General features: G+C 71.0%; 41 protein-coding genes and 1 pseudogene. 26 read left to right on the forward strand and 16 right to left on the reverse strand.

The window, feature by feature from the left end:
* From C1J00_RS44430 to C1J00_RS03845, 7 genes are all read right to left on the reverse strand, one after another.
* Positions 1–114, reverse strand: a 114-nt coding sequence (locus C1J00_RS44430; protein ID WP_146046131.1) for a carboxylesterase family protein, incomplete at its 3' end; no start/stop codon positions are given.
* A gap of 102 nt (positions 115–216) precedes the next feature.
* Entirely contained in the window at positions 217–1,467 is a 1,251-nt protein-coding gene (locus tag C1J00_RS03820) for an alginate lyase family protein (protein ID WP_102907604.1), read from the reverse strand.
* Between the two features lie 25 nt (positions 1,468–1,492).
* Positions 1,493–4,834, reverse strand: coding sequence for an alginate lyase family protein (locus C1J00_RS03825; protein ID WP_102907605.1), 3,342 nt, complete (start codon positions 4,832–4,834; stop codon positions 1,493–1,495).
* Positions 4,831–6,360, reverse strand: coding sequence for a glycosyl hydrolase family 28 protein (locus tag C1J00_RS03830; RefSeq protein ID WP_102907606.1), 1,530 nt, complete (start codon positions 6,358–6,360; stop codon positions 4,831–4,833). The genes C1J00_RS03825 and C1J00_RS03830 overlap by 4 nt, the downstream gene beginning before the upstream one ends.
* A gap of 35 nt (positions 6,361–6,395) precedes the next feature.
* Entirely contained in the window at positions 6,396–7,259 is an 864-nt protein-coding gene (locus C1J00_RS03835; RefSeq protein WP_102907607.1) for a carbohydrate ABC transporter permease, read from the reverse strand.
* Positions 7,256–8,254: a carbohydrate ABC transporter permease gene (locus C1J00_RS03840; RefSeq protein WP_102907608.1), complete on the reverse strand. Its 999-nt coding sequence runs from the start codon at positions 8,252–8,254 to the stop codon at positions 7,256–7,258. The genes C1J00_RS03835 and C1J00_RS03840 overlap by 4 nt, the downstream gene beginning before the upstream one ends.
* Positions 8,251–9,600, reverse strand: coding sequence for an extracellular solute-binding protein (locus tag C1J00_RS03845; RefSeq protein ID WP_102907609.1), 1,350 nt, complete (start codon positions 9,598–9,600; stop codon positions 8,251–8,253). The genes C1J00_RS03840 and C1J00_RS03845 overlap by 4 nt, the downstream gene beginning before the upstream one ends.
* Before the next feature lie 451 nt (positions 9,601–10,051).
* Here C1J00_RS03845 and C1J00_RS03850 point away from each other — a divergent pair, with 451 nt between their 5' ends.
* The 8 genes from C1J00_RS03850 to C1J00_RS03885 all read left to right on the forward strand — a co-directional run bounded on the left by C1J00_RS03850 (position 10,052) and on the right by C1J00_RS03885 (position 20,026).
* Positions 10,052–11,065 carry a hydroxyacid dehydrogenase gene (locus C1J00_RS03850; protein ID WP_180989395.1) on the forward strand — a complete coding sequence of 338 codons (1,014 nt, stop codon included), beginning with the start codon at positions 10,052–10,054 and terminating at the stop codon, positions 11,063–11,065.
* 564 nt (positions 11,066–11,629) lie between these two features.
* A complete protein-coding gene (locus C1J00_RS03855) occupies positions 11,630–12,721 on the forward strand; it encodes a LacI family DNA-binding transcriptional regulator (RefSeq protein WP_102907610.1) in 1,092 nt (363 codons plus the stop codon).
* Positions 12,722–13,145: 424 nt separating this feature from the next.
* Positions 13,146–14,483, forward strand: coding sequence for an ABC transporter substrate-binding protein (locus C1J00_RS03860; RefSeq protein ID WP_102907611.1), 1,338 nt, complete (start codon positions 13,146–13,148; stop codon positions 14,481–14,483).
* Between the two features lie 8 nt (positions 14,484–14,491).
* The gene (locus tag C1J00_RS03865; RefSeq protein ID WP_102907612.1) at positions 14,492–15,376 is read left to right on the forward strand and encodes a carbohydrate ABC transporter permease; all 885 of its coding nucleotides are present in this window, start codon (positions 14,492–14,494) and stop codon (positions 15,374–15,376) included.
* Positions 15,376–16,290 (forward strand): carbohydrate ABC transporter permease, encoded by a 915-nt coding sequence (locus tag C1J00_RS03870; protein WP_102907613.1) that lies wholly within the window; start codon positions 15,376–15,378, stop codon positions 16,288–16,290. The genes C1J00_RS03865 and C1J00_RS03870 overlap by 1 nt, the downstream gene beginning before the upstream one ends.
* Before the next feature lie 93 nt (positions 16,291–16,383).
* Positions 16,384–17,976: a glycoside hydrolase family 43 protein gene (locus tag C1J00_RS03875; protein ID WP_102907614.1), complete on the forward strand. Its 1,593-nt coding sequence runs from the start codon at positions 16,384–16,386 to the stop codon at positions 17,974–17,976.
* Positions 17,977–18,162: 186 nt separating this feature from the next.
* Positions 18,163–19,230, forward strand: a complete 1,068-nt coding sequence (locus tag C1J00_RS03880) for a LacI family DNA-binding transcriptional regulator (protein ID WP_102907615.1) — start codon at positions 18,163–18,165, stop codon at positions 19,228–19,230.
* 391 nt (positions 19,231–19,621) lie between these two features.
* Complete coding sequence (locus C1J00_RS03885) at positions 19,622–20,026, forward strand: VOC family protein (protein ID WP_102907616.1); 405 nt, start codon at positions 19,622–19,624, stop codon at positions 20,024–20,026.
* Here the strand turns inward: C1J00_RS03885 and C1J00_RS03890 are convergent.
* Both C1J00_RS03890 and C1J00_RS03895 read right to left on the reverse strand, forming a co-directional pair.
* Complete coding sequence (locus C1J00_RS03890; protein WP_102907617.1) at positions 20,006–20,695, reverse strand: helix-turn-helix domain-containing protein; 690 nt, start codon at positions 20,693–20,695, stop codon at positions 20,006–20,008. The two genes, C1J00_RS03885 and C1J00_RS03890, sit on opposite strands and share 21 nt — an antisense overlap.
* Before the next feature lie 265 nt (positions 20,696–20,960).
* Positions 20,961–21,896 carry an AraC family transcriptional regulator gene (locus C1J00_RS03895; RefSeq protein ID WP_102907618.1) on the reverse strand — a complete coding sequence of 312 codons (936 nt, stop codon included), beginning with the start codon at positions 21,894–21,896 and terminating at the stop codon, positions 20,961–20,963.
* Positions 21,897–21,977: 81 nt separating this feature from the next.
* Between C1J00_RS03895 and C1J00_RS03900 the strand changes: the two genes are divergently transcribed.
* Positions 21,978–22,835 carry an NmrA family NAD(P)-binding protein gene (locus C1J00_RS03900; RefSeq protein ID WP_102907619.1) on the forward strand — a complete coding sequence of 286 codons (858 nt, stop codon included), beginning with the start codon at positions 21,978–21,980 and terminating at the stop codon, positions 22,833–22,835.
* Between the two features lie 34 nt (positions 22,836–22,869).
* On the opposite strand, the gene C1J00_RS03905 is transcribed toward C1J00_RS03900, so the two are convergent.
* Positions 22,870–24,036 (reverse strand): YihY/virulence factor BrkB family protein, encoded by a 1,167-nt coding sequence (locus tag C1J00_RS03905; RefSeq protein WP_102907620.1) that lies wholly within the window; start codon positions 24,034–24,036, stop codon positions 22,870–22,872.
* Between the two features lie 110 nt (positions 24,037–24,146).
* Here C1J00_RS03905 and C1J00_RS03910 point away from each other — a divergent pair, with 110 nt between their 5' ends.
* From C1J00_RS03910 to C1J00_RS03980, 15 genes are all read left to right on the forward strand, one after another.
* Positions 24,147–25,781 (forward strand): acyl-CoA dehydrogenase family protein, encoded by a 1,635-nt coding sequence (locus tag C1J00_RS03910; RefSeq protein ID WP_102907621.1) that lies wholly within the window; start codon positions 24,147–24,149, stop codon positions 25,779–25,781.
* A 263-nt stretch (positions 25,782–26,044) separates the two neighbouring features.
* Positions 26,045–27,322, forward strand: a complete 1,278-nt coding sequence (locus C1J00_RS03915; RefSeq protein WP_180989396.1) for a GAF domain-containing protein — start codon at positions 26,045–26,047, stop codon at positions 27,320–27,322.
* A 175-nt stretch (positions 27,323–27,497) separates the two neighbouring features.
* A complete protein-coding gene (locus C1J00_RS03920) occupies positions 27,498–28,808 on the forward strand; it encodes a hypothetical protein (RefSeq protein WP_102907623.1) in 1,311 nt (436 codons plus the stop codon).
* Between the two features lie 66 nt (positions 28,809–28,874).
* On the forward strand, positions 28,875–29,447 hold the full coding sequence (locus C1J00_RS03925; protein WP_102907624.1) for a GNAT family N-acetyltransferase: 573 nt from the start codon (positions 28,875–28,877) through the stop codon (positions 29,445–29,447).
* A 126-nt stretch (positions 29,448–29,573) separates the two neighbouring features.
* The gene (locus C1J00_RS47830; RefSeq protein WP_311241247.1) at positions 29,574–29,657 is read left to right on the forward strand and encodes a putative leader peptide; all 84 of its coding nucleotides are present in this window, start codon (positions 29,574–29,576) and stop codon (positions 29,655–29,657) included.
* 127 nt (positions 29,658–29,784) lie between these two features.
* Complete coding sequence (locus tag C1J00_RS03930; protein WP_102907625.1) at positions 29,785–31,482, forward strand: nitrite/sulfite reductase; 1,698 nt, start codon at positions 29,785–29,787, stop codon at positions 31,480–31,482.
* Positions 31,479–31,667: a hypothetical protein gene (locus C1J00_RS03935; protein WP_102907626.1), complete on the forward strand. Its 189-nt coding sequence runs from the start codon at positions 31,479–31,481 to the stop codon at positions 31,665–31,667. The genes C1J00_RS03930 and C1J00_RS03935 overlap by 4 nt, the downstream gene beginning before the upstream one ends.
* Complete coding sequence (locus tag C1J00_RS03940) at positions 31,664–32,374, forward strand: phosphoadenylyl-sulfate reductase (RefSeq protein ID WP_102907627.1); 711 nt, start codon at positions 31,664–31,666, stop codon at positions 32,372–32,374. The genes C1J00_RS03935 and C1J00_RS03940 overlap by 4 nt, the downstream gene beginning before the upstream one ends.
* A 23-nt stretch (positions 32,375–32,397) precedes the next feature.
* The gene (cysC, locus tag C1J00_RS03945; protein WP_102907628.1) at positions 32,398–32,934 is read left to right on the forward strand and encodes an adenylyl-sulfate kinase; all 537 of its coding nucleotides are present in this window, start codon (positions 32,398–32,400) and stop codon (positions 32,932–32,934) included.
* Positions 32,931–33,866, forward strand: a complete 936-nt coding sequence (cysD, locus tag C1J00_RS03950; protein WP_102907629.1) for a sulfate adenylyltransferase subunit CysD — start codon at positions 32,931–32,933, stop codon at positions 33,864–33,866. Before cysC ends, cysD begins: the two co-directional genes overlap by 4 nt.
* 2 nt (positions 33,867–33,868) lie before the next feature.
* Positions 33,869–35,203, forward strand: a complete 1,335-nt coding sequence (locus C1J00_RS03955; RefSeq protein WP_102907630.1) for a sulfate adenylyltransferase subunit 1 — start codon at positions 33,869–33,871, stop codon at positions 35,201–35,203.
* Positions 35,204–35,426: 223 nt separating this feature from the next.
* A complete protein-coding gene (locus C1J00_RS03965; RefSeq protein WP_102907631.1) occupies positions 35,427–36,530 on the forward strand; it encodes an aliphatic sulfonate ABC transporter substrate-binding protein in 1,104 nt (367 codons plus the stop codon).
* A gap of 49 nt (positions 36,531–36,579) precedes the next feature.
* Positions 36,580–37,368 carry an ABC transporter ATP-binding protein gene (locus tag C1J00_RS03970; RefSeq protein WP_102907632.1) on the forward strand — a complete coding sequence of 263 codons (789 nt, stop codon included), beginning with the start codon at positions 36,580–36,582 and terminating at the stop codon, positions 37,366–37,368.
* Positions 37,355–38,251, forward strand: coding sequence for an ABC transporter permease (locus tag C1J00_RS03975; protein ID WP_102907633.1), 897 nt, complete (start codon positions 37,355–37,357; stop codon positions 38,249–38,251). Before C1J00_RS03970 ends, C1J00_RS03975 begins: the two co-directional genes overlap by 14 nt.
* A 5-nt stretch (positions 38,252–38,256) precedes the next feature.
* Positions 38,257–39,009 carry a sirohydrochlorin chelatase gene (locus tag C1J00_RS03980; protein ID WP_102907634.1) on the forward strand — a complete coding sequence of 251 codons (753 nt, stop codon included), beginning with the start codon at positions 38,257–38,259 and terminating at the stop codon, positions 39,007–39,009.
* A gap of 405 nt (positions 39,010–39,414) precedes the next feature.
* Here the strand turns inward: C1J00_RS03980 and C1J00_RS03985 are convergent, their stop codons facing one another.
* The 3 genes from C1J00_RS03985 to C1J00_RS03995 all read right to left on the reverse strand — a co-directional run bounded on the left by C1J00_RS03985 (position 39,415) and on the right by C1J00_RS03995 (position 41,524).
* Positions 39,415–40,242, reverse strand: a complete 828-nt coding sequence (locus tag C1J00_RS03985; RefSeq protein ID WP_102907635.1) for a GvpL/GvpF family gas vesicle protein — start codon at positions 40,240–40,242, stop codon at positions 39,415–39,417.
* 366 nt (positions 40,243–40,608) lie between these two features.
* The gene (locus C1J00_RS03990; protein ID WP_102907636.1) at positions 40,609–40,983 is read right to left on the reverse strand and encodes a nuclear transport factor 2 family protein; all 375 of its coding nucleotides are present in this window, start codon (positions 40,981–40,983) and stop codon (positions 40,609–40,611) included.
* Positions 40,976–41,524, reverse strand: a complete 549-nt coding sequence (locus C1J00_RS03995; protein WP_102907637.1) for a DUF1697 domain-containing protein — start codon at positions 41,522–41,524, stop codon at positions 40,976–40,978. The genes C1J00_RS03990 and C1J00_RS03995 overlap by 8 nt, the downstream gene beginning before the upstream one ends.
* A 339-nt stretch (positions 41,525–41,863) precedes the next feature.
* Between C1J00_RS03995 and C1J00_RS04000 the strand changes: the two genes are divergently transcribed.
* A complete protein-coding gene (locus tag C1J00_RS04000; protein ID WP_102907638.1) occupies positions 41,864–44,116 on the forward strand; it encodes an MMPL family transporter in 2,253 nt (750 codons plus the stop codon).
* A 130-nt stretch (positions 44,117–44,246) separates the two neighbouring features.
* Here the strand turns inward: C1J00_RS04000 and C1J00_RS04005 are convergent, their stop codons facing one another.
* Positions 44,247–44,564: a hypothetical protein gene (locus C1J00_RS04005; RefSeq protein WP_102907639.1), complete on the reverse strand. Its 318-nt coding sequence runs from the start codon at positions 44,562–44,564 to the stop codon at positions 44,247–44,249.
* A gap of 201 nt (positions 44,565–44,765) precedes the next feature.
* Here C1J00_RS04005 and C1J00_RS04010 point away from each other — a divergent pair, with 201 nt between their 5' ends.
* Positions 44,766–45,716, forward strand: coding sequence for a zinc metalloprotease (locus C1J00_RS04010; protein WP_102907640.1), 951 nt, complete (start codon positions 44,766–44,768; stop codon positions 45,714–45,716).
* Positions 45,717–45,742: 26 nt separating this feature from the next.
* On the opposite strand, the pseudogene mgt reads toward C1J00_RS04010, so the two are convergent.
* Together mgt and erm are read right to left on the reverse strand one after the other, a co-directional pair.
* Positions 45,743–46,982 (reverse strand): annotated as a pseudogene (mgt, locus tag C1J00_RS04015) (macrolide-inactivating glycosyltransferase).
* 4 nt (positions 46,983–46,986) lie between these two features.
* Positions 46,987–47,772 (reverse strand): ErmE/ErmH/ErmO/ErmR family 23S rRNA (adenine(2058)-N(6))-methyltransferase, encoded by a 786-nt coding sequence (gene erm / locus C1J00_RS04020; protein ID WP_102907642.1) that lies wholly within the window; start codon positions 47,770–47,772, stop codon positions 46,987–46,989.
* Between the last annotated feature and the right edge of the window lie 55 nt (positions 47,773–47,827).

Consider the following 47,827-nt stretch of genomic DNA (forward strand, 5'->3'; position numbering starts at 1 on the left):
GAAGGGAGGGGCGGCGTACGGGATGCCGCGGAAGACCGCGACACCGCGCTCGTACCGGCCCCGCAGGGCACCGAAGGGCGTCCTCACCACGGGGTCCGTCCGGTCAGCCGTCATACGTCCACCAGCCCCCTCACCGCGCTCGTGCACCGTGAAGATCAGAGCAACTCATTGTGGCCCGGTATTCCGGTGCACGAGCGGGTGGGAGGGCTGTTCGGGTTACTTCGCGTACATCAGCGTGCCGAATCCGAGCTGGTCGAAGCCGCCGCTGGTGGTGCCGTAGTCGCCTCCTCCTCCCTCGGCGTCGAGGGAGAAGCACATCTGGGAGATGTACTTGTCGTCGAGGAGCAGGCGCCGCCCGTAGTGGTAGTGGAGCATGGCCCACACCGGGCGGGGCTGGGCGCGGGAGATGGAGCTGATCGCGGTGTGTGACTGCTGGGAGCAGTTCTGGCCGCTGCCCCAGGTGTAGGTGGTGAAGGGCACGTTCATGTTCAGGTTGTACTTGGCGACGTACTGGGCGGCCTTCATGAAGCGGCGGCCGTCGTACGAGTAGAGGTCCTCTCCCTGGTTCCAGGCCATCTCGCAGATCGCGCCCATCTGGCCCATGCCCATCATGGTGTGGCCCTGGTCGCGGCCGGACTCCTGCCACTGGCCGAGGTCGTAGCCCTCGACGCCCGGGTACAGGAACGGCACCGCGCGCCGGATCTGGCCGTTGCCGCCGCCGTTCTTGAAGTAGTTCACGGCCTGGTCGTACTTGGCGCCGTCGTCGCACAGGATCCCGATGGCCATGATCGAGGCCATGTTGCACAGGTCCCAGTTCGCCCAGTAGTTGGTGATGCAGGCGTCGTTGTGGTTGATCAGGAAGCTGTTGTTCAGCGGGTAGAACACGTTCAGCATCATCTGCTTGAACTTGTTCAGGTCGAACCCGGCGTAGCCGCGCATGAGTTCGGCGGCGTTGGCGAGCTGCCAGCCGTAGATCCCCGCGGCCAGGTACCGGTCGGCGTTGCCCTGGACGGACGTGAGCGTGTTCGCCCAGGCGTTGAGGATGCGCACGGCGCAGTCGCCGTTCGCGGCGGTGCCGGCGATCTGCCAGCGCAGCGCGTTCTGGTAGGCGGCGGCGATGTCGTTGTAGAGGAGCGAGTAGTTCTCCGGAGTGCCCGATCCCCGGTAGACGATGGACTGCGGCCTGGCGGTCCAGGTGGACTGCGAGTGGGGGTTCTCCCTCAGCTTGGTCCAGCCCGACAGCCAGGGGTCGTCTCCCGCGGCGACCCTGACCTTGGCCCGGTTGATGTCGCCCCAGTTGTGCAGCATGCCGGGGTGGGTGAAGGTCGCCGGGGCCGCGGTCGCCGTGGTGGCGGTGGCGGTGGCGCCGAGGGCGAGGGCTGCGGTGAGGCCGCCGGCGGTCTTGAGCAGACCGCGGCGGCTCACTGCGCCGCTCTCGTGGTGCGTGTGGGGGGACGTGCGGCTCATGTGGGGTTCTCCGATCCGTGGAGTACTACATGGGGGTAATGCTCACCTCGTCGAACTCGGTGGTGCTGCGGGTCAGGGGGCTGCGGGAGCAGACCACGAGGCCCACGTAGTAGGGGGCGTCACCGAAGCCGGGGATGTCTCCCTCGGCGAGGGGGGTCCAGGTGGCGCCGTCGTCGGTCGATGCGGATGCGGTGAAGTGCGTCCCGGTGCGCTTCAGCCGCAGCAGGCAGGGGGCGGAGACCGCCGCGTTGCCCGTGAAGGTGGACCGGGCGGCAACGGTCGTGCGCAGCATCAGCTGGGCACTCGTGCCGCCGGTGACGATCGTCCCGGCCGCCTGGTCGAACGGCGACAGGGACTTGGCCATGAGCAGGCCGACCCGGTCACCGGTGGCTCCGGCGCGGGAGAGCAGGCGAGCGGTGACCTCGCAGTCGCCGGTGACGGGCCGTCGTACGAACTGGCCGGTCATGCCCTGGTTGTTGACGGTGAGGTCGGTCCCCGCGCCCCGCACCACGAAGGTCCCGTCGTGGTGGGCGGTGCTGCCGGGGGTCGGGACGGCGACCACGCCGAGGGTGCCGTAGGCGCACTCGTCGAGGATGACGTCGCCGAGGTCACCGTAGGTCCAGGGCGCGGGCGGCGGGGTGCCGACCGTGAGGGTGAGGGTGCCGGTGGCGTCCCCGGCGGCGTTGCCCGCGCTGGTGCTGACCTTGAACTCGCCCGTCTGCGTGGGTGTTCCGGAGATCAGGCCGGTGCGCTTGTCGACGCGCAGGCCGTCGGGCAGTCCGTCCGCGGTGAACCGGATCGGTTCGTGCGAGGCGCGCAGGAGGTGCCTGAAGGGCGCGCCCTTGTTGGCGAACGCCGTGGCGCCGGAGATGAGTTGCGGCTTGGCCGGGGTCGGCATCGCCGACGCGGCGGACTCCGACAGGGGACCGCGTCCGGCGCAGTTGGTCTTGGCGACGGCGTAGTGGTACGTCGTACCGGGGGTGCCGGTGGCGTCGGCGTACCGGACGCGGGTGCCGAAGCCGACCGCGCCGATGCCGGTGGCGATCGTCTCGAAGGGGCCGTCGGCCGCTGCGGCGCGCAGCACCTTGTAGCGGGCCGAGAGGTCCGGATCGGTCCAGGCCAGCTCGACCGCGTCGGCGCCCGCGACGGCCCGCAGGTCACCGGCGGCGGTGGCCGGGCGGGGCACGGACCAGACCTCCCCGGCGGTACGGGAGACGACGCTGACGTTGTCGAAGGCTCCGGAGCCGGTCTCGGCGTACTCCTCGTCGACGCCGAGGCAGGACGTGAGGGTGAGACCGACGTAGGCGGTGCGGCCCAACTTGACGTCACTGGAGCCGACTTCGGTCCAGCGGATGCCGTCCGGGGAGATGGCGCCGGTGCAGCGGTCGCCCCGGCGGGTCACGCGGACCCAGTACGGCATGCGCATCCGGTAGCCGTCGCCCGCGCCCTCGACGTACGGGGCCTCGATCGGGGTCGCCGACTCGGGCAGCGTGCCGAGGGAGGAGATCGGGAAGCCGGCGCTCGTGGTGATCGCCTCCTGCTGGGACGGCGGCACGGGTGTGCTGCCGGTGCCCTTGACCCCGGCACCCGCCTTGGCCCGTACGGACCACACGCCGCTCCAGGTGTGCAGCGGCAGGCCCTGGATCAGCATGGCGGCGTGGGCGGCGTCCGCGTCCAGGCCCGCCCGTACGGTGACACCGATCTTTGAGTACTGGGAGCTGAGCGGATACACGATCCGCGCGGTGATCGTGCCGTCGCCGCCCAGCGGCAGATACGCCAGGCGGTGGGTGTCGGCGGTGCCGGACGCCTCCAGCACGAACCGCTCACCGTCGAAGACGGCCGAGCCGGGGATCCTGACGCTCCCGATGTCCCGCGTCTTCCAGGGATCGGGCAGTTTGGCAACCGCCGCCGCCCAGGGGGACCTGGCGCTGGTGCCCCGGGAGTTGGTGGCTGTCACCGTGTAGTAGGAGGGCTTGCCCGGGTGGGCGTCCCGGTCGGTGTACGCCGGCTTGTCGAGACCGGTCGCGATCTTTTCGTACGGTCCGTCGGCGCTGGTCGCCCGCAGGACCGTGTACGACTCGGCCCACGCCGACGGCACCCAGGTCACGGTGACGGCCTTGTCGCCGCCCACCGCCGTGACACCCGCCGGAGCCGTGGGTTTGTCATGAGACGGGGCTTTCGTCCCCGCGAAGGTGAGGGTGCCCCAGCTCGGCAGGTCGTCGTTGCTGCCCTCGACGACCCGGGCACCGCCCGTGCCGCGGAAGACGGCCGCCTTGGTGTAGGGGGTGTCGAGGCCCCGGACTCCGGCGTAGTGCGCGTAGGCCATCTCGTAGATGGGGGGCAGGTTGCCGCGAACCTTGTCGGAGACGGTGGTCTTGACGTACTTGCCGGTGCGGTCCAGGTCGGGGACGAAGGGCACGTCGCCGCCGAGGTTGTAGCGGGCGGCGTACTCGGTGTTCCGCAGCAGCCGGTTGTCGTCGAAGGCGTACAGGTCGACGCCCTGGTTCCAGGCGACCTGCGCGGCGTCCGCTAGCAGGCCGACCGCGAGCTGCTCGTGGCCCTGGTCGCGGCCGGACTCCTGGCCCTGTCCCGCGTCGGTGACGATGCGGTGCGCGACACTGCCGTTGCCCGCGCCGGCGGCGGCGAAGCGCAGCGCGTCCTCGAAGAGGGTGGGCTCCTCGCAGAACACGCCGATGGCCAGGATCGACTGGACGGACGTCAGGTCCCAGTTGCCGTTGGCGTAGAGCATGTAGCCGGAGATCGCCGGATACCAGACGCGCAGGAAGGACTCCTCGCAGCGCGCGATGTCCTCCTTCGCCCAGCCGTCGTAGCCGCTGTGCCGGAGCAGCTCGGCGGCGTTGACGAACTTGAAGACCTGGAGCCCGGCGCCGAGCGGGCCGTCGGCGCCGGTGACGGCCGTCAGGGACGCCGACCAGGCGTTGAGGATGTCGCGGGACTTGTCGGCGTAGGCACGCTCGCCCGTGACGCACCACATCAGCGCGGTCTGGTAGGCGGCTGCCGAGTCGGCCACGGCCTGGTTCTGGAAGTTGGTGGGGCCGCGGCCCCAGGAGGTGATCTGGCCGGTGTTCTGGATGGTGTACGTGGCCTTCGAGCGCGCGTGGGCCGCGAGCGCCAGGTAGCCGTCGTGGATCGGGGATTCCTCGGCGGCGACGGCGGCCTTCATACGGGCCAGGTCGTCGGCGCTGTGCAGCAGCCCCGGGTGCGTGAAGGCGCGGAGCCCGGTGGTGCCGTCCTGGGCGGCGGCCCGGGCGGTGCCGGGCGCGAGCAGTCCGCTCGCGCCCGCCACCAGCAGCAGGGCCGCCGTGCCGCCGAGGAAGTTCCGGCGGCTCGGAGCAGAAGTGATCATGACGCGGCTGCCTCGGCCTCGGCGGTGGTGAGGAACTTCAGGTTCGTCACGTGCTCGTTGACGAACATGGGCACGCCGTCCGAGGCCAGGTACCACGCCGGCTTGCCCCCGCTGTCGGCGATCACCCTGCCGTTGACGCGGAGGTTCTCGAAGGTGACGTCCTTGATCGCGTGCTCCGCGTCGAGGCCGGCGATGATCGAGAGGTCGGCGTTCTTGCCGTTGTAGCTGAGATCCTTGATGTAGACGGACTCGATGGCGCGGCCGGCCGACGTGTTGTACTTCGGGTTGTACTCGACCCGCAGGTGGATGAGCTGGCCCCAGCGGAAGTCCTCCACGCGGATGTCGTCGAACCTGACGTCCCGGACGGTGTTGCTGTCACCGACCATGAAGGCGATGGCGCCCTGGTAGGTCACCTGCGGCTCGCGGTGGTCGAGGATGTCGATGTTCTCGTAGCGCAGGTTTTCCAGCACCTCGGGGTTCTCGGAATTGCCGTGCACGCCGATGTTGATCGGGTGGGCGACGTCGGCCCAGAGGGAGCAGTTCTTGACGGTGATGTTGCGGGTGTCGCCGTAGAAGTCCCAGCGGTGGGTGTAGAGGGCGACGCAGTCGTCGGAGGTGCGCAGGAAGCAGCCGTCGACCGTTATGTTCTCGGAGCAGTAGAGCTGGATGCCGTCGCCCCAGCCCTGGTGGCTGAAGGCGCGCAGGTTCTTGATGGTGATGTTCTGGGACTCGGCGACCCTGACGTTCTCGTACCGGGGGTTGAGGATCGTGATGCCGTCGATCGTGATGTTCTCGCACTTGCGGATGAACATCGCGCCGACGGGGGAGTCGTAGAGCACGCCGCGGCCGATCACCCGGGAGTTCTCCGCCCCCTCGATGTTCACGTGTGCGTTGAGGACCGCACCGGGGGCCAGGTAGACAGTGGTGTTGCTGGGCACCTTCAAAATCTTGTCGGTGGGAGTGTGGAAACCGGGCCCGAAGTACATGACCTTCTTGTCGCCCTCGGCGGGCACGTCCTTCTCGAGCGGGTTCGCGAACAGGTGCAGGCAGTCGAAGATCTTGTCGTCGACCTGGACGACGACGTTGCGGGGCCGGTCCAGGGTGAAGCGCGCGGTGCTGCCGAGTACCTCGGGCTTGATGCCGTACGAGTCCGGGCGGATGCGGACCTTCTCGCCGCCGCCCGGGTTGTACGTGACCTCGACCTCGACGGTGCCGGAGAAGTCGAAGGCGGCCCAGGAGGAGTTCTGGGGTCTGTTGCTGCCGGTGTTCGGGTCGATCTGTGCGAGCTTGGCGAGGTAGACGCCGAGCTTCTGCCAAGTGCCTCCGGCAGGCCGGACCTTGACGGTGAAGGAGTTGTTGACAGGCACCTTCGGAAGGGGCGGGTGGATGACCACGCTGTCGCCGGTGGTGCCGGCGTCATCCGCCGCGGCGGCCTGCGTGGTTCCCACGAGGCTGCCGGCCAAGCCGGCGGCAGCGATGACACCGGCGGCCTGGAGGGTGGTTCGGCGAGACAGGGGGCTGTTCATGCGCAACTCCTTGCGAAGAGGTTCGGTAAGAGGTGTTACTTCAGGCCGGTCGTCGACATCCCGGCGACGAAACCGCGTTGAGCGATCAGGAAGATCAGCAGGATCGGGACGACGTACATCACGGAGGCCGCGGCCTGGAGATTGGCGACGGGTGTTCCGGCCGACGTCACGTAGGTGCTCATGACGGCGACGGCCAGCGTCGACTTGTCGGTGGACAGCAGCAGTTGCGGAGCGATGTAGTCGCCCCAGGACCAGGTGAAGGCGATCACGAAGCTCGCGGACAGCACCGGCCAGGACTGCGGCAGGAAGATCCGCCAGAAGATCGTGCCGTAGCCGCAGCCGTCGACGATCGCGGCCTCCTCCAGCTCACGGGGCAGCCCGGCGAAGAACTGCCGGAAGAGGAAGACCAGATAGGGGGCGGCCGCCAGTCCCCAGAACACCCACGGCCAGTACGTGTCGACCATGCCGAGCTTGGCGAAGATCAGGTAGGTCGGCAGCAGTGTGATCATCTGCGGCAGCATCATCGAGCCGATGAGGATGCCGAACAGCGTCTTCTTGCCGGGGGCTTCCAGGCGGGCGAAGCCGAAACCGACCCAGGCCGAGCTGAGCGTGACGAGCACGGCGTAGATCAGGGCGATGATCAGGGAGTTGCGGGCGTAGCCGAGGAAGTCGATCAGGTTGAAGGCGTCGGCGAAGTTGTGCCACTGGAAGTCGGTGGGCAGCCAGTGCACGGGCGAGGCGGCCAGTTCGGCCGGGGTCTTCAGGCCGGAGAGGATCAGCCAGCCGAAGGGGCCGATGAACAGCCCGGTGAGGGCGACGAGGACCGTGTAGAGGACGAGGCGGTTGACGCGTACCCGCACCGGGGGCGCCGAGTTCGGGGGCAGGCTGGTGGCGGTCACTTCTTCGCCTCCGGGTCGACGTTGTAGAACACCACGCCGGACGTGAACTTGAAGATGAGTCCGGTCACGATCAGGATCAGGACGAAGAGCACCCACAGCAGTGCGGAGGCGTAGCCGTAGCGGCCGAGCGCGAAGTACTGCGAGAAGACGTGCATCATGTAGAGGTAGTTGGACTGCGGCAGGGCGGTGACGCCGGCCGTGGTGCCGTCCGGCGACAGCAGCAGCGGCATGATGGTCTGCACGGAGGCGATCACGCCGGTCACGGTCTGGAAGAGCAGCACCGGCGACAGCAGCGGCACGGTGATGCTGCGGAAGGTCCGCCAGGCACTCGCCCCGTCGATCCGGGCGGCCTCGTGGAGTTCCCGGGGTACGTCCTGGAGCCCCGCCAGCGAGATGATCATGACGTTTCCGGCCGCCCACAGCACGCTCATCAGCAGCACGTAGCGGGCGTAGGGGTCGGCGAGCCAGCCCAGCGCGTCGAGGCCGAACAGGGTGACGACGCCGTTGGCGGCACCTGAGTTCTGGTCGAAGAGCGCCTTGAAGGTGAGGCCGACACCGACCGGGGGCACCACGGCCGGCAGGTAGAGCAGGGTGCGGAACAGCCCGCGCGCCTTGATGGGCCGGTTGACCAGGACGGCCAGCCCGAGCCCCGCGATGATCGAAAGCGGTACCGACGTGAGCGCGAACAGGCCGGTGCGGCCCAGGGAGTTCCACGTCTGCGGATCGGAGAACAGCTCCGTGTAGTTGCCGAGTCCGACGTACCGCCAGTGCGGCGAGATGCCGTCGTACGTGGTGAAGCTCAGCCACAGCGCGTACGCCATCGGCACGATGGTCAGCAGCAGGAAACCGATGATCCAGGGCGCGGTGAACAGGTAGAAAGCGCGGTGCCTGCGGCCGGTCATGGAAATCTTGGGCCGCTCGGCCGGGGCCGGGCGGGCGGTGCTCGCCGCCGGGGGGCCGGACCTTCCGGTGACGGATATCTGCTCGACCGTCATCCCACCTGCTCCTTACCGCGCTTCAGCTGCTCGTTCATGACGGAGTTCAGGCGGCCCGCGAGGGCGTCGACGGACAGGTGACCCTTCATCGCGGCCGGCGCCTCCTGGTTGAAGAGGGCGTAGAGCGAGTCCACCGAGGCGTAGGGCGTGAAGGCGATCACCGAGAAGTGCTTCAGCTCGGCGTTCTGCACCTTCAGCACCCGCTTCTGGTAGTCCTCCTGGGCGGGCATCAGCGGGCGCAGGGACTTCAGCGTGGGGATGCCCCAGCCGCCGGAGGCGCGGGCCCGGGCCGGCCCCTCACCGAAGAACCACTCGAAGACCCGCCAGGCCGCGTCCTTGTTCTTCGCCTTCTTCGGCATCCACAGGCCGGTGCCCGCCTGGCAGGGGCTGACCCGCTGACCGCCCTCGAACACCGGGGCGGGGGCGAGGCGGGAGAGCGGTGCCAGCTTCTTGTCCGAGTTGATCAGGCCGCCGAGCCAGTAGCCGGAATTCGACATGGCCATGCGGTTCGCCTGGAAGGTGGGCCCGTCCCAGGTGTTGGGGTCCGGCTGGACGATGCTGGGGCCGACCTTGGCCCGGCCGTACTCGATGTACCAGTTCAGCGCCTTGCGGGCCTCGGGGGTCGTGAAGTCGACGCGGGAGAAGTCGTCGCTGAACAGGTTCCCGCCCGCCGCCGCCGTCAGGCTCGCGAGGAGGTTGGGTGTCAGCACGCCGTTGTAGCTGCCGCCGAAGACGATCGTCTGGCCGTTGCGGCGCCGGGTGAGCCGCTTGGCGTTCTCCAGCCACTCCTCGTAAGTGACCGGCTCGGTCTCCGGCGGGTGGCCGACGCCCGCCTTGTCGAAGAGGGCGGTGTTGTACCAGAACATGGAGTCCTGGGAGAAGTCCTTCGCCATGCCGTAGCGGGGGCCCCTGCCCTGGGTCCGGCCGTCGTAGCGCCACAGGTCGTTGACCGGGTCGAGGTCGCCGGACTTGAGGACTGTGCTCCGGGCGAAGTACGGGTCCAGGTCCTCCATCACGTCGCGGGCCGCGAAGTAGGGGGCGTCCGTGGCGCCGACGCCGCGCACCAGGTCGGGCGGCGCGCCGTTGGTCATCATGCCGATGAGCTTGGTGATGTCGTACCGCACCGTGACGATCTTGACCCCGATGTCCTTCCGGGCCTGCCGGATCAGCTCCGGGGAGATGTCGTCGGGCTTGGCCATCATCGTTACGGTCTCGCCGCCGCCGCCGACACCGCTGGAAACCTGCATCGCGCAGCCGCTCAGCGACGCCGTGCCGGTCGCGGCGCCGGCGGCCGAGAGGGCGAGGAATCGGCGGCGGCTCAGGGATGCACCGGCACGTGGGTGCATGAACGCACCACCTCCTGCTCTTGCTGTTCGTGATACCGGCCGGATGACGGAACACCGGCCGGAGAAGATTGCTGGGCAACTGCGTGGCAACTGCTCGGCAACCGGTTGTTGTGCGTGGGGCAGAGCTTCTTCCGGCCAGGAGGAGGCGTCAAGTGCCTGGGCCGATTTTCGAAAAGACTTTGGGGCAGGAATGGTCGGGAACCGGTTGCTACAGGCCACCTCAGCGCGGCATCACACCGAAGGCGGGCCTCCCGGGACTGACTGCTCGACACCGAAAACGCAGTAATCGATTTCCGGAAACTGTGACGGTGCAGGGTTTCGGCGCCGGGGTGGACCTGCATCGACTCCCCCAAAGTTCGCCTCAGCCGGGCGATTGACCATCGCTTCCCGACAGACCTACGGTAGAAGACGCTTTCTGAAACTGTTTCTATCCCCCTGCTCCAGGAGAGTCATGCCCAGCCCTCAGCTGCCGCGGGCCGTGTTCGCGATGGACCCGGTACACCTCCCGCTGCTCTTCCCTCCGCCGCTGATGGAGCGGCTGAGGCGCACGGCCGACATCGATCCCGGGTTGGTGGTGCGCGACTTCGCCGATCCGGCCGGTGCCGCCGCCCTGGCCTCCGCCGAGGTGCTGATCACCGGCTGGGGCTGCCCGCGTCTGGACGCCGAGGTCCTCACGGCGGCCCCGGAGCTCGGCGCCGTACTGCACGCGGCGGGCTCCGTCCGTTCCCTGGTCGGCGAGGCCCTGTGGGAGCGCGGGATCAAGGTGTCCAGCGCGGTGACGGGCAACGCCGTGCCGGTCGCGGAGTACACGCTCGCGATGATCCTGCTGCTGGGCAAGGACGCCTTCGACCACCGCGAGCGCTTCCGCCGGAACCATGCCTACCCGGGCCCCGCCGAGACCGCGGCGACCGGCAACCTCGGCCGTCGCGTCGGCGTCATCGGCGCCTCGCGCGTGGGCCGCCGCCTGCTGGAACTGCTGCGGCCCTTCGACCTCACCGTCCTGCTGCACGACCCGTACGTGAGCCCCGCCGAGGCCGCCGCCCTCGGTGCCGAGCCGCTGTCCCTGGAGGACCTGCTCCGGCACAGCGACATCGTGAGCCTGCACGCCCCCGACATCCCCGCGACCCATCACATGCTCGACCGCGACCGGCTCGCCCTGGTGCGGGACGGGGGCGTGCTCATCAACACGGCCCGCGGTGCGCTGGTCGACCACGAGGCGCTCACCGACGAGCTGGTCTCCGGCCGGCTGAACGCGGTGCTGGACGTCACCGACCCGGAGCCGCTGCCCGCGGGATCGCCGCTGTACCACCTGCCCAACGTGTTCCTCACCCCGCACATCGCCGGCTCCCTCGGCAACGAACTGGAGCGGCTCGGCCGCATCGTCGTCGAGGACCTGGAGCGCCTGGCGGCCGGCGTACCGCCGCTCCACGAGGTGCGGCACGCGGATCTGGCGCGGGTGGCGTGACTTCACCGCGGCGGGCCGTGACACCGGTTGTCCACAGCCCCTCCAGCCTGGGGTAACGATGGGATACGGTTTCCGCACCGGTGGCTTCGGCGGCCGGTGCGGTGGGGTCGATCGCTCGATTGGCTCGACCGGCTCGACTGACTCGATCGGCTCGATCGGCTCGATCGGCTCGACTGGCTCGATCAGTCCGACCGGCTCGGTGGGGCGACGGCTCGGTGAGGCGACAAGGCAACGCCTCGGAAGTCGATGGGGCGGCGCGGCGGGGCGGCGGAGCGGGAGTGTCCGGTCGGGCATGGGCGCGCACCGGCGCGTCATGTCCCGGCGTGCCGCATTCCCGGCCGGACCGAGGCACCACGGCCGCGCCGCCGCAGGGGTGGCCGGCGCACCACGGCCGGGCGCCCGGGGACCCGGGGCGCCTGCCCCGGCCACCGGCCACCGGCCACCGGCCACCGGCCACCGGCCACCGGCCACGAGAAGTCTGGCCGACCACAACCGGACCGCAACAACCGCACCGCACAACCGGACCGCAACGGACCGGGTCACTACCGCGAAGGAGCCGCAAGGGTGAGTCAGCGCAAGGCGACGACGAGTGACGCCGGCCGGGCGACCATCCGTGATGTCGCGGAGCGCGCGGGCGTCTCCGTGGCCAGCGTCTCCCGGGTGTTGTCCGGCAACTACCCGGTGTCGGAGGAGCTGCGCCGCCGGGTGATGAAGGTGGTCCGGGACCTGGACTACGTCACCAACGCCCACGCCCGCTCGCTGGCCGGCGGCGGCACACCGACGGTGGCGATCCTCATCAACAACATCACCGGTGCCGCGTTCGCCCACGTGGCGAAGGGCGTCGAGGGCGCCGCCACCCTGCGCGGCTGGCTCTCTCTCGTCGGCACGACCGGCGACGACCCGGAGCGGGAGCTCGCGCTGGTGAACCTCATGCGCCAGCAGGGCGTCGCCGCCGTGATCCTGCTCGGCGGTGCCTACGACTACGACGAGTACCAGCTGCGCATGGCCCGCTTCGCCCGCTCCCTGGACGCGGCAGGCTCGCATCTGGTCCTGGTGGGCCGGCCCCCGCTGGAGGGCGACGTTCCGGCGACGACCGTCGACTACGACAACGAGGGCGGCGCCTACGCGATGGCCAGCCACCTGCTCTCGGCCGGCCACCGCCGCGTCCTCGTCCTGCCCGGGCACGCCGAATTGACGACCGCCCAGGGCCGCTTGCGGGGCGCCCAGCGGGCCTTCGAGGCCTACGGGGTGCCGTTCGACCCGGGGCTGGTGCGGCACGGCCAATACGACTACGAGCACGGGTACGAGGCCGTCGAGACGGCGCTGCACGAGTCGCCGGACTTCACCGCGGTGCTGGCCGGGACGGACGTGGTCGCCGCGGGTGCCATGCAGGCGCTGCGCGCGGCGGGCCTGCGCGTCCCCGAGGACGTCTCGATCGTCGGCTACGACGACATCCCGCTGGCCTCGCAGCTCACGCCCCAACTGACCACTGTGCACGTGCCGTACGAGGAGATGGGCCGGGTCGCGCTGCGGGCGGTGGCCGACCGGCGCGAGGGCGGCGGAGGCCGCCGCAGGAGCGCCGAGGGCGACCATCTGGTGCTGGGCACCCATGTCGTGGTCCGCAACTCGGTCCAGCCGCCCGCCCCTCGCGGATAGCTCGCACTACGGGGGCAGTGGCCCCCAGCCCGAGGACGATCAACCAAGACGCTAGAGAACGTTACGTAACCGGTTTCCTGATCCGCCGCAGTGCGCTCCGAGGCGCGTCGCCACGTCCACCGAATCTGCGCGCGGCGCATCCGAAAACCCTCTGAACTGCCCTTATGCGCCGCAGGACGGAAGCCGCTCCGGCGTGCGCAGCGGCAACCCGCTCGACCATCCGCCGTAACAAATTTCCGCGCACCTCTTGCTATGCGCGGACACATCCGCCTACGGTCCCAGCAACCGCTTACTACAGCTTCCGCTTGGCCGAACCCCCCGCAACCGCGAGCCGACGTTTTCCGGCCGCCGTTCCTGGCCGGCACCCCGAGCCGCCGCCGTCCTCTCGTTCTGAGAACGCCCTATTCCGAAGGATCACGGTCAGATGAACTTCACCAGCCCCCGGAGAAGGTTCGCCTCCGCCGCTGTCGCGGGTATCGCGCTGACAGGCCTGCTCTCCGCCTGCGGCGGATCCGCCTCGGGCGACGACGCCGCATCGAAGTCCGGCCCGGTCACGCTCCCCTTCTGGGGCTGGGCCAACGGCCAGGAGGCGGTCGTCAAGGCCTTCAACGCCTCGCACAAGGACATCCAGCTGAAGTACACGAAGGTCACCGACCAGCTGACCATGCAGAAGCAGCTGACCAACGCGGTCAAGGCCGAGAACGCCCCCTGCCTGGTGCAGAACACCGCCGAGTACGTCACGAGCTGGGTGTCGCAGGGCGCACTCGCCGACATCACGCAGTACGTCGAGGGCGAGGAGGGCCGGTTCAACACAGGCGCCTGGGCGAGCGCACAGGTGCAGGGCAAGCTCTACGGCGTGCCCACCAGCTCGGCGCCCCAGTTCACGATCTACCGCACTGACATCTTCCAGAAGTACGGCCTGAAGCCCCCGGCGACCTGGGACGACTTCATCGCCGCGGGCAAGGTCCTGAAGAAGCACAACATCAAGATCACCAACTACGCCGGTGAGGACCCGAGCACCCTGGAGGTGCTCGCGATGCAGGCCGGGGCCCACTGGTACGCGGTTGACGGCAACGCCTGGAAGGTGAACTTCCAGGACGAGGGCACCCTGAAGGCCGCGAAGGTGATCCAGGAGATCATCGACAACGACCTGAACGCCAAGCTGTCCTTCGCCGACTACGCGGCCGTGCAGCGCAGCTACGACAGCGGTGCCACCGCGACCCGGCAGATCTCCACCTGGCAGATGGCCGGCATGGTGCAGAACTTCACCAAGTCCTTCGGCGACTGGGCGCTCGCGCCCTGGCCGGCATACGAGGGTGAGGCGGCGAAGACGCCGGCCGGTACGAACCTGACCGGCGGCGTGACGCTGGTGACGAAGCAGTGCGCGAACCAGAAGCAGGCCGCTCAGGCGGCCCTGTGGATGTCCACCAACCAGGACGCGGTCAAGACGATGGCGAGCCCGGAGACCGGCAACGGCGTGATGCCGGCGCTGAAGGACAGCGGTTCCTACGTCGGTGAGTCGATCTCGCAGAAGCTGCTCGGCAAGAACTACCAGCCGGCGCAGAAGGTCGTGACGGACAGCCTGGGCACGGTGACCACCGACTGGACCTTCGGACCGAACTGGACCGCGATGTTCACGGAGATGCAGGCGGGCTGGGCCAAGGTCGTCAACAAGCAGGAGAAGGTCACCGACCTGCTCGCGCACATGCAGGAGTGGACGGTCAAGGACCTGAAGTCCCGCGGTATCAGCGTCAAGGGCTGAGGCATTCGATGATTCGCTCCATGCGCTGGAAGGGTGCCGCGTTCACGGTGCCCTTCCAGCTCGGCTTCGTCTTTCTGTACCTGCTCCCGATCGGCTATGCCGTCTACGAGTCGCTGTTCACGGAGAAGCAGTCCGGGCTCGGTCTCGGCGGTGCGACGACGGAGTTCGTCGGGCTCGACAACTACACCCAGGGGCTGTCGGACCCGGCGTTCATGAACTCCATCCTGCGGGTGGTGCTCTTCGCCTGTGTCCAGATCCCGTTCATGCTGGTGATCAGCCTGCTGCTGGCGCTGTTCCTGGACGCGCTCACGTCCAGGGCGGCGAGCAGGTTCCGGATCGTGCTGCTGGTGCCGTACATGATTCCCGGCGTGGTCGCGGCGATCGTGTGGGTCAACCTCTACAGCCCGGACGTCGGCCCGCTCACCGCGATCGGCGCGTCACTCGGCCTCGACTGGAACTTCTTCGCGCCGTCGATGGTGTGGCCGGCCATAGGCAACCTGCTGACCTGGCACGGCATCGGCTACAACATGGTGATCATCTACTCGGCGCTGCAGGGCGTGCCCCGGGAGCTGTTCGAGGCGGCCCGGCTGGACGGCGCCTCGGAGCTGCGGATCGCGCGCAGCATCAAGATCCCGTTCGTGCGCGGGGCGCTGGTCCTGACGGGCCTGTTGTCGATCATCCAGATGCTGCAGATCTTCAACGAGCCGGCGCTGTTCCGGAACATCACCCCGCAGACGGTCAGCGACAGTTTCACCCCGATCATGATCATCTACAACCAGGCGTTCAACGCGGGCAACTACAACTACGCCGCCGCCCTGTCGGTGCTGCTCGCCCTGATCCTGGGCATCGCCTCCTTCCTCTTCTACCGGCTCACCTCGAAGGAGGCCGACTGATGACGCTGACCGAGCAGACGACCGAGCGGCCCGAAGTCCGCAGCGTCCGCAGGCTGACCCGGCCGGACCCGGCCTCCCGCGGGCGGGGTGGTCAGCGCTTCCTGCTCGTGGGGCTGGTGCTGGCCAGTGCCTACAGCCTGTTCCCGGTGTGGTGGCTGATCGTCGCCGCGACCAAGGACCGTACGGCCCTGTACCAGAGCAACGGCCTGTGGTTCTCGGGCTGGCACCTGTGGGACAACCTGCAACAGGTGTTCACGTACCAGGACGGGATCTTCCTGCGGTGGACGGCCAACTCGTTCCTGTACGCGGGCGTGGGTTCGCTCGGGGGCACGCTGATCGCGCTCGCAACCGGCTACGGACTGGCCCGCTTCGACTTCCCCGGGCGCAACGCGATCTTCGCGTGTGTCGTGGGCTCGTTCCTGATCCCGATCGCCCTGCTGACGCTGCCGCTGTATCTGCTGTTCTCCGCGATCGGCATGGTGGACACGCCCTGGGCGATGCTGATCCCCTGTCTGATCAACCCGTTCAGCGTGTACCTGGCCAAGGTGTACACCGAGGCGACGATCCCCTACGAGCTGCTGGAGGCCGCCCGGATCGACGGCGCCGGGGAGTTGCGGATCTTCTTCAGCATCGTGCTGCGGATGATGACGACGGGCGGTGCGACGGTGTTCCTGCTGGCCTTCGTGAACACCTGGAACGCCTTCTTCCTGCCGCTGACCGTGCTGCGCGGCAAGGAGAACTGGACGCTCAACCTCGGACTCTACAACTGGACCGGCACCCGGCTGGAGTCCGGCATCGACCTCACCGGACTGGTGCTGACCGGCGCGCTGCTGTCGATCGTCCCGATGGCGATCATGATGGTCGCGATGCGCCGCTACTGGCGCTCCGGCGTGACGCTCGGCGCCCTCAAGTGATGTTCCTTCCCCGTTTCCCCCGACTCCTGGGGGCCGCAGGTGATCCTGACTCCCTGCGGCCTCCAGGGTGACCGACGCTCCGGGAGCCCTCGCGTGACCGTCCTGCGCAACCCCGTCCTCCGCGGCTTCGCCCCCGACCCGTCACTGGTGCGGGTCGGTGACTGGTACTACGTGGCGACCAGTTCCTTCGAGTGGTTTCCGACCATCCCGATCCACCGCTCCCGGGACCTGGCCCACTGGGAGTACGCGGGACACGTCCAGGGAGCGGTCCCCGGGAACTCGCTGGCCGGTGTGCCCGACTCGGGCGGCGTCTGGGCACCGTCGCTGAGCTGGGACGGGGAACGGTTCTGGGTGACGTACACCGTCGTGCGCTCCGTCGGCACCCCGTACTTCGACCTCGACACGTACGTCTCGACGGCCACCCGCGTCGACGGCGGGTGGAGCGCTCCGCGCCGGGTCGCGAGCCACGGTTTCGACCCGGCCCTGTTCCACGAGGACGGCCGGCTGTGGCTGCTGAATCTGCAGAACGACCACCGGCCGGGGGGTGAGCGGTTCGCGGGGATCGTCGTGACGGAGCTGGACCGGGAGACGCTGGAGCCCGTCGGCGGGACGCGTCTGCTGCTCCGGCACGACCGGTTGATCGAGGGGCCGAAGCTGCTGCGGTGCGACGGCTGGTACTACCTGCTGCTGGCGGAGGGCGGCACGGGCTGGGAGCACGGGGTGCGGGTGGCCCGCGGCAAGGAGCTGACGGGTCCGTACGAACTCGACGCACGGCCGCTGCTGACGACCCGGGACGACCCGGAGGTGCCCTTGCAGAAGGCGGGGCACGGCGAGCTGGTCGAGACGCCGGAGGGGCAGTGGCTCCTGAGCCATCTGACGGCCCGTCCGCTGCACACCCCGCAGGGCCGCCGCTGCACGCTCGGCCGGGAGACCGCGGTCCAGGCGGTGACCTGGGACGCGGAGGGCTGGCCCCGGCTGCGGCAGGGCGGGTGGCACCCCGCGGTCGAGGTCGACGTACCGACGCGGCCGCACCCGCTGCCCCCGGCCGCACCGCCGCGGGATCTGTCCTGGCCGTGGAGCACCCTGCGCGAGCCGCCGGACCCGTCCTGGGCCGACACCACGACCCGGCCGGGCTGGATCCGGCTGCGCGGCCGGCACGGGCCGGAGTCCCGGTGGGCGGCCGGTCTGCTGGCCCAGCGCGTCACCGAGCACCGCGCGGAGGCCGAAGTGACCCTCGAGGCACGGCCGGTCACCTTCACGCAGGCGGCCGGGCTGGTGCTCTGGTACAACCCCGAGGCGTATTTCGCCCTGGACCTGACATGGGCGGAACCGGCGGGCGAGCCGCAGCGCGGCCAGCAGTGGGACGGGACCCCCGGCCGTACGGTACTCAGCCTCGTCGAGCGCGACGAGGACGGCATGCGGCAGGCCGCTGTCGTCGACGTGGCCGTGGACGGGCCGGTGACGCTGGGGGTGACGGTCGAGGGGGCCGACGCGCGCTTCTGGTACGTACGCGACGGGGAGCGCGCACAGGTCGGACCGGTGCTGGATTTCGGCCGGCTGTCCGACGACCACGGCTCCCGGCTGCGGTTCACGGGGGCGATGGCGGGGATCCACGCCCGGGACCTCGTGGACGCGGCGTTCACGGCGGACTTCACCGGGTTTCGGCTGACCTGCACACCCTGCTGAGCGAGGTGTTCGGGGTTTCGAAAGTTTTGACCGAAGCGAAGCGGTGAATTCACTTCTCTTCCACCCGTCCTGCGCCGCACCTACAGTAGGAAGCGCTTTCTGCCCGGCGGTCCGCCATGTCCGCCGTGCGCAGAGCTGGTCGAAACTTTCCACGGCCCTCGGGCGGGCCGGAGAGGTGGGTTCCCGATGGTCCGTACGGCGAGTGCGAGCGTGGCTGCCGGTCCGACACTGGCGGTCGTGGCGCGCGAGGCGGGGGTGTCGGTGCCGACCGCGTCGAAGGTGGTCAACGGCCGCGAGGACGTGGCACCCGAGACCCGCCGCCGCGTCACCGAGGCACTCGACCGGCTCGGGTACGTGCGCAGACCCCGCTTCGACGCGGCGAAGGCCCCCCGGCTGGTCGATCTGGTCGTGCACTCGCTGGAGAGCTCCTGGTCGGGCGCGGTGCTGCACGGGGTGGAGGACGCGGCGCACGACGCGGGCCTGGAGGTCGTGGTGTCGGCGGCCCTGATCCGCTCCCGGGTGGGCCGCCCGGAGCGCGGCTGGCTGGACAAGCTGGTCGCCCGCGGTTCCTCCGGGGTTCTCTTCAACCTGGCCGAGCTCAGCGACTCGCAGTACGCGTGGCTGGAGCAGCACCGCATACCGTTCGTGATGATCGACCCGGTGCAGGAACCGCCGGAGGGCGTGGTCTCGGTGGGTGCCGCGAACTGGCAGGGCGGTCTGACGGCCACGGAGCACCTGCTGTCCTTGGGCCACGAGAGGATCGCGGTCATCGCCGGTCCACGGCGCACGATGTGCAGCAGCGCGCGGGTCGCCGGGTACCGCTCGGCGCTCGCGTCGGCGGGGGTCCGGCACCGCGCCGAGTACGTCCGGCACGCCGGCTTCGACGAGAGCGTGGCCCACCGCCGCATGCTGGAACTCCTCGACCTGCCCGAGCCGCCGACCGCCGTCTTCGTCTGCTCGGACCGGATGGCACTGGGTGTCTACGAGGCCCTGTCCGAAAGGGGGTTGGGGGTCCCGGACGACATGAGTGTGGTCGGCTTCGACGACCTGCCCGAGGCCCGCTGGGCCTCCCCCGCCCTGACCACCGTCCGCCAGCCGCTGTCCGAGATGGCCGCGACGGCCCTGCGGTCGCTGCTGCGCATGATGGACGGGCATCGTCCCGAGAGCACGCGTACCGAGCTGTCGACGCGACTGGTGGAACGGGCGAGTACGGCCGGGCCGCGCGCGCAGGAGGTGCTCCCGGCCGCCCCCTGAGCGGCCGCCGCCGACCGGCGCACCGGGCCCGGCCCGTGGTGGTCCTCGACGACGGCCTTGCCAGGCTGGTGGAGCGGGTGCCGGGCGAACCGCGCGCCCAGCAGTTCGCCGTGTACGGCCGGTCGTACTCCGTGCGGGCCGCCGCGTGCACGCCCACGGAGCCGCCAAGCCGCTGGTGCGGGCGTGGACGAGCAGTCGTGGTGCCATGGCGTCCGAACCCAGGAGATCGGGAGCCGCCGGGGGCCTCGTGGCGACCGAAATTTTCGGGTTCGGCGCAGCGACCGGGGGGCACCACGGCCTCGCGCAGCGACCGGGGGGGCGTCACGGCCGTCCGGCGCGGGGTGTCCGATTCCTTCAAGACCGGGCGGTGCGGGCTGCCTACGGTGGCGACATGACTGCACGATTCGATGCCATCGGCCTGGTCGTCTCCGACATGGCCGCCTCCGTCGCGTTCTACCGCCGGATCGGGTTCGCCTTCCCGGACGGCGCCGAGAACCAGCCGCACGCCGAGGCCGGACTGCCCGGCGGGCTGCGGCTGATGCTCGACACCGAGGAGACGGTCCGCTCCTTCCTGCCCGGTTGGCAGCCGCCCGCCGGCGGCGGCCGGACCTCGCTGGCCCTGCGCTGCGACGGACCGGAGGAGGTGGACGCGCTGTACGACGAGCTGGTCGGCTCGGGGCATGAGGGCGAGCTCAAGCCGTGGGACGCCTTCTGGGGGCAGCGGTACGCCGTCGTGCTCGACCCGGACGGCAACGGGGTGGATCTGTACGCCCCACTAGCCGTCGCGGCCGAGTAGCTCCCCCAGCGGGAGCCCGGCCAACTCCCTTACGTCGCGGGCCAGATGGGCCTGGTCGGCGTAACCGGCCCGGGCGGCCGTCTGCGCGAAGGGCACACCGGCCCGGGCCAGCGCGAGGGCGCGGCGCAGCCGCAGGATGCGGGCCAGGGTCTTGGGGCCGTAGCCGAAGGCGGACAGTGAGCGGCGGTGCAACTGGCGTGCGCCGAGGCCGAGTTCATCGGCGGTAGCGGCGACGGGACGGCCCGCGTCCAGGGCGGTGACGACCTGCCGCAGCAGCGGGTCCGGGGGCTCGGCACCGGCCGCTTTCCGCAGCGCCAGCTCCTCCAGGCCGCTCGCCGGGTCGGGGGCCGCGTTCACCCGGTCGGCCAGGCGCCGCACCTGCGAGGCCGGCCACAGGTCCGCGAGCTCGACGCGCCGGTCGCGCAGCTCGTGCGCCGCCACGCCCAGGAGCGCCGGGGCCGTGCCCGGGTAGAAGCGGACCCCGGCCCAGGGGCCGGTCACACCGTCCGGGAGGTACGCGCGGGTGTCGGGCCCGGCGACCATCAGCCGCCCGTCGTGCCACAGCAGATCCATGCACCCGTCGGGCAGGACCCGCGCCACTCCGGGCCGCGTCGGGGTGTTGGTCCACACGACCGCTCCGGGCAGCCGCGACGCCCGCTCCACGTACACGAGGGCCAGGCTACGCCGGGCACGGCGGCAGGCGCGGGGGGCGGTACCGATTCCGGCGCCAGTTCTGGTGCCGGGTGCCGGTGCCGGTTCCGGTGCCGGATGCCGATGCCGGGTGCCGATGCCGGATGCCGATGCCGGGTACCGATGCCGGTGCCGGGTACCGGTGTGGGAACCCTTGCCGGTACGGGAACTCGTGCCGGCACCGGGTGCCGCGACCGATTCCCGAACCGCGACCGTTCCCGTGCCACGACGGGTTCCCGTGCCGCTACGCCACCCGCCCCCGGTACTCCACCGGGCTCACCCCGTACACCCGCTTGAACGCCGTCGACAGGGCGAAAGCGCTGCCGTAGCCCACCCTCCGGGCCACCGCGTCGAGGGTGTCGGCGGAGTCGCGCAGGCGGTCGGCGGCGAGGGCGAGGCGCCAGCCGGTCAGGTAGGTCATCGGGGGTTCGCCCACGAGGGCGGTGAAGCGGCGGGCCAGCGCCGCTCGGGACACCCCGGCCTTCGCGGCGAGCGCGGCGACGGTCCAGGGGTGGGCCGGGTCGTCCTGGAGCAGGCGCAGCACGCCACCGACGACCGGGTCGGCGAGGGCCCGGTACCAGGCCGGTGCCTCCGCCTCGGGGCGTGCGAACCAGGCCCGCAGCGCGGCGATGACCAGCAGGTCCAGCAGCCGGTCGAGGACGACCTCCTGCCCCGGCTCGTCCCGGACGACCTCCTCGGTGAGGTACGGCGTGAGCGGGCAGTCCCACACGTCGGACGGGAGGCTGAGCAGCGGCGGCAGGGCGTCCAGCAGCCGCCCGCCGACCTCGCCCCGCATCGGGTAGGTGCCTATCAGCATCACGGTGCTCCCGTCGAGCCGGTCGCCCCAGGTGCGCACGCCCAGGTCCATGGAGCCGTTGAGGGGCCGCCCGTCGGGGTAGCGGCACTCCTGGTTCGGCAGGATCACCGCCTGCGGTGCCGTGCCGGGGGCGTCGGCGCAGGTGTACGGGTCCGGGCCGCGGGCGATGGCGAGGTCCCCGGCCTTGAGCCGCGTCCGCTCGCCCCGGTCGGGCACGATCCAGGCCTCGCCGCGGACGACGAGCATCACGGTGAGTGGGGCCCGGTCCTCCACGCGCACCGCCCACGGCGGGTCGAAACAGGCCCTGATCATGAACGCGCCCCGCGCGCGGGGCCCCTCCAGCAGACCGGCGAGAGCGTCCATGCGGCCAGCGTAGACGCGGGCGTATGGGAATGAGCCGTTCAGCGATGGTTCCGTGCGGCGTACGGCAGTTGACTCGACGGCATGACGAACACGACGGAGAACACGGCGGAGAACACACAGCTCATGACGGTGGTGGTGACGGGCGCCACGGGGCGTACCGGGAGCCGGGTGGCGCGGGCCGCGGAGGCGGCCGGACTGACGGTCCGGGCGGCTTCGCGGGCGACGGGCTTCGACTGGTGGGACTCCTCGACGTGGGCGGACACCCTGCGCGGCGCCGACGCGGCCTACCTCGCCCACCCCTCGGACGTCGGCGCCCCGGGGGCAGCGGAGGTGGTCGGCGCGCTCGCGCGGGAGGCGGTCGGACTCGGCGTGCGACGGCTGGTGCTGCTGTCCGCGCGGGGCGAGGACCAGGCCCTCCCCACCGAGGAGGCACTGCGCGCTTCGGGGACGGACTGGACGGTCGTGCGGGCGGCGTGGTTCGCGCAGAACTTCAGCGAGGGGCCGCTGGTGGCGGAGCTGCGGGAGCGCGGCGAGCTGGTGTTCCCGGCCGACGAGGTGCGCGAGCCGTTCCTCGACGTGCGCGACATCGCGGACGTGGTGGTGAGCGTGCTGACCTCCGGCGACCGGTACGCGGGGCGGATCCTGAACCTCTCCGGGGGCCGGCTGCTGACCTTCGGGGAGGCGGTCGCGGAGATCGCCGGGGTGACGGGGCGCCCGCTGTCGTACCGGGCCGTCTCGACGCGGGACTACGGCGAGGCGCTGGCCGGGTTCGGTGTGCCGCCGGAGGAGGTGGCGGGGATGACGGAGATCTTCGGCACGCTCCTCGACGGCCGCAACGCACACCTCTCGGACGGCGTGCGGGAGGTCCTGGGCCGCGCGCCCCGGGACTTCGGCGACTTCGTGCGCGAGGAGGCCGCGGCCGGGACCTGGAAGGCCTGAGGGGTCCTTTCACCATGCCCGGAGCCGGCGCCCGTCACCGGTCCTCGGGCGGCGTCCCCTCACCGTTGACCTGGGTGCTCTTCACGTGGGTGTTCTTCACGTGGGTGTTCTTCACATGGGTGCGCAGGCGGGCCGACACGTCCTCCGGCGGCAGGAAGCGGGACCAGCGTTCGGGGAACTCGGAGGGCATGTCGGGGTCGGCCTCGCCCGCGGCGGTGGCGCGGGCGACGTACTCGGCGACCTGGGCCTGCCGCAGCCGCTCGTTCGCCTCGCGGGCGGCAGCCGTGGCGGCGGCCGGCCAGACCCGGTCGATGGCGGCGTTGACCGCGGCCCCGACCAGCACGGCGAACGCGGCCACACCGATCCACAGCAGCACGGCGACGGGCGCGGCGAGGGAGCCGTAGATCGTGGGTCCCTCCACCGTGCTGGTCAGGTAGATCCGCAGCAGGAAGCTGCCGAGCACCCACATGCCGAGGGCGACCAGCGCTCCGGGCACGTCCTCGATCCACGGGGACCGGACCGGGACCGACACGTGGTACAGCGTCGTCAGGAAGGCGATCGACAGCAGGATGACCGTGGGCCAGTAGAGGACCTGCACGACCGTCGTCGACCACGGCACGATCCGCACCACCGCGTCCGGCCCGGCCACCATCAGCGGCAGCGCGACGGAGCCGATCAGCAGGGCCACGATGAACAGCAGGAAGGCCATGAGGCGGGTCTTGACGATGCCCCGGACGCCGTCGAGGCCGTACATCACGGTGATGGTGTCGATGAAGACGTTCACCGCGCGGGAGCCGGACCACAGGGCGAACAGGAAGCCGATGGAGATGATGTCGGGCCGGCCGCCCTTCGTCACGTCGTGCAGGATCGGCTCCGCGATCTCCCGCACGCCACGGTCGGACAGCACCGTGCGGGCGGCCTCCAGGAGGTTGGTCTGCAGGCTCTGGATGGTGTCGGCGCCGGTCCAGGCGTCGACGTAGCCGAGCAGTCCGATCATGCTGAGCAGCAGGGGTGGCACCGACAGCAGGGTGAAGAACGCGGCCTCGGCCGCGAGGCCCAGGATGCGGTACTCGATGCAGGAGTTGACGGTGTCCTTGACCAGCAGCCAGGCGGTTTTGCGCTTGGAGACGTTCCGGTAGAGGGCTCGCGCCCGGTGGAGGCGCCCGGAGGGTGTGTCGGGGGTTTCGCTTGCTGGCTGCACCCCCTAACGGTATCCGCCGTGCCCGGCCCCACTCACCCACAGGCCGGGTCTTCGAGGACCGGGCCGGGTCCGCTGGTGACCGAGGTGCCGCCGCGGGGTACTTTCGCACCATGGCAGGCAGCACCCACACCGTGACGAACCAGGTCCCGCCGCTGGTCGGGTACGACGTCTTCTCCGCCGACCGGGCCCTGGCCGACGCGGTCGGCCGGCATCTCGATCCGGCCCTGCGCGAGGAGGTCCTCGGCGAGCTGACGGCGCTGGGCCGCACGTCCGGCTCGGCGCAGGTGCAGGACTGGGGCAGGCTGGCCAACGAGAACCCGCCGCGGCTTGTGACGCACGACCGGTACGGCAACCGCGCCGACGAGGTCGAGTTCCACCCTTCCTGGCACCGGCTGCTCGGCAAGGGCGTCTCGGCCGGCCTGACGGCGGCGTGGGGCCGGCCGGCCGGGCATCTGCGGCGGGCCGCCGCCTTCGTGGTGTGGACGCAGGTCGAGGCCGGCAACGGCTGCCCGCTGTCGATGACGCACGCCGCGGTGCCGGCCCTGCGCACCGACCCGGACCTGGCCGCCGAGTGGGAGCCGCGGCTGACGTCCATGGTCTACGACAGTGAGCTGCGGCCCGCGCACCTCAAGGCCGGGGCGCTGTTCGGCATGGGGATGACGGAGAAGCAGGGCGGCAGTGACGTCCGGGCCAACCGCACGTCGGCGCGGCCCCTCGCCGAGGACGGTACGTACGAGCTGACCGGCCACAAATGGTTCTGCTCGGCGCCGATGTCCGACGGATTCCTGGTGCTGGCGCAGGCTCCGGGCGGGCTGACCTGCTTCCTGGTGCCACGGGTGCTCGGGGACGGCACGCGCAACGTGTTCCGGATCCAGCGGCTCAAGGACAAGCTGGGCAACCGGTCGAACGCCTCCGCCGAGGTGGAGTTCGAGGGGACCTGGGCGCGCCGGGTCGGCGAGGAGGGGCGCGGGGTGCGCACCATCATCGAGATGGTCGCGGCGACCCGGCTCGACTGCGTGCTCGGCTCGGCCGGGCTGATGCGGCAGGCGGTGGCGCAGGCGGTGCATCACTGCACGTACCGCGAGGCGTTCGGCGGGAAGCTCGTCGACAAGCCGCTCATGCGCAACGTTCTCGCCGACCTGTCCCTGGAGTCGGAGGCGGCGACGGCCCTGGGGCTACGGCTCGCGGCGGCCTGCGACGACGGCGGTGAGCAGGAGCGGGCGCTGCTGCGGATCGCGTTGCCGGCCGCCAAGTACTGGGTGACGAAGCGGTGCCCGCCCCTCGCGGTGGAGGCGGCGGAGTGCCTGGGCGGCAACGGATACGTGGAGGAGTCCGCGATGCCGCGGCTGGTGCGCGAGTCGCCGCTCAACTCGATCTGGGAGGGCGCGGGCAACGTGCAGGCGCTCGACGTGCTGCGGGCGTTGCAGCGGGAGCCGGGCGCGCTGGACGCGTATCTGCGCGAGGTCGGGCAGGCGCGCGGCGCCGATCACCGTCTCGACGGGGCGATCAAGGATCTGCTGACCGAACTCGCCGATCTGGAGGGCGTGGAGGGGCGGGCGCGGCGGCTGGCGGAGCGGCTCGCGCTGGTGCTCCAGGGTTCGCTGCTGGTCCGTTTCGCGCCGCCGCAGGTGGCCGACGCGTTCTGCGCGGGGCGGCTGGGCGGCGACGGGGGCGCCGCCTTCGGGACGCTGCCGCACACGCTGGACCTGGCGTCGGTGGTGGAGCGGGCACGGCCGGTGTCCTGATCCGGCCGGCGTCGCACGCGTACGCGGAAGAGCGGGGGTGGTGCTGCGCCGACACGGCACCACCCCCGCCGCACTGGCCCCGTTCGAGCCGCTGAACCCCGCTCGGGACGGCGCCGCTCAAGTTTCGGACACGGCCGGGCTGTCCACCAGGGTTGCAGGGGGTTGCAACTTGCTGCCGGCAGTCCGCGGACTGGGCGCGCGCCGCTGGGGCAGACGGCACTATGAGACGGTCAGTCAAAAGCGACTCCGGGGGGCGCACGCGTATGGACGTCACGCACTTGGCCGCCGTCGACAGCACGCGCGCGGCCCGGGTTCTCCAGCAGGTCCGCTCGGCGCGGCTGGCCGGGCGGCCCGCTCCGGTGGCGCCGCGTCCGGTGATCGAGCGGTCCTGGGAGCGGATGATGCGCAGTGGTGTGGATCCTGAGCACGACGTCCGGGCGGACCCGCTGTCCCGCGAGGAGGTGCAGCGGCGGCGCGAGACATCGGTTTTGCGCCATGTGCTGCCGGTGCTCCGGGAGGGGCTGCTGGCGGCCGCCGACGTAGCCCACCACATCATGGTGGTGGCCGACGAGGACGGCCGGGTGCTGTGGCGCGAGGGCAGCCCACCGGTGCTGCGCAAGGCCGACGGGCTGGGGTTCGGACTCGGCGCGGACTGGCGTGAGGACGTCGTCGGCACGAACGGTCTGGGCACCCCGGCGGTGGTGCGCCGGCCCGTGCAGGTCTTCGCCTCCGAGCACTTCGTGCGCTCCCAGGCCGGCTGGACCTGCGCGGGCGCTCCTCTGACGGATCCGCGGGACGGCCGGCTGCTCGGCGTGGTGGACGTCAGCGGCCCGCTGGAGACGATGCATCCGGCCACGCTCGCCTGGGTCGGCTCGGTGGCCAGGCTCGCCGAGGCCCGGCTGCGGGAGATGCACACGGAGTCGCTGGAGCGGCTGCGCGCGGTGGCGGCGCCGGTGCTGGCCCGGATCGGCGGCCGTGCCCTGGTCGTCGATCCGGACGGCTGGACCGCCGCGGTCAGCGGGATGCCGTACGTGCGGCGGGTGGCCCTGCCGAAGTCCCTGTCGGCGGGCCCGAGATGGCTGCCGGCGCTCGGGCTGTGCTCGGTGGAGCCGCTGGCGGGGGGCTGGCTGGTGCGGGTGGTCGACGACGAGCCGGTGCCGCGCGGCCCGGCGAGGATCGTGCTGGACCTCAGGCAGGCGCGGCGCTGGTCGGTGGAGGTGCTCGGCGGGGCGGGCTCCTGGACCCGGGAACTGAGCCCGCGGCACGCGGAGTTGCTGTATCTGCTCGCCGTTCACCGCTCCGGCCGCAGCGCCTCGGGCCTGGCCGGGGACGTGTTCGGCGATCCGGCCCGCACGGTGACGGTGCGTGCCGAGATGTCGCGGGTGCGGAGGTATCTGGGGGCCTTGCTGGAGCACCGGCCGTACCGGTTCGCCGAGGACGCCGAGGTCGAGGTGCTGCTTCCGGAGGACCCGCGGGATCTGCTGCCGCACTCGGCCGCGCCGGCGGTGAGCGGGCGTCGCGGATCCACAGCGGCGCCCTGAGGTTCACCGCGAGTGCCGTACAAGCCGCCCCGAGGGGTGCATCTTTCGCATATTTGCAGGGTCTTCGTCCCGCGCGCCGCTCACCTGCCGTAGCATCCCTCTACGGGCCACCCCACCTGCTCCTCCGTCAACGTGCGGATCAACAGGCGCAGTTGGTCCGTCTCGGGAGGACGTTATGAAGCATCGCGGCAGACACCGGCGACGCAGGCGGGGCAGGGCGCTGCGCGCGACCCTGGCCGGGACGGCTCTGGCGCTCACCGCCGCCGCCACCCTGATCAGCGCCTCGCAGGCCACCGTCGCCGACGCCCCCGGGGCTCTCAAGCCGGTCTCCGCGACCGACGGGGCCGGGCGGTTGCCGCTGGCCGAGCACCGGGTGCCCGGGCGGTGGCTGGACCGGCTCGCGTCGGAGATGGGCCGGCCCGTCGGCGTCGGCACGGTACTGGAGAGCGCCGACGCCCCACTGCGGGAGGCGGCCGACTGCCCGGCCCCCGAGAAGGACAGTCTGCCGGTGGAGCCGTCGGCCACGCGCGCTTACTGCTTCGGCGACTCCGGCACCCGGGGCTGGCGGGCCGGCGCGGTCACGACCTCGGGCGACGCGGACGACGACGGCCGCTGGGGCGCGAACCGCGTGATCCTTTCCGGCTGGACCCGGGGCGCCGAGGGCGGCTCCCTGGACGGTCCGGCCCCCGGACAGGGCCTGGCAAAGGTCGCCTTCGTCGACGCGAACGATCCCGGCGCGCTGCGCTACACATGGGCCCTGCTGGCCGTCCCGGTGGACGGCGGGCGGGACTACCGGGGGCTGGTCTCCCCTGTCTCCGGCATGGTCTGGTACCAGGACAAGCTGCTGGTGACGACCCGCGAGGACGACCGGAACGCGCTGTACGTGTACGACATGGACCGTATCCAGCGCGCCACCGTCGAGTCCGACGCGGTCGGCCGGGTGCGGGGCGGCTGGGCCGCGCACGGCTCCCGGTTCGTGCTGCCGGCCGTCGGATCGTACACGCTGCCCGGTGGGGACGACGCGGCCCGACCGGCCACCGTCTCCCTGGACCGCAGCACCTCCCCCGACAGCCTGGTCGCCGGCGAGTGGGTGCCCGCGGACGGCGACCGGCGTTCCCGGCTGTGGCGCTACGCGCTGAGCCGTGACCCGGCACGCTCCGGGCTGCTCGCCACCGACTCCTCCGGGGACGCGGACCCGGTCGAGGCGTACGAGACGAAGACGGCGGACGTGCGGGGCGTGCTGGCGCACCGAACCGGCTGGTACCTGGACCGCGCGTCGGGCAGCCCGGGCGGGCACGGCACGCTGTGGCGCCAGGACACGGACGGTGCACGGGCGACGGAGTGCGGCACGGACGAGACGCGGCACTGCTGGAGCGGCCGGTCGGGTTCCCTTTCCTACTGGGAGGAGACCGGCGAGGTCTGGTCCCAGGCGGGGCGGATGCTGTTCGCGCTGCCGTTGGCGTCGATCGACCGGGCGCTGGGCTGACCGGAGCCGCCCGCGAGACACGGGGCCGATCGACAGACGAGTGGATCGGATGATTTTCTGGCCCGCATGACCACCATCGCCGTGACCACCTGGTCTCTGGAGCAGACCGCCCCGACCGACCTGCAGCCGGCCGTCGCGCCGGACGGGGACGTCCGGGTCGTCCGCTCCGAGGTACCCTCGCCCGAATTCAGCCGGTTCCTCTACACCTCGGTCGGCGGTGACATCCTCTGGACCGACCAGCTGAGCTGGTCGCACGCGCGGTGGCTGGAGCACCTGGAGCGGCCCGGCGTGGAGACGTGGGTGGCGTACGACCGGGGCACACCCGCGGGGTACGTGGAGCTGGAGGCCCAGGACGACGGGGTCGTGGAGATCTCCCACTTCGGCCTGCTCCCCGCCTTCCGCGGCCGGCGCATCGGCGGGCACCTGCTGTCGTACGGCACGGCCCGGGCCTGGGACCTCGCGGACCGCTGGGCGGGACTGGCGCCGACGAAGCGGGTCTGGCTGCACACCTGCAGCAAGGACGGCGAGCACGCGATGGACAACTACCGGCGGCGGGGCTTCAAGCTGTTCGACACCAAGGTCGAAGAGGAAGCGGAGGCTGCCACTCCGGGACCGTGGCCCGGGGCGTACCCCGCCTGACCTGGACGGACACTTCGAGAACGGCCAATGTGACCCATAACACCCTTGTCTTGCTGTGCGAGACAAGGGTGTCCGCATCTTGGACGAAGCTGGACTGTGTCCAGATCGCCGTGACACGCTTCCGTCATGTCTGGAACTGGGATCGCCTTGGTGAGTCGGCGGCACGTCGACCTCGGCCGCATGTCCAGCGCCATCTGTCCGGCGCACTGAGCGTACTCAGCCCGCGCCCGACATCCCCCCTGCCTTCTCCTTTCCCGCGCAATGACGCGCACGTATGCCCATGCGCGCACGCGCAGGTCAGAGCCGCATTCCCGCCTGTCCGAAGGACGTATCAACCATGGCCGCCTCCCCGCAGAAGCCTGCCGCCGCGACTCCCCGCCGCAAGGTGAGCCGTCACCGCGGTGAGGGCCAGTGGGCCGTGGGGCATCACACCCCGCTGAACGGCAACGAGCAGTTCAAGAAGGACGACGACGGTCTCAACGTGCGGACACGCATTGAGACGATCTACTCCAAGCGCGGCTTCCAGTCGATCGACCCCAACGACCTGCGCGGCCGTATGCGCTGGTGGGGGCTGTACACCCAGCGCAAGCCCGGCATCGACGGCGGCAAGACGGCGATCCTGGAGCCGGAGGAGCTGGACGACGAGTACTTCATGCTGCGCGTCCGGATCGACGGCGGAGCACTGACCACGCGGCAGCTGCGGGTCATCGGCGAGATCTCGCAGGAGTTCGCGCGCGGCACCGCCGACATCACGGACCGGCAGAACGTCCAGTACCACTGGATCCGCATCGAGGACGTTCCCGAGATCTGGAACCGGCTGGAGGGCGTGGGCCTGTCGACGGTCACCGCCTGCGGCGACACCCCGCGTGTGATGATCGGCTCGCCCGTGGCGGGCATCGCCGAGGACGAGATCATCGACGCCACCCCGGCCCTGGAGGAGATGAAGCGCCGCGTCCTGAACAACCCGGCGTACTCGAACCTCCCCCGCAAGTTCAAGACCGCGATCTCGGGCTCCCCGGTGCTGGACGTGGTGCACGAGATCAACGACGTCGCCTTCGTCGGCGTCCGGCACCCCGAGCACGGCCCGGGCTTCGACGTGTGGGTCGGCGGCGGCCTGTCCACCAACCCCAAGCTGGGCGTGCGGCTGGGCACCTGGGTGTCGATCGACGACGTGCCGGACGTCTACGAGGGCGTCATCTCGATCTTCCGTGACTACGGCTACCGCCGGCTGCGCACCCGCGCCCGCCTGAAGTTCCTCGTCGCGGACTGGGGCGCCGAGAAGTTCCGGCAGGTCCTGGAGGACGAGTACCTGAAGCGCAAGCTGGTGGACGGGCCCGCCCCGGAGCAGCCGTCCCAGCTGTGGCGCGACCACATCGGTGTGCACCGGCAGAACGACGGCCGGTTCTACGTCGGTTTCGCCCCGCGCGTGGGACGCGTCGACGGCGCGACGATCACGAAGATCGCCGACCTCGCCGAGGCCCACGGCTCGGGCCGGGTGCGCACCACCGTCGAGCAGAAGATGATCGTCCTCGACGTCGAGGAGAACCAGGTCGAGTCGCTCGTCGAGGCCCTGGAGGCGCTCGACCTCACCGCCCGGCCCTCCTCGTTCCGGCGCGGCACCATGGCCTGCACCGGCATCGAGTTCTGCAAGCTCGCCATCGTCGAGACCAAGCAGCGCGGCTCGCAGCTGATCGACGAACTGGAGCGCCGTCTGCCGGACTTCGACGAGCCGCTCACCATCAATCTCAACGGCTGCCCGAACGCCTGCGCCCGTATCCAGGTCGCGGACATCGGTCTCAAGGGCCAGCTCATGCTCAACGACCAGGGGGATCAGGTCGAGGGCTACCAGGTGCACCTGGGCGGCGCCCTGGGCCTGGAGGCCGGTTTCGGCCGCAAGGTCCGCGGTCTGAAGGTCACCTCCGAGGAACTGCCCGACTACATCGAGCGCGTCCTCAAGCGGTTCCAGGCCGAGCGCGAGGACGGCGAGCGGTTCGCCACGTGGGCCGCGCGGGCCGGCGAGGAGGCCCTGTCGTGAGCGAGCGGATGGCCCCGTTCTACTGCCCCTACTGCGGGGACGAGGACCTGCGTCCGAGCGAGGCCGCCGAGGGCAGGCACGGCGCGTGGGAATGCGCGGCGTGCAGCCGGGCCTTCTCGCTGAAGTTCCTGGGGCTGCTGGCCCAGGGAGTGAAGCGATCCGACTCCGGAGGGGCACAGATATGACGACCGCTCAGGAAGAGCGCACCACCGAGGACCTGAAGCAGCTCGCCGAGCAGGCGGGCCGCGATCTCGAGGACGCCTCCGCGCTGGAGATCCTCCAGTGGGCGGCCGAGACGTTCGGCAAGCGATTCTGCGTGACCTCCTCCATGGAGGACGCGGTGGTCGCCCATCTCGCCGCCCGCGCGATGCCCGGCGTCGACGTGGTCTTCCTCGACACGGGCTACCACTTCGAGGAGACCATCGGCACCCGCGACGCGGTCGAGGCCGTGATGGACGTCAACCTCATCACGCTCACCCCGGTCCAGACGGTCGCCGAGCAGGACGCGGAGTACGGCCCGAAGCTGCACGACCGCGACCCCGACCTGTGCTGCAAGTTGCGCAAGGTGCAGCCGCTGGAGCGGGGCCTGAAGGACTACCGGGCCTGGGCGACCGGTCTGCGCCGCGACGAGTCCCCGACCCGGGCGAACACCCCGGTGGTCGGCTGGGACGAGAAGCGGCGGAAGGTCAAGATCTCCCCGATCGCCCGCTGGACGCAGGACGACGTGGACGCCTACGTCACCGAACACGGTGTGCTGACGAACCCGCTGCTGATGGACGGCTACGCCTCCGTGGGCTGCGCGCCCTGCACCCGCCGGGTCCTGGAGGGCGAGGACGCGCGCGCCGGCCGCTGGGCGGGCCGTAGCAAGACCGAGTGCGGGCTGCACGGATGACGACGACGATTCAGGAGAGTGACGTGACGACCGGAGCCACCGTCTGGCTCACGGGTCTGCCGAGCGCCGGCAAGACCACGATCGCCCACGAGCTGGCCGGCCGGCTCCGCGAGGAGGGCCACCGGGTCGAGGTGCTCGACGGCGACGAGATCCGCGAGTTCCTCTCGGCGGGTCTCGGCTTCAGCCGCGAGGACCGGCACACCAACGTGCAGCGCATCGGCTTCGTCGCCGAACTGCTCGCCCGCAACGGCGTGCTGGCCCTCGTCCCGGTCATCGCGCCGTACCAGGACAGCCGGGAGGCGGTGCGCAAGCGGCACCAGGCGAACGGCACCGGCTATGTCGAGGTGCATGTCGCGACGCCCGTCGAGGTGTGCAGCGAGCGTGACGTGAAGGGCCTGTACGCCAAGCAGGCCGCGGGCGAGCTCACCGGGCTCACCGGGGTCGACGACCCGTACGAGGCGCCCGAGTCGCCCGACCTGCGCATCGAGTCGCAGAACCAGACCGTGCAGGAGTCCGCGGCCTCCGTGTTCGCCCTGCTGACCGAAAGGGGACTGGCATGACGACCGCCGCCACCGTTTCCGAGGAGACCGGCAGCCCCTACGCGCTGTCGCACCTCGACGCCCTCGAGTCCGAGGCGGTGCACATCTTCCGCGAGGTGGCGGGCGAGTTCGAGCGGCCGGTGATCCTCTTCTCCGGCGGCAAGGACTCCATCGTCATGCTGCACCTGGCGCTGAAGGCCTTCCGGCCGGCGTCGGTGCCGTTCTCGCTGCTGCACGTGGACACCGGGCACAACTTCCCCGAGGTCCTCGACTACCGCGACCGCACGGTCGACAGGCACGGGCTGCGGCTGCACGTCGCGTCCGTGCAGGACTACATCGACCGCGGTGTCCTCAAGGAACGCCCGGACGGCACCCGCAACCCGCTGCAGACGCTGCCGCTGACCGAGAAGATCCAGGCGGAGAAGTTCGACGCCGTCTTCGGCGGCGGGCGCCGCGACGAGGAGAAGGCCCGGGCCAAGGAGCGGGTGTTCTCCCTGCGCGACGAGTTCTCCCAGTGGGACCCGCGCCGTCAGCGCCCGGAGCTGTGGAACCTGTACAACGGCCGGCACGCGCCCGGTGAGCACGTGCGCGTGTTCCCGCTGTCCAACTGGACCGAGCTGGACGTGTGGCAGTACATCGCCCGCGAGGGCATCGAACTGCCGCAGATCTACTACGCCCACGAGCGCGAGGTGTTCTCCCGCAGCGGCATGTGGCTGACCGCCGGCGAGTGGGGCGGGCCGAAGGACGGCGAGAGCGTCGAGAAGCGGCTCGTGCGCTACCGGACCGTGGGTGACATGTCCTGCACCGGCGCGGTGGACTCCGACGCCGACACCATCGAGAAGGTGATCGTGGAGATCGCCGCCTCCCGGCTCACCGAGCGGGGCGCCACCCGCGCCGACGACAAGATGTCCGAGGCCGCGATGGAAGACCGCAAGCGCGAGGGGTACTTCTAGAGATGAGCACGATCACCACCGAGGAACTCGCGGAAACGACCCTTCTGCGGTTCGCCACCGCCGGCTCCGTCGACGACGGCAAGTCCACCCTCGTCGGGCGGCTGCTGCACGACTCCAAGTCGGTCCTGACCGACCAGCTGGAGGCCGTGGAACGCGTCTCCGCGAGCCGCGGCCAGGAGGCGCCGGACCTCGCGCTGCTGACGGACGGCCTGCGGGCCGAGCGGGAGCAGGGCATCACCATCGACGTGGCGTACCGCTACTTCGCCACCCCCCGGCGGCGGTTCATCCTCGCCGACACCCCGGGCCATGTGCAGTACACGCGCAACATGGTCACCGGCGCCTCCACCGCCGAGCTGACGGTGATCCTCGTCGACGCCCGTAACGGCGTCGTCGAGCAGACCCGCCGGCACGCGGCCATCGCCGCCCTGCTGCGCGTCCCGCACGCGGTCCTCGCCGTCAACAAGATGGACCTCGTCGGCTACGACGAGAAGGTGTTCGCGGCGATCGCCGAGGAGTTCACGGCGTACGCGACCGAACTCGGCGTCCCCGAGGTCACCGCCATCCCGATCTCGGCGCTCGTCGGCGACAACGTCGTGGAGCCTTCCGCGAACATGGACTGGTACGGCGGCCCGACCGTGCTGGAGCACCTGGAGACGGTCCCGGTCGCGCACGACCTGAGCCACTGCCACGCCCGGCTGCCCGTGCAGTATGTGATCCGGCCGCAGAGCCCGGACCACCCCGACTACCGGGGATACGCCGGTCAGATCGCGGCCGGTTCCTTCCACGTGGGTGAGTCCGTCACGGTGCTGCCGTCGGGCCGCGCCTCGAAGATCTCCGGTATCGACCTGCTGGGCGAGCCGGTGGACGTGGCCTGGACGACGCAGTCGGTGACCCTCCTGCTGGAGGACGACATCGACATCTCGCGCGGCGACCTGATCGTGCCGAGCAAGGACGCGCCCGCCACGACGCAGGACATCGAGGCGACCGTCTGCCATGTCGCCGACGCCCCGCTGACGGTCGGCCACCGGGTGCTGCTCAAGCACGGCACCCGCACGGTCAAGGCGATCGTCAAGGACATCCCGTCCCGCCTCACGCTCGACGACCTGTCCCTGCACCCGCACCCGGGACAGCTCATCGCCAACGACATCGGCCGGGTGAAGATCCGCACCGCCGAGCCGCTGCCGGTCGACTCCTACGCCGACTCGCGCCGCACCGGCTCCTTCATCCTGATCGACCCGAACGACGGCCAGACCCTCACCGCCGGGATGGTCGGCGAGTCCTTCGCGGCCCCGGAACCGGTCAAGGACGGCTCCGAGGACGACGGGTGGGACTTCTGACATGACCTCCCCCGACTTCTACTCGATGTTCGCCAAGGAGGGCGGCCGCGTCGGCAGCGGTGCCTTGGGCAGCGGGCAGGGCGGAGTGGCGCGATGTGTGCGCTGACGTACGCGCACTGCCCGCGCGCCCTCACCCCCCACCGCCGTAGACGAAAACCCGCCGACCTCCCGGCCACGACCTGATCGGAACGTGACCGCCGGGCCTCCGAGAGGACCACCTCCCGTGCCTGCTCCATCCGCTCTGCGCCGCGGCCTCGCGGTCATCGCCGCGCTCCCCCTGCTCACGCTGGCCGCCTGCGGCTACGGCTCCCAGGCCAAGGACGACGGCACCGCCGAGGTCGCGGCCGGGGCGAAGAAGATCGAGGGTCTCGACAGCGTCAGGATCGGCTACTTCGGCAACCTCACCCACGGCACCGCTCTGGTGGGTGTGCAGAAGGGCTTCTTCCAGAAGGCTCTCGGCGCCACGAAGGCCGAGCCGGCCGTCTTCAACGCCGGCCCCTCGGAGATCGAGGCGCTCAACTCCGGTTCCATCGACATCGGCTGGATCGGCCCCTCCCCCGCGATCAACGGCTACACCAAGTCGGCGGGCAAGAACCTGCGCATCATCGGCGGTTCGGCGTCCGGCGGGGTGAAGCTCGTGGTGAACCCGGACAAGATCAAGTCGCTGAAGGACGTCGAGGGCAAGCGGATCGCGACCCCACAGCTCGGCAACACGCAGGACGTGGCCTTCCTCAACTGGGCCGCGGAACAGGGCTGGAAGGTCGACCCGCAGAGCGGCAAGGGTGACGTCACGGTCGTCCGCAGCGACAACAAGGTCACCCCGGACGCCTTCAAGGCCGGGTCGGTCGACGGCGCCTGGGTGCCGGAGCCGACCGCGTCGAAGCTGGTCGCCGAGGGCGGCAAGGTGCTGCTCGACGAGTCGGCGCTGTGGCCGGACAAGAAGTTCGTGATCACGAACATCATCGTGCGGCAGGACTTCCTGAAGGAGCACCCGAAGGTCGTCGAGGCGGTGCTCAAGGGCTCGGTCGAGACCAACAAGTGGATCAACGCCAACCAGGACGCGGCGAAGGAAGCGGCGAACAAGCGGCTGGAGGAGGACTCCGGCAAGGCGCTGCCGGCCGATGTGCTCGACCCGGCGTGGAAGTCGATCCGGTTCACCGACGACCCGCTGGCCTCCACCCTCGGCACCGAGGCTGAGCACGCGGTGAAGGCAGGGCTGCTGGAGACCCCGGGCCTGAAGGGCATCTACGACCTCGCGCCGCTGAACAAGGTCCTGAAGGCCGAGGGCGAGCCCACGGTCGACGACGCCGGCCTCGGCGTGAAGTAAGCCCGCACCCCGAAGCCGCATTGTGAACAGTTCCCAGGAGGTGACGACCATGGCCACGACCCTCGCCAAGGCCGCCGACGGCACCGAGTCGGCCACGCACGCCGCCCGGATCGACCACGTGTCGAAGTCGTTCGCGGGCCCCGCCGGGCAGCAGCTCGTCCTGGACGACATCACCCTCGATGTCGCGCCCGGAGAGTTCGTCACCCTCCTGGGGGCCTCGGGCTGCGGCAAGTCCACGCTGCTCAACCTGGTGGCGGGCCTCGACCGCCCCAGCGCCGGCGAGATCGCCACGGACGGCCGTCCGGCGCTGATGTTCCAGGAGCACGCGCTGTTCCCGTGGCTGACCGCGGGCAAGAACATCGAACTCGCCCTGAAGCTGCGGGGCATGCCGAAGGCCGAGCGCCGGGAGCGGGCCGAGGAGCTGCTCGAGCTGGTGCGGCTGAAGGGCGCGTACGGCAAGCGGGTGCACGAGCTGTCGGGCGGTATGCGCCAGCGCGTCGCCCTGGCCCGCGCGCTCGCCCAGGAGAGCAACCTGCTGCTGATGGACGAGCCGTTCGCGGCGCTGGACGCCATCACACGGGACGTGCTGCACGACGAGCTGACCCGCATCTGGCGCGAGACGCAGGTGTCCGTCCTGTTCGTCACGCACAACGTGCGCGAGGCGGTCCGGCTCGCGCAGCGCGTGGTGCTGCTGTCCTCCCGCCCGGGGCGGATCGCGCGTGAGTGGACCGTGGGCATTCCGCATCCGCGCCGCATCGAGGACACCGCCGTGGCGGAGCTGTCCGTCGAGATCACCGAAGAACTGCGTGGGGAGATCCGCCGTCATGGCCAGCACTGATTCGACGACCGTCGCCAAGGACGGCAGCGATCTCGCCGGGCTGGAGGCGGGCCTCGACGCGCTGGAGACGCGGCAGACGCTCCGCACGCCGTTCCGGCAGACCTTCGTCCAGAAGATCCTGCCGCCCCTCCTCGCCGTCGCGCTGGTCCTGGCGGTCTGGCAGGCGCTCGTCTCCTTCAAGATCGTCGACGACCCGACCAAGCTGCCCGCGCCGTCCGCGGTGTGGGACGTGGTCGAGACGGCGTGGCTCCAGGGCGAGTTGCTCGGCTACATCTGGACCAGCGTCTCGCGCGGTCTGCTCGGCTTCTGCTTCGCCCTGCTGATCGGCACGCCGCTGGGCCTGATCGTGGCCCGCGTGAAGTTCATCCGCGCGGCGATCGGTCCGATCCTGTCGGGCCTGCAGTCCCTGCCGTCGGTCGCCTGGGTGCCGCCGGCGGTGATCTGGCTGGGTCTGAACAACTCGATGATGTACGCCGTGATCCTGCTCGGCGCGGTCCCGTCCATCGCCAACGGCCTGGTGTCCGGCGTCGACCAGGTGCCGCCGCTGTTCCTGCGCGCGGGGCGCACGCTCGGCGCCACGGGCCTGAAGGGCACCTGGCACATCGTCCTGCCCGCCGCCCTGCCCGGCTATGTGGCGGGCCTGAAGCAGGGCTGGGCCTTCTCCTGGCGCTCCCTGATGGCCGCGGAGATCATCGCGTCCTTCCCCGACCTCGGCGTCGGCCTCGGGCAGCTGCTGGAGAACGGCCGCAACGCCAGCGACATGGCGATGGTGTTCGAGGCGATCCTCCTGATCCTGATCGTCGGCATCGCCATCGACCTGCTGATCTTCAGCCCGCTGGAGCGGTGGGTGCTGCGCAGCCGCGGCCTGCTGGTGAAGAGCTGAGTCCCATGACGAACCAGCCCGTTCTCCTCGTCATCGCCCACGGCAGCCGCGACCCGCGCCATGCCGCGACGGTGCACGCCCTGGTGCGCCGGGTGCGGGCGACGCGCCCCGACGTACGGGTGGAGACGGGCTTCCTGGACTTCAACGTCCCCTCGGTGCAGGGGGTCCTGGAGTCCCTGGCGGTGCAGGGCGTGCGCGACGTCGTCGCCCTGCCCCTCCTGCTCACCCGGGCGTTCCACGCGAAGGCGGACATCCCCGCGGTCCTCGCGGACGCGCCGCCGCAGCTGCGCATCCACCAGGCGGACGTCCTGGGCCCCTCCCCCCTGCTCACGGCGGCCCTGGAGCGACGCCTCCACGAGGCGGGGCTGACCCCCGCCGACAAGTCCTCGACCGGGGTCGTCCTGGCCTCGGCGGGGTCCACCGACCCGGAGGCGATCGCAGTGATCGCAGAAATCGCGCGGGAGTGGCGGCACACCGGTTGGTGCGCCGTGCGGCCTGCGTTCGCCTCCGCTGGTTCTCCCGCGGGGTTCCCGCGCACCGAGGACGCGGTCCGCGAACTCAGGACTCTGGGCTGCTCCCGGGTCGCCGTCGCCCCGTACGTCCTGGCTCCCGGATTCCTCCCGGACCGCATCGCCCGGGGCGCCGCGCAGGCGGATGTCCTGGCGGACGTCCTGGGCCCGGCCCCCGAGGTGGCGCGGGTGGTGCTGGAACGGTACGAGGCGGCACGGATGCCGTTGCCTGCGGCCGTGAGCGCCTGACGACTTCCCCGGCCCGGCCCGCGAACTCGGCTCGTCGGCGCCGCCGTCCGGGGCGTCACGATCGGCCTTGTGCCCGGCGGTTGACCGGGTAGCGTCGGAGAGCGACGCTGCCCCCTCGTCCCGGCGCCGCTGAGCAGCAGGAAGTCGAGCGCGGTGGTATGCGGCACCGTGTCGTCTTCCTCGTGGACACCTGCTCGGCCGGCGTGGCGACAGGCAGGCAGCCGTTCACCGAGATCGACGCGGACCGGGGGGCCCTGGGCCCTGGGTGCCGCCGTCAGCAACCCTGGAGTCGAGGAACTGCCGGAGATCAGTATCGCGCCGGCCTGGCCGCACGGCGTGCGCGACTACCTGCGCCACCGCACGGTGTCCGAGGCCATCACGACAGGGATGCGGACGGGCTGACCGTCACGCCGCCGGTTCCTCGTGGGGTTCCGGCTGGAGGGCGAAGGAGTACGGGGCCCAGGGGCCGGTGATCTCCACACGGAGGCCGGGGACGCCCCGGGCTGCCGCGAGGATGCCCGCGCGGAAGGCGACGACGCGCTCGGCCGGGACGAGGTAGGCGTCGTTGGCGACGTTGGTGCCGGGGGCCGAGCCCGCCAGGCTGCCGCGTTCGGGGGTGTGGGCGACGCGGTCGACGGCGAGGGTTCCGGCCGTTTCGGCGAGGCGGCCCGCGGCCTGCGCGACCGTACGCCAGGCCTCCTCGTTCCTGCGCTGTCTGCGACGGCGGATCACCTGGTAGGCGCGGCCCACTCCGAGGCCGGTGACCGGCTCCTGCGCGGGCTCCGGGTCGGCCTCGGGCGGGGTGATGTCCGGGGCGGCGTAGATCTTGACGCCGAGTTCGACATGGCCCGTGAGGCGGTCGAGGAGGGAGAGGAAGTAGCCGCGGCGGGTGTCGAGGGCCTGGCGGGCGCGGTCCTCGTCGGGGAAGACGGTGGCCAGGCGCAGGGGCAGCACGGCGGCACCGGAGGCGACCAGGGCGGCCACCACGGCGTGGTGGGAGCGGACCGTGGACTCCAGCCAGTCCACGTCGGCGAGGTGGGCCTGCAGGGGAGCGTCGGCGTAGTCGGCCGGCGGGACGTGGCCGACGGCGAAGGCGAGCTGGGGGCCGCTGAAGGCCGGGGCGACCAGGTGGATCGGCTCTCCGGCGACACCGCGCAGGTGGGCCGTGGCCGCCGCGGCCTCGGGCGTGCGGCGCAGGACCGCGTAGGTGTAGACGAGGTTCGTGTCGCTCATGACTGCGGGCTCCTGTCGGTGGCCGTGCGATTCCTCTCGCGAGACTCCGTTCTCGTGCCGTCCGTCCCTAGGTACGCGGGGGACGGCACAGGCGTTCACGGGAACGGCCGGCGGGTTGGCCTTGCCCCAGGGGGGCAGGGCCGGGGGCCCGGAATGGGCGACGCCTTATTCCCGTGGCGGACGCCGTACGGCGATCCCGGGGACCTCGGCGGGGAAGGGGCTGCCCCGTGAGCCGCAGGCCGACCGCGACGGTCGGGGGCCTGGTCATCCACCGGGGCGAGGGCGGCCTCTTCGCTTCGGGGACCCGCGGCTGACCGTGCCGGCCGAGATCACATCGCACACGCCCCGCCTGGGGGGGCCGCCGTGTCACGTTGCCCGTGTGCTGAACGGGGTCGCCTGGTGGAAGTAGAGCAGCCAGCGGCCCTCGGTGCGCCGCCACAGTGAACTGCGGTGTGCGCGGCTGCCGTCGTACTCGGTGTCGTAGGTGAGGTGGACCAGGTCGGGGGCGAGCTGCACGCCTCTCAGGGCGGAGACGGCGACGGGCTCGGCGCCGGGCTCGGCGGTGGCGGCCAGGGAGGCGATGATGGCGGCCCGGCTCCAGTGCCGGCCGGAGGCTCCGAACTCGTGGAAGTCGGGGTGCAGCAGCGCCCCGACCCGCTCGGGTGACCGGCGGACCTTCGGGGTGAGCAGGGCGAGTTCGCCCTCCATCGCGGACTCGACGGCCGGGTTGCGCTCAGGCACCTGTCATCTCCACCAGTTTGACGACGGTGTTCCAGTTGCGGGTCGTGGCGATCACGCCTTTGCCGATGCGCGGTTTCGACAGGTGTTCGGCCAGTTTGGAGCGGCCCAGGCCGTTCGGGGCGTACAGGTACAGGGCCCGGTCGCCGAGGCGGAACTCCTCGGGGAGGTAGGCGTCCCGGTCGATCTCCGCGAAGCGGTCGGGGGTGACGGGCGCGGAGAAGTAGGTGACGTGGAGCTGTTTGGGTTCCAGGTCGGCGGCGGGGAACGGACAGGCGTCGGCGATCGCCCGCAGATACGCGTGGTCGCGCACGATCACGTCGACGCCGAAGCCGAAGCGCCGCTCGATGGCCTGCGCGATCTCGCGGGCCAGTGACTCCTCGCCGCGGTGGCCGGAGGAGAACACGGCCTGGCCGCTCTGCAGGTAGGTGCGGACGTCGCCGTGGCCGAGGTCCGCCAGGAGCGTGCGCAGGTCCGCCATGGGGACGTTCCTGCTGCCGCCCACGTTGATGCCGCGCAGCAGGGCCGCGTATGTCGTCGTCATCCACTCACGATAAAGCGGCCGTCGTGCCCCGTGGGGGTGGGCACGACGGCCGCCGCGGGCAGCTGCCCGGCCCCGTAAATTACTCACCGGTCTTCGCGTGGCACAACCGTCTGCCCAGGATCCACACACCCGAGGAGCCCGAAATGTCTGGCGATAGGTGTAAGGGACCACAGTGGGCGGGGGTCCTCCCCAGTGGGGAGAGGGCTCGCTCCATCGGGATGAGTGCGGGCCCCGCCAGTTCACCGGACAGCACGACGAGATGGCTTTATCCGACCCATACCTTCGAAGGGAGAGGGGCGGCAGGGGGCCGCCACCGCATCTCGAGGGGGCAAGCCCGTCATGGGGAACCGAGACAAACGGGCGCGGGGCCTCGCCGCCCGGGCCGGCGGCTGGAGCGCCCGGCACCGATGGGCTGCCGTCGGAATCTGGGTCCTGTTCGTCGTCCTGGCGATGGGGCTCGGTTCGGCAGCGGGCCGGGTCGACGTCAAGGACAGCGACCAGCTGAAGGGCGAGACGCACACCGCCGCGCGGATCATCGAGGACGCCGGGATCGACGAGCCGGCCAGTGAGAACGTTCTGATCCAGGCCAAGGGCGGTGACCTGAAGGCGACGGACGCCGAGTTCCGGGACGCCGTCGACGCCGTCGTGCGCGCGGTCGAGGGGACCGGCCGGGTCACCGAGGTCGCCTCGCCGTACGACACGAAGACGATCTCCAAGGACGGCCGCAGCGCGCTCGTGCAGTTCGACATGCGCGGCGAGCCGGACACCGCCGGCGAGCGGGTCGAGCCGGTGCTGAAGGCCGTCGAGGGGGTACAGCAGGACCACGAGGCGCTGCGGATCGAGGAGATCGGCGGCGCCAGCATGATGAAGACGTTCGACGACGCGTTCGGCGACGACTTCAAGAAGGCCGAGTACTCCGCGGTGCCGGTGGCCTTCGGCATCCTGCTCATCGCGTTCGGCGCGCTGGTCGCGGCGCTGCTGCCGGTGGTGCTGGCGATCACCGCGATCATGGCGACGATGGGGCTGATGGGCGTCGTCAGCCACGTCATGCCGATGAGCGACACCGCGAACTCCGTGATGCTGCTGGTCGGTCTGGCCGTCGGCGTCGACTACTGCCTGTTCTACCTGCGCCGCGAGCGCGAGGAGCGCGAGGCCGGCCGGGACGCGCAGACGGCCCTGAGGATCGCCGCCGCGACCAGCGGCCGGGCGATCGTCGTCTCGGGTGTCACGGTGTGCGTGGCGATGGCGGGCATGCTGTTCACCGGCCTCGCCGAGTTCGAGGCGATGGGCCTGGCCTCGCTGATGGTGGTGGCCGTGGCGATGGTGGGGTCCGTGACCGTGCTGCCCGCGCTGCTGTCGCTGCTCGGCGGGCGCGTCGAGAAGGGCCGCATACCGTTCCTGCGCAGGCGCAAGCGGAGCGGCGGCGGTCAGGACAGCCGGTTCTGGACGGCCGTGCTGCGGCGCGTCCTCGCCAGGCCGGTGATCGCGGTGGCGGTCGCGACCGGAGCGCTGCTGGCCATCGCGGCTCCCGCGCTCGGCATGAAGACGCAGCAGCTCACGCTGGACCAGGAGTTCGGCGACTCGCTGCCGATCGTCCAGACGTACAACCGGCTCAACGAGGCCTTCCCGGGCGGTTCCGAGCCGGCCGAGGTGGTCGTGAAGGCCGACGACATCAACGCGCCCGAGGTGAAGTCCGCGCTCGCCGACTTCCGTGACCGGGCGATCAGTTCGGGCGCCTCGCGCGGTCCGGTGGAGATCAAGCTGCACGACGCGCAGAACGTGGCGTTCGTCTACGTCCCGCTCGTCGGCGGTTCCGACCAGGACAAGGCGGGCGCGAGCCTGGACAAGCTGCGTGACGAGGTGCGTCCGGCCACGCTCGGCAGGGTCGACGGGGTCGAGGCGCCCGTCACCGGGCAGGTCGCGGGTTCCAAGGACTTCAACGACCAACTGGCGGGCGCTGTCGTCCCGGTGTTCGCGTTCGTCGTGGTCTTCGCCTTCGCGCTGATGCTGCTGTCGTTCCGCTCGCTGACCATCGCCATCACGTCGATCGTGCTGAACCTGCTGTCGGTGGGTGCCGCCTACGGCATCCTCGTCGCCGTTTTCCAGCACGGCTGGGGCGCATCCCTGGTGGGCGCGGAGGGCGTCGGCGCGATCATCACCTGGCTGCCGCTGTTCCTCTTCGTCATCCTGTTCGGCCTGTCGATGGACTACCACGTGTTCGTGGTCTCCCGGATCCGCGAGGCGCGGCTGCGGGGGCTGACGACGAAGGACGCGATCCGGCACGGCGTGGTCACCACGGCCGGGGTCGTCACCAGTGCCGCCGTCATCATGGTCGCCGTGTTCGCGATCTTCGGGACGCTGTCCATGCAGTCCATGAAGCAGATGGGTGTGGGCCTCGCGGCGGCGGTGCTCATCGACGCGACGATCATCCGGGGCGTGCTGCTGCCGGCCGTGATGGCGCTGCTCGGCGAGCGCAACTGGTACCTGCCGAAGTGGCTGCACCGGCTGCCGGACCTCACGCACGACGAGACGCCCCAGGCGGTCCCCGGACCGGCGGCGCGGGACGACGAGGGCGAGCCCCTCAAGGTCTGATCTCCGCGACGGAGACAAGGGCCCGTTGGTTGCCGGGGCAACCAACGGGCCCTTCGCTGCCCAGTGTCAGGTGCCCTGTGTCAGGTCCCGTGTCAGGTCCCGTGTCAGGTCCCGTGTCAGGTGCTCAGCGTCAGGTCAGGCGCCGCACCTGGAGGACCTCCGCGTCGCAGCGCACGATCTCCAGCTCCCGGTCCGGGCGGGCGCCCCCGAAGGTGAGCGCGATGCGGCGGCCCGGCACGAGCCGCCAGCGACCGGGCACGGCGCCGGGGGCGTCACCGCGTCCCAGCGGATGGTCGACGAAGGTGCCGTCGGGCGCGAACTCCATGCCGCGGCGCCCGCGCGCGGGCGGGAAGGGAAAGTCCTCGGGCCGGTAGACCCGCACGTCCTCGTGGTCCTCCTCGTAGGAGTGGAGCCACGGGCGGAACAGGCCCGACGGGGACTCTCGCATGCCCGGCCACCTCACTCGTCCAAAGCCGTCCACATTGCCGCTCTTGTACCGAAGTGACTAGAATTACCAGTGTATGGGTTCGGAGGGGACGGGCAACCGAACGCTCCGCCCGGCGTCGCCCGGCCCTCGCCGCGCGTGACAGACGCGCAGTTTCCGCAGCCGCGTGTGCGGCACACTCCCAGCTCCCCCGAGGGGCAAACCATGTCCGATGCGCAGGCGTTCCTTCGCGCCACCTCGCCCGACTACAGCCGCTGGTGCGGCGCCATGGAGGTGCACCGCAGACTCCTCACCCTGAACCCGGAGTACGCCGAGAACCGGGCCCTGATCGAGAACACCGCGTTCGCCTACGAGTCGATGGAGCAGGTCACCGCCCGTCAGGGCCTCATCGACATCCCCGTCGTCGTGCACGTCGTGCACAACACCCCCGAGCAGAACGTGAGCGACGCCCAGATCCACAGTCAGATCGACGTGCTCAACCAGGACTTCCGCGCGAGCAACCCGGACGTGAGCAAGGTACCGGCGGTCTGGCAGGACCTGGTGGCCGACGCCCGCCTGCAGTTCCACCTCGCCCGGACCGACCCGCTGGGCCGCCCCACGGACGGCATCACGCGGACTCAGACCACGAACCCGGGCTGGGACACCGACGACCTGGTCAAGTTCAGCCTCAGCGGCGGTCAGGACGCCTGGCCGGCGGACATCTACCTGAATCTCTGGGTCTGTCAGCTGCGCCGCGGGCTGCTGGGCTACGCCCAGTTCCCGGGGGGCGCCGCCTCCACGGACGGCGTGGTCGTCACGCACACCGCCCTCGGGACCACCGGCACCGCCACCGCGCCGTTCGACGGCGGCCGCACGGCTGTGCACGAGATCGGGCACTGGCTGAACCTGCGGCACATCTGGGGCGACGACGACGAGGGCTGCAACGGCAGCGACTTCGTGGCGGACACCCCCAACCAGGCCGGAGCGAACGCCGGTTCGCCCCGCTTCCCCCATGTGACGTGCGGCAACGCGCCCGACGGCGACATGTTCATGAACTACATGGACTACACCGACGACGCCGCGATGTTCATGTTCACCAAGGGCCAGTCGGCGCGCATGGACGCCACGCTCGACAACGCCCGCCTGACCCTCACCCGTCAGGCCGTCGCGGTGTGACGACGGCCTGACGCGGCAGGGCGGCTTCAGCCTCGCCGGGCGGGCAGTTCCGCCTCGATGAGGTCGGCGGCGCGCCCGGTGCCGCCCTCCTCGGCGGTTCGGGCCTGGAGTTCCTTCAGACGGCGGGCCACCTCCGGGTCGCCGGTCAGGGCGAGGGCCGCCGCGCGCAGGGTCTCGCCGGTCGCCTCCTCCGTGGGCAGGTACCGGGCCACACCAAGACCTTGGAGCATCTCCGCGTTGCCGAACTGGTCCACGGCCTGCGGTACGGCGATCATCGGAGTGGCGGTGGCGAGGCCCTCCTGGCTGCCACCCGCGCCCGCGTGCGTGACGAACAGGTCGGCCTGCTTCAGGATCGCCAACTGCGGTACCCAGGTACGCACCTCGACGTCGGCCGGGACGTCGGCGAATTCCGCCGGGTCGACGTGCTTGCCGACCGAGAGCACCAGGTGCCAGCCGGGCAGGTCGCCGAACGCCTCGACGCACGCCCGGTAGAAGCCGGGCTGCTTCGTGAAGGCCGACCCGAGGGACACGAGCACGACCTTCTCCGCGTCGGCCGGCCGCTGCCACTCCCCCTCGGCGGTGCGATCGCCCTGGCAGGTGCCGACGAACGAGTACACCCGCTCGTCGACACGGTCCGCGTTCGGCTGGAGCGCCTCGGGGAACAGGACGATCGAGCGGTCGGGCCGGCCCCCGAAGTCGTCGGGGTGCAGGGTGATCCCGTTCTCCTCCAGCCAGGCCTGGAAGCGGGCGTAGTAGGCCTGCCCCCGCTCGGTCTTCTTCGGCTCCTCCCACAGGGGCCGGGCGACCTCCTCCTCGTATCCCTCCCAGGCGACCATGGCCGGTGAGAGGGAGACCGCGGGGACGCCCCAGCGGTGGGCGAGGACCCGGCCCGGGTAGGAGGCGATGTCGTGCAGGACGAGGTCCGGCTCGTCACCCTCGTAGGCCTCGATCAGCTGCGGGAGGGCCTGGATCGCGTCGTCGAGGAACGGCTCCACGTTGTCCAGCAGCGTGCTCCCCCACGCCTCCGGGTCGTCGTCGGGCGAGGGCAGCGTCGACTTCCAGGGTTTCACCTCGGCACCGGTGCCCGCGACCTTGTCCGCGAAGACGGGCGGGATGGCGTAGGTCACCCGGTGGCCGCGCGCCACGAGCTCGCGGATCACCTCCAGACTCGGGTTCACGTGGCCGTGGGCGGCGATGGAGAACATGGCGATGTGCGCGCGACTGGTCATACGCCCGACCGTATGCGAGACGAGACGTCTCGTGCAACCTCTTAGATCGACGAGGTCAGCACCTCGTGCAGGCGCAGCCACCGCGCCGGGGCCACCTCGCCCACCAGCACGCCCCGGTCCAGCCGCGCCGCCCGGAACGCGGCGTCCACCCGCCGTCTCGGATGGGCCCCGCGCAGCGAGGCGTGCAGTGAGCCGCCCGCCCCGGAGAAGCCCAGCTCGACCAGGGACCGCCAGCTGCGCCAGGCGCCGTCGTCGAGCAGCGGGGTCTCACGCCGCTCCACGCGGAGCACGCCGGCGTCCACGCGCGGCACCGGCCGGAAGCTGCGCCGGCCGACCCGGCCGAGCAGCCGCCACTCGAAGCGGGGCCAGCTCCGGACCGTCAGCAGCGTCCAACTGCCGTAGTCCCCGGTGCGTTTGCGGGCGTACTCGAGCTGGGTGAGCAGGGTGGCGTCGGTGAGGGCGGGGGCGCGCAGACACCAGTCGACGCCGTCCGCGGTCCGGGAGAACGGCACGTTCCCGGCGACCGAGAAGGCCGTACGGGGCGGACGCGCGGCCAGGAAATCACCTTCGACGACACACACCTGCGGGGTGCCGGAGAAACGGGCGCGCAGCACGGGCGCGAGCCGCGGGTCGATCTCGTACGCGCGCAGCTCCTGGCAGCGCGCGGCCAGTGGGGCGGTCAACGCACCTTTGCCGGCGCCGACTTCGAGCAGCAGCGAGACGGTGCCCGGCCGTGGGACGGCGAGCCGGGCGAAGCGTTCCGCGGCGGCACGGTCGGCGAGGAAGTTCTGCGAGAGGGCGCGGGAGAGCGCGGTGGGGCGGGCCATGGCCTGCGGGTCCTTGTCTTCCGGAAGGTGGAGAAGGGCAGACGAGGGCCCTGAC

This window comes from Streptomyces cahuitamycinicus (assembly GCF_002891435.1).
In the GTDB taxonomy this organism is placed as follows: Bacteria; Actinomycetota; Actinomycetes; order Streptomycetales; family Streptomycetaceae; genus Streptomyces; species Streptomyces cahuitamycinicus.

What these genes read in the sequence shown, in the direction of transcription:
- C1J00_RS03820 (WP_102907604.1), bottom strand. Translation starts at nt 1,467, where the DNA reads ATGAGCCGCACGTCCCCCCACACGCACCACGAGAGCGGCGCAGTGAGC.
- C1J00_RS03825 (WP_102907605.1), bottom strand. Translation starts at nt 4,834, where the DNA reads ATGATCACTTCTGCTCCGAGCCGCCGGAACTTCCTCGGCGGCACGGCG.
- C1J00_RS03830 (WP_102907606.1), bottom strand. Translation starts at nt 6,360, where the DNA reads ATGAACAGCCCCCTGTCTCGCCGAACCACCCTCCAGGCCGCCGGTGTC.
- C1J00_RS03840 (WP_102907608.1), bottom strand. Translation starts at nt 8,254, where the DNA reads ATGACGGTCGAGCAGATATCCGTCACCGGAAGGTCCGGCCCCCCGGCG.
- C1J00_RS03845 (WP_102907609.1), bottom strand. Translation starts at nt 9,600, where the DNA reads ATGCACCCACGTGCCGGTGCATCCCTGAGCCGCCGCCGATTCCTCGCC.
- C1J00_RS03850 (WP_180989395.1), top strand. Translation starts at nt 10,052, where the DNA reads ATGCCCAGCCCTCAGCTGCCGCGGGCCGTGTTCGCGATGGACCCGGTA.
- C1J00_RS03860 (WP_102907611.1), top strand. Translation starts at nt 13,146, where the DNA reads ATGAACTTCACCAGCCCCCGGAGAAGGTTCGCCTCCGCCGCTGTCGCG.
- C1J00_RS03865 (WP_102907612.1), top strand. Translation starts at nt 14,492, where the DNA reads ATGATTCGCTCCATGCGCTGGAAGGGTGCCGCGTTCACGGTGCCCTTC.
- C1J00_RS03870 (WP_102907613.1), top strand. Translation starts at nt 15,376, where the DNA reads ATGACGCTGACCGAGCAGACGACCGAGCGGCCCGAAGTCCGCAGCGTC.
- C1J00_RS03880 (WP_102907615.1), top strand. Translation starts at nt 18,163, where the DNA reads ATGGTCCGTACGGCGAGTGCGAGCGTGGCTGCCGGTCCGACACTGGCG.
- C1J00_RS03885 (WP_102907616.1), top strand. Translation starts at nt 19,622, where the DNA reads ATGACTGCACGATTCGATGCCATCGGCCTGGTCGTCTCCGACATGGCC.
- C1J00_RS03895 (WP_102907618.1), bottom strand. Translation starts at nt 21,896, where the DNA reads ATGGACGCTCTCGCCGGTCTGCTGGAGGGGCCCCGCGCGCGGGGCGCG.
- C1J00_RS03900 (WP_102907619.1), top strand. Translation starts at nt 21,978, where the DNA reads ATGACGAACACGACGGAGAACACGGCGGAGAACACACAGCTCATGACG.
- C1J00_RS03910 (WP_102907621.1), top strand. Translation starts at nt 24,147, where the DNA reads ATGGCAGGCAGCACCCACACCGTGACGAACCAGGTCCCGCCGCTGGTC.
- C1J00_RS03915 (WP_180989396.1), top strand. Translation starts at nt 26,045, where the DNA reads ATGGACGTCACGCACTTGGCCGCCGTCGACAGCACGCGCGCGGCCCGG.
- C1J00_RS03920 (WP_102907623.1), top strand. Translation starts at nt 27,498, where the DNA reads ATGAAGCATCGCGGCAGACACCGGCGACGCAGGCGGGGCAGGGCGCTG.
- C1J00_RS03925 (WP_102907624.1), top strand. Translation starts at nt 28,875, where the DNA reads ATGACCACCATCGCCGTGACCACCTGGTCTCTGGAGCAGACCGCCCCG.
- C1J00_RS47830 (WP_311241247.1), top strand. Translation starts at nt 29,574, where the DNA reads ATGTCTGGAACTGGGATCGCCTTGGTGAGTCGGCGGCACGTCGACCTC.
- C1J00_RS03930 (WP_102907625.1), top strand. Translation starts at nt 29,785, where the DNA reads ATGGCCGCCTCCCCGCAGAAGCCTGCCGCCGCGACTCCCCGCCGCAAG.
- C1J00_RS03940 (WP_102907627.1), top strand. Translation starts at nt 31,664, where the DNA reads ATGACGACCGCTCAGGAAGAGCGCACCACCGAGGACCTGAAGCAGCTC.
- cysD (WP_102907629.1), top strand. Translation starts at nt 32,931, where the DNA reads ATGACGACCGCCGCCACCGTTTCCGAGGAGACCGGCAGCCCCTACGCG.
- C1J00_RS03955 (WP_102907630.1), top strand. Translation starts at nt 33,869, where the DNA reads ATGAGCACGATCACCACCGAGGAACTCGCGGAAACGACCCTTCTGCGG.
- C1J00_RS03970 (WP_102907632.1), top strand. Translation starts at nt 36,580, where the DNA reads ATGGCCACGACCCTCGCCAAGGCCGCCGACGGCACCGAGTCGGCCACG.
- C1J00_RS03975 (WP_102907633.1), top strand. Translation starts at nt 37,355, where the DNA reads ATGGCCAGCACTGATTCGACGACCGTCGCCAAGGACGGCAGCGATCTC.
- C1J00_RS03980 (WP_102907634.1), top strand. Translation starts at nt 38,257, where the DNA reads ATGACGAACCAGCCCGTTCTCCTCGTCATCGCCCACGGCAGCCGCGAC.
- C1J00_RS03985 (WP_102907635.1), bottom strand. Translation starts at nt 40,242, where the DNA reads ATGAGCGACACGAACCTCGTCTACACCTACGCGGTCCTGCGCCGCACG.
- C1J00_RS03995 (WP_102907637.1), bottom strand. Translation starts at nt 41,524, where the DNA reads ATGACGACGACATACGCGGCCCTGCTGCGCGGCATCAACGTGGGCGGC.
- C1J00_RS04000 (WP_102907638.1), top strand. Translation starts at nt 41,864, where the DNA reads ATGGGGAACCGAGACAAACGGGCGCGGGGCCTCGCCGCCCGGGCCGGC.
- C1J00_RS04005 (WP_102907639.1), bottom strand. Translation starts at nt 44,564, where the DNA reads ATGCGAGAGTCCCCGTCGGGCCTGTTCCGCCCGTGGCTCCACTCCTAC.
- C1J00_RS04010 (WP_102907640.1), top strand. Translation starts at nt 44,766, where the DNA reads ATGTCCGATGCGCAGGCGTTCCTTCGCGCCACCTCGCCCGACTACAGC.
- erm (WP_102907642.1), bottom strand. Translation starts at nt 47,772, where the DNA reads ATGGCCCGCCCCACCGCGCTCTCCCGCGCCCTCTCGCAGAACTTCCTC.